Below are 57,671 nucleotides of genomic sequence, written 5' to 3'. Positions count from 1 at the left end.
AAATAACGTCTTTGAATCTACCTACACCGATGAGATTTACTGATTCTGCAAGTCCTACAGTGTACTGTGCCACCCGAAAAGAGTGACCCGAAGTCGTAGGGTCCCTGGATTCAATCGCGGAAACACTCGCAGTAACAAAGCCTTCGAATAACGTTTCTATTTCATGTACAAGATTGTTGTTTTGAATGGCGACTGCAGCTTGGCCCGCAACAGCCATCACCAATTCTTCCGAATATTTGTCATATTCCAAAACATGACCGGTTTTCATTTGTTCCAGACTGAGTTTGGAATGGAAATTTTTCTTCCGGTTGATCAGCTGAATGACTCCTACCACTTCATCATGATGATCCTTCATAGGAACAACTAACATGGATTTGGAGTAGTAATTGCTCATTTTATCGAAATCATTATTGAAATGATATTCTTCTTTGCCGGATAGCTCGTAAACATTCGGAATGTTGAGTTGTTTTCCGGTAAAAGCAACATAACCTGCGATACTTTTTTTATTGATGGGAAGAATGAATTCGTCGGAAGTCAGATCAAGTGCGGAAATTTTAAAACGTAGATTACGCGGGTTTCCTTTTTCATCTTTTTCCACGAGATACAATGATCCCGAATCGGAATTGGAAATCTCACGTGCCGAATTCAGAATATCACGAAGTAGTTTTGTAAAATCCTTCTCATTGGCGAGACTGATCCCAATCCTTGTGAGTTTGGAAATTTCATTCGTGGAAATATTGATTCTTTTTTGAAGTTCGAATTTATCCACAACCATTTGCAAGCTGGTGAATGCGTTTACGACCGCTTTGATTAAAAAGATAACCGGAGCATCGTCCGGAACGTTTGTAAAAAACAACTCTTCCTCAATCGACAAAGCCTGAAACCCGGTGTAATCAATGGGAGCTCTGACGATGAAAGAACACATCACGGAAGGATGAAGTTTCAAAAATTCATGAATGGATGCGTGATTTTTTTCCAGTTCGTAACGGGAAAGATAAAAAAGCACCTTAGCAATGTTTTGCTGTGATTCCTCTTCTATTTTTGCAAGCTCGGTGAGAGTGATTACTTTAGCTCGGATCTTTTTGAAGTGGTCGGAAACTCTTCCCTCAAAATAGGGATCGTCGGTGATGATATATTTATGTTCCCGTAAGTTTTCCCTATTCACATTTCAAATATCGTCGTAGCCTCGGAGGAATGTCTATTCTTTTAAAAAAAAATTCAGTTCTTTGATTGTTTCCTGAAAAAGAACAGAAGGGAAGCGGATAAGGAAGACAACAAAAACACTGTTAGCAAACCGATTGCCTGTACCCCTAACATGATCAAGGGGGGATGCGGAAAATCCGTTCTCTGCCAAGTAAGCAGAGGAGAAAAAACGCCCGCAGCACCCGCCATTAGAAGACCGGTAAACAAACAGGCTGCTTTTTGCGACCATAACTTTGTCACAAGCCACTGATGAAACACTTGTAACAAAACTCCAAGTGCAAAACCGAGCGGCAAAAGCAGTGCCAAGGAAAGACCGTTGGATGCCGAACCGAATGTTATGCCCGATAAAAATCCGATGATGGGAGAAAACGAAACATTCTCCGGTTTTCTAATTTTAGATAATAGAAAAAAACCGAAGGAGGAAGCTCCCCCTAATAGAAGGAGTTCCAACCCCAGGTTCAAGTACACTTCGTTTAGTATTGATTTAGACGAAACAAGACAAGCCCAAGGTACAAAAATTAAGTAAGGAAAACCGGAATCCGATTGATTTGTAGGAACTTTTTCATTTTGCCCGGATCCGGGAAAAAAGGTCTCATGGAACCAAACCAAACTGCCGGCAGCCAAACAGACAGAGAGAAATCCTCCTCTGTCTGCAAACTGTAAATTCGCCAAAACGCCGATATGAAATATCCAATAAAGAATAGGAAACAAAACAGTTCCCAAAACTAGAATATAGGGAACTTGAAATTTCATTTTCAACTCGGGTAAAACGGAGTTGGCTCCGAGAAATGAAAATCCCAAAAACAAAATCAAATTGGTTAAACTAACAATCGGCTGTTCCAAATAAAAGAAAGGCACCTGGCAAAGTCCGAGAACTGTTACCGCATAAAAAAGAAAATAAGAAGTCACTAAGTAAAACAAAGAGATAAAAATAAAATCGGACTGGAATTCTTTATCGTAAAAATAATTAAAGATACCTATCAAAAACAAAATCGCGGAAATAAATCCGATCATACTGAGTTCCGGTTGCAAAGGATGAAGATTCATGTCATTTATCACTTAATGTATATTTGGCGAGAGTATACGGAGGTTCCCCGTTTCGATCCAGGCTTTGGAAATTATGATGAAATCCTCTTACGGATTGGTATCCGATCAAAGTAAATTTACTTTGTCCCTTAGGTTTTAACAAAATGCTGCGATTGAAAAAATACAAAACCGGATTGTCTTTCAGCTCGGTCGCTATATCCTGAAAATGAGGCTGGATCTTGGCGTAGGTTTCGTAAATATCGATGGAATTTGCAGCCCGTATAATAACAGTTTTATTTTTGACGGTGGGGATATTACGATTACTTAAAATCCAATTTTTAGGTTCGTAATATTCCTTATTGAAATTCCCTACTCCGTCTGCGGCGAGAATCCGAATGTTTCGAAACGAATAAAGCTGCTGTTTTTTATCCATGGGAACTTTTTTCAAAAACAAATCCACTTCCTTCGGTAGTTCCCAAAGAACCACTTCCATCTTGGGAAAATGAAATGCTACGGACTGAGAAGTGATTCCCGGTGCATCGGGATTGTTTAAAGCGGGACCGATATCCAAGAACACTACATTCTCTCCTTTTTCATAGGAAAGATGTTTGGGAAAAATGTCTTCTTTCAGAGAAGCAAGTGCAGGTGTTCCGAAAAAATCCTTTTCCAACAAATCTCTCAAAAATTCATTCGTGTCTTCGAGTCTGTTGTCATAGGTTCTGGCACGAATCTCTTCTTCCTGACCTGAAAAAATATAACGCCCTGTATATGACCTGATTACTGACTCTTCCAAATTGGTAAAAAGATTCAAGTCGGGAGAATTCAAAACTCCGGGATAGATATAATCAGGAACCAAAGGATTGCCGCTTAATGTTTGGATCTGACTGTAGGGAGTAAGTCTGGTATAATTCCTGTACAAATTGTCCGATTCCGCGGTCGCACCTTTCTGCAAATAAATCAAAGCAAGCCCAAACAAGGATTCGCGATAAAAGATTTTATCTTCGCTGGGAAGCAACAACCGGGAAGCGACAATTTCTTCCCATAAAACCTTAGCATCGTTCACTTTACCCAGTTTGTATAGAACGGCAGCTTGCAACTGCAATACGATAAAATTCAATTCATGATTTGTAAGTTGTTTTTCAAATAAAATGCTACGGGATTTTTGCAGACAATCGAAGGCGGAAGGATATGCTTTCAGATCATATTCCAATTTGGCGAAGTCAAAATAAAATAGCGCAGATTCGAAATCTTTCTTTTGAGAAAAATAAGATTCCAACTGGAAAAACCCGCCGAGAGCAACTTCCTTTTGTACCAGGCTTGCAAGTAATAAAGAATGATACCAAAGATTGCGAAGAGCATCTTCGTCCGCAGAAAGGCCCAAACTTGCATATAATTCTTTTGCGGAAGTAAGATAATAAACCGCATCTTCTTTTTTGCCTTGGCGGATCAAAACTTGCCCCAAGAGGGAAAGAGTATTAGCATATTCGAAATGAAAAATTTGATCGGTTGCTTCCCGTTTTTTGCGCGCTAGTTGGAGATAGTCCCAGGATTTTTCCCAATCGGGAGAATGAAAGAGACCGATTGCTATCGAATAAGCGAACTGAGATGCATAAATGGAATGGATCGGATTTTTGTTGTCTTCCCATTCCTTCCAAAGCTCTTTGTGGCTCGCAATTCCTTTGACTGTAAAATCCCGTTTCATCCTTTCGTAAAAAACAAAGGAAGCTTTCGGAGAAGTAAGCGAAATATTGTTAACAACCGTTAGCTTTTCTTCATCCAATCCCTTTTCGGAAAAAAGAGAAACGTAGGCCAAAAATTCATCCGAAGAAAGTACCTCGGTATCAAAATCCTCTGCGACAAGTTTGGGAGGATTTAGTAAGATCCGATGAAGACGGATGGTTTCGGAAATCAAATGATGATAAGAACGGGTGATTTTAGCGGGAAAGGTTCCTAGTTCCGGCCAGGAAACCGTAAAAGAATCCCCGTTGTAAAACTTTTTGGTTTTGGGAAAATAAAGTTTGGGCCTGAATTCCAAAAAATCTTTGGTCAGAGAAAAATCACCCAATAGAATGATATGAAGATTGTCTTTTTGGGTTTGTCGCAATGTCTCCGTGTCCCCGTAAAAAACGGATCCGGACATCTCTGCAAACTGAAGGTGAACGATATTTCGAATCGCCTTAGCAATCGAATCTTCGTCTTTGTAATTCCCCAATTTCCAATCCCCAAGTGCAATATGAGGAAGTAAAGCGGGTGCATTATAATTTTTCGGCAACGATTCCTTCTGAATCGTGTCCAGAACTGAATAATATAACGGAGGATAGGCGATGGCCGCCAGAAGGATTAATGTGAGTAGGAAGTTTTTTTGAAAATGGGACAAGGACTTGCAGTTCTAAAAATAATGATTTGACCCAGTATTCTTAGAATTTTGCATAATTCAAGGAAAAAATGGGGCTTACGCCCCATAGTTCGGTTTATGATTATCGTTTGAGACCTAGAACTTCCTGGATCATCTGATCGGATGTCACGATGGTTCTTGAGTTGGCTTGGAATCCTCTTTGGGTCACGATCATATCCGTAAACTGATCGGAAAGATCAACGTTTGACATTTCCAAAAGTCCCGCGTTGATTTTTCCCCGACCTTGCGATCCTGCCTCTCCGATGTTCGCTTCGCCTGAGTTCATGGAATAGCTGTACATTGTGTCCCCTTCTTTGTTGAGACCGGCAGAGTTTGTGAAAACCGCCATCGCAATTCTGGCAAGAGGTTGTCTCACTCCGTTCGAAAATACTCCGGTTACGGTTCCTGTGTTATCAATGGAAAAAGATTCCATATAACCCATTGCATAACCGTCTTGTTTTACCGCTTTCGTAGTGAAATCGGAAGAAAATTGAGTGATTCCTCCCACAAGACCTGCTTCCCCTAAGTTCAGGCTGAAAGTCTGTTGAGTTGGATTACCCGGAATTCGGAAAGCGACTTTTGCTTGGAGTTTTCCGGTGGTTTGAGAATCCACTCCGTCGGAAACACTGATGATTTTTCCATCAGGTGTAAATGATACTTCCAATTCGTTGTTTTCGGAAACGGAAGTATTTTCTCCACCCGTTCCGGATACGTCCACGGAAAGTTGAGTGGCTTCGTTCAGATTCATTCTCATCTTCCAAACATTGTCACGAACTTTGTAAAATTCGACTCCCAACTGACGAGTGTTACCTTGCTCATCGTATACGTTGATGGAAGTCACATGACCTCTTCTTTGACGAGGGTCCGGATCGTTGATATAACGTTTGATGTCGTCTTCCGTTGCATCCGGCGGAACCGCAGGAACGTTCGCATTCAAGTTGGATTGAAAATCAACATTCTGAGTCGCACGTGCCGGTTCTTTGGAATAAAGAGGGATAATGATGTCTTCAACGGAACCTGCGGAGTTGATGTATTTATTTCCACTGTCGTCAAGTCGTGAATTCCAACCTTGCACTTTCAAACCGTTGGCAGGGTTCACATAATAACCGTTCTTATCTACGTTGAAAGCACCGGCTCTGGTATAAAACTGTTTGTCACCGTCTTTCACTACGAAAAATCCGTCGCCTGATACCGCGATGTCCGTGTTTTTGCCTGTAGTTTGCAAAGCACCTTGGGTCATGATCTTATCGATTGCTGCGATGAGAGATCCTAGTCCCACTTGTTTAGGGTTTGTTCCACCGATGTTTTCTTTCGGTTCCGACGCACCTTGCAACTCTTGGGAAATCATATCCTGAAAGGTAACTCTTTCCGTCTTGAATCCGTGAGTGTTAACGTTTGATATGTTGTTACCGATAACATCCATTCTTACTTGGTGGTTTTTGAGTCCGGATACTCCGGAGTAAAGTGATCTCATCATAGCTAGTTACCTTATTTTCCTTATCGTCTACTTTCGATTAATCCTGATATGCTTCTTGTTTTTTTAACGTATTATTGGGAAGCGCCTGAGGTGTTTGCGGTTGCATCATCGTCTCAGCCTTTAATACTTCCGGATCCGAAATCAAATTGAGTTTTGCAACATCAATCATTCTTCCGTTCACCCGAACATATGTTTTGCCTTCGTTATCAAATAGAATTGCACCGGCGATTCCGGTTACATCTTCTCCCGATACCAGATCCGGTCCGGAAACCATCTTTCCCACGACCGAATAACTTTGTTTAGATTCCATTCTTTGAATTCCGGAAGAAATGTTTTTCATCTGTTCCAAAGAAGAGAACTGTGCCATCTGCGCGATGAAGTCTTTGTCCTGAACCGGATTGGTCGGATCTTGATGGGACAATTGAGTGAGAAGTAATTTCAAAAAATCATCCTTACCCAGTTCTTTTTGTTTTTCACGGATCTCTATACCTTTCAGTCCGCTTTTTTCTTCCTTCTCCATCTGATCCAAATGTTTGCGGATATTGAAAGTTTTCTCGGTATCGAGGTATCTGCTTCGAATCGCATTCTGGCTGGATAGATCTTGTATTCCGTCTGGCATATACTATTCCTTTTTGTTTAAACGAAAATTTCGAGCCCGTCCGGGGCGGTTGTAAGTCGGGAGGAAACTTCCGACTCCTCATCTAACGCTTGTTTTTTTAGGTTGGAAGAATAGGATTGAACCGATTCCGGATCGAATTGTTTCCAACCGCCTTGACTGTTTTCGGATAAGGAAGAACCGCTGTTATCCCAAATGTCCACGAGGAGATTTTCCAATTCCAAACCGGATTCGCGTAAACTTTCTTTCAATTTTGTGATTTCATTTGTGATGAGAGACTTCATCTCTTCCGACTCTACAAGGATCCGGCCTTCCACTTTTTCACCGTCTACGGTAACTTTCAAAGTTAGTCTACCGAACTCTTTCGGGTTCATTATGATTTCTGCCGTGGACTTACCGTTCTGAACGATGTCGAACCGCGCTTGTTTCACCAATTCGTCCAGGTTCTTTTGAACGTTTTGTTTGTTCGGTGAAGTAGTTTTTTCCGCACGTGCGGATTCGTCCGCTTTTACGGAACTACGGAGTTCATTTTGAAATGAAAATCCTTCTTGTTTCAAAGATCCTTTTTTGTCTCCACCGGAAGAACCTTCTTCTTTCGAATGGAATTGAGTGGAAGGAATTTGAATTTCTGCCGTTTCTTTCGGTTTCACTTTGTCCGCTACCGATTGATTTCTGTTATCTGATTTGTTGAATTCACGGTCTTTCACACCCAGAGAACGGATCATTTTTTCGGGAGTCGCCATTGATTCGGAAACTAGATTCGATTTATCTTTGGAAGTGTCTTCTTTTGCGGAGAGCTTTTTGGAAGAAGGGGCTTCTTTCGGTTTTTCAGGATTACGATCGAACATGGAAACAATTTGTTTGGAATTGTCTTGTTTTGCGGATTCCATTTCCGGTTTAAATGCCTTTTCTCCGCTTACGGATGCGGAAGAAGAAGTAACAGAAGGTTTTGTTACCGGTTCTTTTTTGATTTCTTTCGGTTTCACATCTTCTTTTCGAAACGATCCTATGATTACTTTTTCATTTTTAGAAACTGTTTTTAAATCCCAGCCTTCGGATTTTCCGTTCAGATTTTCTAGTCCGGAATCCTTTTTCTGATTGGGCTCCCATTTTTCTTTGGGTTTGGTTTCTTTCGTCTCTTTGCGAAAAAAAGTTTCAGCCAATTTTTTAGCGTCTTCCAAAAAACTTCCCGCCTCTTTCGTATTACCAGCGTACGGCGGATTTTTATCATTTGATTTTAATAAAGCGAGCTTTTGGGGTGATTGTGCGGAATCTTTGAAACCGTCTTCTTTGTTTTTTACGGATTTTTCGGAAACGGTTGGGAAAAAAAACAAATGGGAAAGGAATTCTGCCGAGGAAGGCATATCTCTTTTTTCAAGTGAAAGATCCTCATCTTCTTCGATTTTTTCTTCTTTCGAAGAGTCTTTGATTTCTTTATCCGATTTGGAGATTTCCTGAGACGTCTCTTCTATCTGTCCTTTTTGATCCGAAACACCGGCTTCGGAAGGAATTTTGGTATCGTCATAAACAAGAGCGGAAGATTTGTTTGCGGCATCGTTGGCCGCAGGTGCAGTAGAATTGGCAGGACTCGCAAAAAGAAAGTCCGAGAATTTTTCATTTGCCTTATTCGTATTTGTTGCGACCTGAGCATCTAACACTGGTAATTTGAAATCCGGTGCGACCAGTGATAATTGTCTTTTAGGTTCTTGAGAAATATTCATAAGAAACTTCCTTACAAACTAAGAATCGAACTTCTGGAAAATTCCTTGAGACAATTATCTTCACACTTGTCCGGAATATGTCCCTTGGGGAAAAAAGGGCTGAGAAGTGGGAAAAAAGAGCTTAGGGAAAAGTTTGGAGGGGGTTGATTTGGTATAAGATGGGATTTTGGTATCCCCGCCCTGATTTGGGTGGGGTAATCCACCCGCCACCCAATGAGTTCCAACTAACACATTCGTGTTAATTTGGCAATTCCTACTTATATTTTCCCAAAAATTCTAAGAAAAAGTTCGGCTTTTTGCCTTCTAAAACAAAATAAATCCACAAACCGGATGAAATAAAATCAATCATCCGATCTGTGGTTCTTTGAATCGAGAAAAAGAAGAAGTCCGGTTATTTGCAATAAGGAGTCATAGGAAGCTCCGTCTCCGTTTTGACATCGAAAATATTCAAATTGCCCGATGATGTTATCAAGAAGGGCGTAGAATATTTAAAATAAGCCTTTTGTCCGGGTTTTAAATTCAAACACCCCACAACTCTGCCTCCGGAAAGATAAGTCATTTCAACCTTATAATTGATAGCTCCCTCTTTGAGTTCAAAAAATTGCGCCTCTGTTTTATAAGGAACTATTTTCGGATCTGCGTCATTGAACCAAACGTTCAATCCATTCGAAAAATAGAGAATCCATTGAAGGGGTGAATGTGTCGCCGCTACGTAAATTCCTGTCTTTTTTTCATTTTCTGTTTTTTCTTTCACATCGGGAAAGGAGGAGCAGGAAACGAAACCTAATATCAATGCAACTAATATATATTTTTTCATATTTTATCTTTACGTCACTATTGTTAGCTTACCCCACATAACAAGTATATTCGCATACCATCGGGATAATAAATCCCCCGCGCCCCGGATCGACCGAGCGCCCTCGCCGAGGGAGAGCCGGAAAAGGCGCCCCAATCTTTCAGAAAAATATTGATCGGAAGATTAGGAAACAAATTGACAACGGACAAGTATCCTGAAATCTAGCCGAAAGCTCCAATAAATTGGATAAAAAATCCGATTTAGCAGCATAGGTGATACGAAAATGGATAATAACACTAAAAAATCGGGAAAATCAAGAATCGGTAAAATCGGACAAGGGATTTCCTTCCTTACAGTTTTTGCGAGTCTGTCTTTCTCAGGGATCTTCGGGCAAACACTTCTGAACGTTTCTTTTGATCCTACAAGAGAACTTTATGAAGATGTGAATAAACAATTTATCGAAATTTGGAAAAAGAAAACCAAAGCCACTTTGGAAATCCAACAATCCCACGGCGGTTCCGGAAAACAAGCCCGCGCGGTAATCGACGGATTGGAAGCGGATGTGGTAACTCTTGCACTTGCCTATGATATAGATAGCATTGCCGAAAAATCAAAGTTAATCGATGAAAATTGGGAAAAACAATTTCCAAACCACTCCACACCTTACTACTCTACCATTGTATTTTTAGTTCGAAAAGGAAATCCGAAAGGGATCAAAGATTGGGATGATTTGGTAAAACCGGGAACCGGACTCATTACACCTAACCCGAAAACTTCGGGAGGAGCTCGCTGGAACTATCTTGCTGCTTGGGGATATGCTAAAAACAAGTATAAAACCGAAGAAAAAGCGACTGAATTCATCAAAGCTATCTTCAAAAACACATCCGTATTGGACACGGGAGCCCGCGGATCAACGACTACATTCGTACAAAGAGGAATCGGTGATGTTCTGATTACTTGGGAAAATGAAGCCGAACTTGCGTTATCCGAGTCCAGAAAAGAAAACGGCGGAGTTGCTAACTATCAAATCGTTTACCCTTCGGAAAGTATCAAAGCGGAAACTCCCGTTGCGATCGTATCCAAAGTGACTGCGAAAAAAGGAACGAACGAAATAGCAAAAGCTTATCTTGAATTTCTCTATACTAAAGAAGGACAAGAAACCGTGGCGAAACATTTTTTCCGCCCGATTGATGCAGGCATTTTAAAAGCGAATGCTTCCAAATTCCCTGCTGTAAAAGTTTTTGATATTCGTGAAATCGAAGGATCTTGGAAAAACGCTCATAAGAAACATTTTTCTGATGGGGGAATTTTTGATTCGATTTATGAGCCAGCGCCAGGAAAGTAACAATTAATTATACTTTTCGCAAATGAATTTAACAATTCGACCTTACTCCAAAACGAGTTTCGGTTTAACCCTCGGAACAACTGTCTTTTACATCAGTATCATGGTGGTTGTTCCGCTTTTGGGACTCTTCTTTCAAACCGCTTCCATCGGCTGGGCCGGGCTTTTGGATGTTTTCCGGGAAGACCGGATTCAAAAAGCACTGGTCTTAAGTTTTACCGTCGGAGGAATCTCCGCGATCATCAATATGTTCCTCGGATTCTTATTTGCCTGGGTGCTCGTTCGTTATGAATTTCCCGGCCGCAAACTGATCGATACCTTAGTCGATCTTCCTTTTACACTGCCAACCGCTGTCGCGGGAATCGCACTCGCTTCCATCTATTCTCAAAACGGATGGATTGGTAAATTATTCGCACCTTTCGATATTAAAATCGCATACACACCCGCCGGTATCATCATCGCTTTAGTATTTATCGGTTTTCCCTTCGTGGTTCGCACCGTACAACCGGTGTTAGAAGATTTACCTAAGGAATTGGAAGAAAGCGCTTATTGTCTGGGGGCCACTTCTTTCCAAACATTTAGAAAAATCATTTTTCCCGAACTCTGGCCGTCGCTTCTTGCGGGAACGGGAATGGCATTTGCCCGTAGCATCGGAGAATACGGGTCCGTAGTTTTTATCTCGGGAAACCTGCCCGGAAAAACGGAAATTTTACCCCTACTCATTGTCACCAAACTGGAACAATACGAATACGGAAAGGCCACCGGAATCGCCGTGGTAATGCTTGTGCTTTCCTTTGCCATTATGTTTCTGATCAACTACTTCCAAAGTAGATTCACAAGGAAGTTTTCATGAAAAGAAACAAACTTCCCGTTTCGAAATTTTTACTGATAGGGCTTGCCTATTTTTTCGCCGTCTTAGTTCTGATTCTGCCGATTGCCACGGTATTCATTGAGGCATTCGCACATGGTGTGGACGGTTATGTCAAAGCGCTCCAGGACAAAGACACCCTATCGGCCGTTTGGTTGACTATCAAAGTGGCGCTTATCGCGGTTCCTGTGAACACATTGTTCGGACTCGTTGCCGCTTTCACTCTCACTCGTTTCGAATTCCCGGGCAAAAACATTATCATCACAATTTTGGATTCTCCTTTCGCGGTCTCACCTGTCATCTCCGGTCTCATTTTCCTACTCATCTTCGGAAGACAGGGTTGGCTCGGAGAAACGTTGATGGAATACGATATCAAAGTTGTTTTCAATACACCGGGCCTTGTCATCGCTACCATCTTTATCACTCTTCCTTTTGTGGCACGGGAACTGATCCCTCTTATGCAAAGCCAGGGAAAAGAAGAAGAGGAAGCGGGGATTTTACTCGGAGCATCTCTTTTTCAAACCATCAGAAAAATCATCCTCCCCAATATCAAATGGGGACTCATGTACGGGATTATCTTATGCAATGCGAGAGCCATGGGAGAGTTCGGTGCGGTTTCCGTTCTTTCGGGGCATATCCGCGGAAAAACAAATACTCTTCCTTTGCAGATTGAAATGCTTTATAACGAGTATAATTCGGTCGGTGCTTTTTCCGCAGCCACATTACTTGTATTTTTATCTTTACTCACTCTTGTTTTAAAGATCTTTCTTGAAAAAAATATAAGGGCTAAGTGAAATCATATGTCTATTGAAATTCAAAACCTAAACAAATACTTCGGAAGCTTCCATGCCCTAAAAGATATCAATCTTTCCATCAAACACGGAGAGCTTGTTGCCCTACTCGGCCCGTCGGGGAGCGGAAAGACAACTTTACTTAGAATCATTGCAGGACTGGAAGCACCTGACACAGGAAAGGTGGTTTTCCATGATGAAAACCAATCCGCTTCCGAGGTAAAAAACGGAGAAGTGGGATTCGTATTTCAACATTACGCACTGTTCCGTCACATGAATATTTTTGAAAATGTTGCATTCGGTTTGAAAGTAAGACCCTCCAAACAAAGGCCTTCCAAGTCGGAGATTGAAGACCGGGTTTACAAACTTTTAAAGTTAGTCCAGTTGGAAAATTATCATAAGAGATATCCGAGTGAACTCTCCGGTGGACAAAGACAGAGAGTCGCTCTCGCCCGTGCTCTTGCTATTGAACCAAAGTTTTTATTATTGGATGAGCCTTTCGGCGCATTGGATGCAAAAGTCAGAAAAGAACTCCGAACCTGGCTCAGACGATTGCACGACGAAATTCATATAACAAGCGTTTTTGTTACACATGATCAGGAAGAGGCGCTGGAAGTAAGTGATTCGGTTGTCATTCTAAGAACCGGAAAAATAGAACAGATCGGCAGTCCGGACGAAGTTTACAACAAACCGAAAAGTCCTTTTGTATTCAACTTTCTCGGCGACGTGAATTTATTTCACGGCAGAGTCCAGGAAGGCAAAGCGAAGATCGGAGACATCCACATGGAAACTCCCGAACATTCCGAAGTCCGGGACTCGGAAGCTGTGGCATACGTCCGCCCTTATGATGTGGAAATCCTTCGTTCTGCGCAAGATGGAATTCCTGCGGACATCCAATACATTCATTCCACCGGTAGAAATGTTCGTATCGAACTGAAACGTCTGGACACTGGCACTCTCATCGAATCCGTTTTGGAACAGGAAAATTTTCGGGAGCTCAACCTTTTGCCGGGAGAAACGGTCTACCTTAGGATACGAAAGGCGAAAGTTTATGTGAATGATTTTACGATTTGATTCCTTCTTTGCCTTAAGCGAGAAACTTTACTCAATATACTTTACAATCCATCCAATAAACAATACATTGTTTAATATATTGATTCTTTGCCACAGAGATCCGTTCTATGACTATGATTGATCCCGCACCTCTTGAAACTAAAATGCAAAATCTAGGATTGGAAGAATCCCTTTCCTTTCTGGATAAGGAATATGGAAGCCAAGCTGTGTTTTCCACAAGTTTCGGTTTGGAAGACCAAGCGATCACGCACGCGATTCTTTCCGGGAATTTAAAAATCCGAATCGTAACTCTTGATACGGGAAGACTCTTTCGGGAAACTTACGAACTTCACCAAATCACAAACGACAAGTACAATGCCAGGATCGAAACTTATTTTCCCGATGCGGAAAAATTGGAAAAATTTGTAAATGCAAACGGGCCCGATTCATTTTATGCATCCGTAGACAATAGAAAAGAATGTTGTCATATCAGAAAAGTGATTCCCTTGGAACGAGCATTAAACGGTGCCAAGATTTGGATTACGGGAATCAGAAAAGAACAATCGGGATTTCGAACGGAAATGTCTAAATTCGAAATCGATTCCGCCAAACAAATAGTAAAGTATCACCCCATCCTTGATTGGACCTGGGAAGATACGAAAAAATACGTCAAAGATAAAAACATTCCTTACAACCCCCTCCATGACAAAGGTTATCCCAGTATCGGATGTGCTCCTTGCACGAGAGCCATTGAACCGGGAGAAGATTTCCGCGCAGGAAGATGGTGGTGGGAAAACGAATCCGCGAAAGAATGCGGTCTCCACTGGGTGGATGGAAAATTAACACCTAAAAAAGGATAGAACTCATGACTACAAAATCCAGACTTTCCCACTTACAACAGTTAGAAGCCGAATCTATTTATATCCTCAGAGAAGTAGCAGCCCAATTTGAAAGACCGGCATTACTTTTTTCCGGAGGAAAAGACTCCATCACACTGGTTCATTTGGCTTTGAAGGCATTCCGTCCTGGCAAATTTCCCTTTCCCCTTGTTCATATCGATACTGGCCACAACTTTCAGGAAGCATTGGACTTTAGAGACGAATTGGCCGCTAAAATCGGAGAGAAACTGATCGTACGTTATGTACAGGACTCGATCGACCAGGGGAAAGCCGTAGAAGAAAAAGGAAAATTTCCAAGTAGAAACGGAATTCAAACGGTAACATTACTGGATACCATCGCCGAATTCAAGTTTGACGCTTGTATCGGCGGAGCAAGACGCGATGAAGAAAAAGCGAGAGCAAAAGAAAGAGTATTTTCAGTCAGAGACGAATTCGGTAGCTGGGATCCGAAATTGCAAAGACCGGAACTTTGGAATATTTACAACGGTAAAATCCATGTGGGAGAAAACGTAAGAGTATTTCCTATCAGCAACTGGACAGAGCTGGATGTATGGGAATATATCCGTTCGGAAAACATCGCATTGCCTTCGTTATATTTCTCTCATAAAAGGGAAATCGTATGGAGAGACGATCTTGTTTTTCCAGTCTCGAAATTCATCACCTTGGACAACACGGACAAAGTGGAAGAAAGAACGGTTCGATTCAGAACAGTCGGCGACATGACTTGCACTGCCGCAGTGGAATCCGAGGCAAATCATATCGATGATATCATTCGCGAAATTCAAATCTCCCGCACAACGGAAAGGGGCTCCCGATTGGACGATAAAAGATCGGAAGCCGCAATGGAAGATAGAAAAAGAGGAGGTTATTTTTAATGGATTTATTAAGATTTATCACTGCAGGAAGCGTCGACGACGGCAAATCAACCCTAATCGGTAGACTACTATACGACAGCAAATCCGTTTTCCAAGACCAATTGGATGCGATCGAAAGAGCAGGCCAAGTCAACGGGGAAATCAATCTGGCTCTACTCACGGACGGCCTTAAAGCAGAAAGAGAGCAAGGCATCACAATCGACATCGCCTATAAGTATTTTTCGACTCCCAAAAGAAAATTTATCATCGCAGATGCACCGGGCCATGTGCAATATACGCGCAATATGGTAACGGGGGCTTCTAACTCTGATTTGGCGATCATCCTGATTGATGCGAGAAAAGGTGTGATCGAACAAACTTACAGACATTCCTATATCGTCTCCCTTCTTCGGATACCTTATGTTGTAGTTTGCATCAACAAAATGGATTTGGTTGATTTTTCGGAAACGAGATTTGAAGAGATTAAAAACCAATACACCGAATTTGCAAAAGACCTCGGACTTGAATCCATAGAATTCATTCCTATCTCAGCTCTCAGAGGAGACAATGTTGTCGATCCTTCAACAGATATGGGTTGGTGGAAAGGAAATACTTTACTCGGTTATCTGGAAGAAGTGGAAATTCTTTCCGATGAAAAAAAACACCAGCCGCGATTCCCTGTTCAATATGTAATTCGTCCGCAAACAAACGAACATCACGATTACAGAGGTTATGCGGGACAAATCCGCAGTGGAAGTTTCAAAAAAGGCGATCAAATCACGGTTCTCCCGAGCGGTTTAAAATCCAAAATCAAATCCATAGATACGTTTGCCGGTTCCATTGATGAAGCCCATGCACCTATGTCGGTTACCATTTTATTGGAAGATGATATTGATATCAGCCGGGGAGATATGATCGTTCCCGCAAACGAAGAACCTTCCGTCTCTCAGGAGCTCGAGGCGGATATCTGTTGGATGGATGCAAAATCACTTTTACCTGGGAACAAATATCTTCTCCGCCAAACAACTGGTTCGGTGAAATCGGCAGTAAAAGAAATCAGTTTCCGAATCGAAACACAAACTCATGAAAAAAAGTCAGCTGACCAACTCTCCTTGAATGAAATCGGTCGGATCAAAATCAAGACCGCCAAACCGATTGCATATGATCCATACGCACACAATCGGGGAACAGGAAGTTTCGTTTTGGTGGATGAAGGAACGAACAACACCGTCGGCGCTGGGATGTTGATTTAAAACGTAGAAAAGGACAGATCGGATACTCTCTTCGCAAATCCGAAAAGGCCGGCGATTTCCGGCAAAAAGGCGAACTTTTTGTGAAAAAAAATCCGGGAAACCGATATCCCGATTGCCGAAAAATATTTTCTGTGTTAGGTGTTTTCCGGCAGCCCACGAGCCACACCCCCCAACCCTACACAGGGCGGGGGCCACAGATCCACCCCCACATTATGTCGCATCCCAAAACCCATACTCCCCGTCTAAATAAAGGAACATCATGACAGAACCTCAAAATATACTTCTATTTGACGGAGTCTGCAATCTCTGCAACGGTGTTGTCCAATTCACAATCAAAAACGACCCAAAAGGCAAATTCAAATTTGCCGCCTTACAATCGGAAGCAGGTCAAAGTCTTTTGAGAAAATTCAATCTTCCGAAAGAGGACTTCGACTCATTTGTACTTGTTCAAGGAGACCGGTTTTATCTTCGCTCCACGGCAGGTCTCCACGTATTAAAAGAGTTAGGTGGTCTCTGGAAAATCTTTTACATACTTATCCTCTTCCCCCCTTTCCTTCGTGATTTTGTATACACTCTGGTGGCAAAATCCAGATACAGATTGTTCGGTAGAACAGAAGCATGTATGATGCCAACACCAGAACTTAGATCCCGCTTTCTGAATTGATTCCAGGACTCGTCCAATATCACCAAAAAAATATCCAATATAGCAGAAACGACTTGTAATAAAAAAACAGTCTTTTGAAACTGGAAAAATGGTAGTCCGCAGCACAGTCAAAAAACCTTCGATTTTCGAGAAAACTTTCCTATCGGAAGAAAAACTTCCCATTGTCTATCGTGCAACTGAGGGAGCGAATAAAGATTCGATTGTAAATTGGATCGGTAAAAACGAAAAAGAATGGCAGAGGGACCTGGGACTTTACGGCGCTATTTTGCTCCGGGGATTCGGGTTAAAAACCGCTCTGGATTTTGAAGCGGTAGCACTTGCCACAAAAGATAAGTTAGGTGATTTTTATCTGGGAACTTCTCCGAGAGACAAACTTACCGATTATGTTTTCACAGCTAGCGAACTCCCAGCCCACTACCCTATCATGCAACATGCCGAAATGAGTTTCTTGGACAACCCTCCCAAAAGACTTTTTTTCTTCGCAAAACAGGCCAGCTATTACGGTGGAGAAACTCCGCTGACAGATCTTAGAAAAGTTTATAGTCTGATAGACCCTGCAATCAAAAAGAAAATCGAAGCCAAAGGGATTCGTTACCAAAGAAAATACGACGGGCCAAGTTCAGGATCCAGATTTTCTTTATGGAAAACAAAACGTTGGGATGAAATGTTTAATACAACTAACATTTCCGAGGTGGAAAAAATTGCAAAAAAGAACCGTTTCGACTTGAAATGGGAAGGAACAGATTCTCTTACAATCTTCAATAAACAATCCGGCTTCAGAAAACACCCTAAGTTGGGAACCACTGCATGGCATAACCATACCCAAGTGTTCCATTTTGATACACCGGTCATAGAAGTCTGGAAAATCTTCAAAAGACAAAAAACTTTGCGCTCACTTGGCGTAGCCCTTCTTCTAACGGTCATTACTTGGTTTAAAAAACTCGGCGATTCCTCAAACTATGCGATGCATGTCACTTACGGAGACGGAGAAGAATTCACTTCCAAGGAAATCTCCGCCATTTGTAATACCTTCTGGGAAAATCTCTCTGCATTCCGTTGGGAAAACGGGGATGTTCTCATCATTGATAATTATTCCGTATCCCATGGACGTCTACCATTCAACGGAGATCGTGAGATCTTAGTAAGCTGGACCGCATAAAATGGATCTAAATGATGTTAGGTTAAATTTCAACAAAGACAGCTTATTTTTACTCAATCTGTTTGTGGCTTTTATTATGTTCGGGATCGCTCTCGACTTGAAAAAAGCCGATTTTATCAATTTACTAAAAAATCCGAAACCGGCTTTTGCAGGAATCTTCAGCCAATTCATACTATTACCACTTCTAACACTTGCTATACTGTATACGGTCAATCCGCATCCCGGCCTCGCTTTGGGGATGATACTTGTGGCGGTTTGTCCCGGCGGGAATATGTCCAATTTTTTCAGTTTGCTTGCCGGTGGAAACCTGGCACTTTCGATCGGGCTCACCGCTTTTTCCTCAACGGTGTCCGTTTTTACAACTCCGCTCGGATTCTTTTTTTGGGGAAGCTTATACCCTCCTTCCCAAACTTACCTTCGTTCCATCGCTTTGAATCCGGCCGAGATGTTCGTATCGATTTTATTTATACTGATTACACCTTTACTACTCGGGATTTTATTCAGTTACTTCTTCCCTAAAATCGCAAACAAATTGAAAAAACCGATCCGTTATTTCTCCTTAGCATTGTTAGTTGTATTTATCATAGGTGCACTCTCCGCCAACTGGAAGTATTTTTTGAATTATATCCATATACTTTTCGGACTAGTCTTTTTAATGAACGCAGCCGGTTTGTTCGGCGGTTATTTTTTTGCAAAAATCCTGAAATTGCCGATCGCGGACAGAAGAACCATCGCGATTGAAACAGGGATTCAAAACTCAGGGTTAGGGCTTGCACTTGTTTTCGGATTCTTTGACGGGTTGGGAAGTATGGCTTTAATCTGCGCGTGGTGGGGAATCTGGCATTTGATCAGCGGTTGGTTGCTCTCTACTTATTGGAACTACCGATCCAAAAAAGAAAGTCCAACAACCGCATAACAAACGATTGCTGCTTCTCTTGAAAAACTATCATCTATCGTAAATTTTCGGGCGCCATTTCCGGCTGTCAGTCGGCGAGGGCGCTCCTTCCATCCGGGGCGCAAAAAGAAACGAATTCAGAATAGAACCCGTTTCTCTTCAAAAATATTTCTTAAAATTCAAAATAGGGAATTAATTCAAAATTCCGATCCGATTGGTAAAATCACCGAAGGATTCTTTGCCGTTACGATCTTTGGAAAAACGTCCGAACAAATTGTCCAGCTCTCCCAAGATCGCAGTCTCATCCAAATTCTCTTTGTATTTTTTATTCAATCTCATCCCTTCCCAATCCGCTCCCAGATGAAGGTTGTATTTTCCGTAAGCGGTTCCCACAAGTCCTATCTCGGAAATATAAGGTCTCGCACATCCGTTAGGACAACCGGTCATTCGGATCGAAATCGGTTCCGATTGTAAATTATGTTTGGAAAGAAGTCCTTCGATTTTATCTACCAGAATCGGAAGGTATCTCTGTCCTTCCGCCAATGCCAACGAACAAGTGCTCAATGCCACACAAGCAATCGAATTTTTGCGAATGGGAGAGGCTTCCGTGGTTTTTTTGTGGACACCGTATTTGACAAGAATGGATTCGATCGTATCCTTATCTTTCGGAAAAATATCGGAAAGAATTACATTCTGGTTGCAGGTAAAACGAAATACCGCCCTTCTTGTTTTGGAAACTTCCAGCAGCGCGGTTTTTAAAAGATAACCGTTTTCATCCAATACTCTACCGTTTTCCACAAAAACAGTATAATGCCAGTTACCCGCCTTATCTTGCGACCAACCGAATTCATCCGTGCGGGTAGTGAATTTGAAATCGCGGGCTTTTTCAAAACCGATCCCGGTCCTTTTTTCCACTTCCGCTTTATAAAAATCCAAACCCAAACGATCAACAGTGTATTTCAGTCTAGATAGTTTTCGATCTTCCCTGTTTCCAAAATCCCTTTGCACCGTTACAATTTCATATACGACTTTTAAAATATCCTTTTTAGGAACAAAGCCGATGACTGATCCAATTCTAGGATACGTATCAGGATTTCCATGAGTGGTTCCGAGTCCTCCACCGATGGAAACATTAAATCCCTGCAATACATCATTTTCAATGATTGCTATAAGACCTATATCATTTGTCAGAATGTCTACATCATTATAAGGAGGAATCGCAATTGCGATCTTAAACTTTCGAGGTAAATAAAGATCTTTGTATAAAGGATCAAGAGGTTCTTCCTTCTCAGCTAACTTCTCTTCATCGAGCCAGATTTCATAATACGCTCTGGTTTTTGGCAACAAAGAACGGCTGATTTCTCCCGCATATGAAAACACTTCTTTGTAGATGGGAGATGTCGAAGGATTGGCGGTGCATGTTACGTTCCTATTTACATCCCCGCAAGCTGCGACTGAATCCAAAAAAACCTGATCAAATGCTTTGATCGTCGGTTTGATTTTTGATTTTAAAATTCCGTGCAATTGAACCGTTTGTCTGGTTGTAATTTTAATCGTCCCCGTTGCATTTTGACCCGCTACATTATGCAAAGCTTCCCAATGAACCGGTCCGATCATTCCGCCTGGAATACGAAGACGAATCATAAACGAATAAAGTCTTTCCAGTTTCTTTAACGCGCGTTCGTCTCTTCTGTCGCGATCATCCTGCTGGTACATTCCGTGAAACTTCAATAATAATTGATCATCGGAACGAAGGGAACCCGTATGTTCATCCTTCAAACTTTCGGCCAGGGTTCCTCGCAAACCACGACTCAATCTCTTGACTTTTTCGGCTAATGATTCTTTTTTTTCAGGTGTGGACATATTATATATTTATCCTTAATAAACGTCTTTTTTATATCTTCCGGACTCTTCCAATTCTTTTAAAAAATCGGAAGCATCTATCTCGGTACGAAATGTTCTTCTGGAAAGTATGTCTATGAGCTTTGCATCTACGTCTTTGCTCATCGGATCTTTCGATCCGCAAAGATAAATATAGGCTCCTGCCTCGATCCATTTCAGAAGTTCCGTTGCATTTTCTTCCATCCGGTCCTGAACATATACTTTCTGTTTGGTGTCACGGGAAAAAGCGGTATTGAGTCTATTCAAAAGACCGGTGTCCATAAAAGCCTGGAGCTCGGTTTGGTAGTAAAAATCGGAGACAAAATTTCTTTCTCCGAAAAACAACCAGTTTTTACCGCTTCCCCCTGCTGATTCCCTTTCGAAAAGATAAGAGCGGAAAGGTGCAATCCCAGTTCCCGGCCCTATCATAATCAAATCGGAGTCAGGCGGAGGTAGTCGGAAGGAAGGATTTTTCTGAATGAAAAATTGAATGGAGGAACCTTCCGCAAATGAAGAAAGATATCCGGAACAAAGCCCAGGCTTTGTTCCGGTTCTGGTTTCGATTTCCAATTCGGCAACCGTTAGGTGAACTTCCTTTTCTCCATGTGCGGCGGGAGAAGAAGCAATGGAATAATATCTGGGAACCATAGGTTCCAAAATCTCAAAGATTTTTTTGGAATCAAAACCGGAATCAAACTTAAAATCGGTAAGAAGCGCATCCAAGTCCTTTCTACCGGGTACTACGGTTTTACCAGTTAATTCTTCGTATTTTTTAATCACTCTTTCCGGTAAAAACCGAATGGAAAGTTTTTTTGTCAGAAGATCCCCTGCCATCCAAGTTTCGCCTTGCCATTGGATTCGATCTTCTTTTCCCAACCCGAGCAGTTTCAAAACATCCGCCACTTCCGACTCAGAATTATGTGCGAAAAAACCGGCACTGTCTCCGGGCTCATAAGCAACGGAAGAATCCGCTTTCAATTCGATATGCCTGGTCGACTTGGTAGCGCCAACATCATTTAATACTAGATTGGTGATAACTTTCGCGTCATACACAGCTCTTCCTGCCGGTTTGGCTGCTTTCTGATTCGCAGTCGTTTTTGCCGCTACCGTATTGGAAGAACTGATGGCTAGTTTCCTTACAACATCATCAATCCAAGGCAATGCCACCGCTTCATAATCAACGTCACATTTGCCCAGTTCATGAATTCTAGTTCCACCAAGAGCGTTCAGCATTGAGTCTACGTCTTCCCCCGTTTTACAAAACAAAGGATAGGAGGTGTCACCTAGCGCCAGTATAGCGAATTTGAGATTGGATAAAGGATTTTTTCTTTCCTGCAATCCTGTTACAAATGATTTTGCAGCTGCAGGAGGATCTCCGTCTCCATGAGTGGCGATAATTACAAAAAAATACGACTCATCGTCCAAGTCGGACAGTTTGTACTGTTCGGTACTTTTCACTTTTGCGGAATGGCCGGCCGCTTTTAATTTTTTTACAAATTCAGTGGATAATTTTTTGGAATTTCCTGTTTCCGTTCCATAAACCACCATACACGAGATAGGTGCCGGTTTGACTGACTCGACTTCTGCAGGTAAAAACGAGGTGTTCGTGTCTTCACCTGCGGAACCGACGACCCTTGTCGTAGTAGGAGGAAGTGCACCTAAGGTTTCCGTAAGTGCGGATAAATATCCATTCATCCACACCCACTCGTCTTTAGTGGTCTCTTTTAAAAGCTGAAGGAATTTGGCTCGTTTATCATCCGAAAGCATGGAGCAGCGGGGTCCTTAAAGATATATTTAGTCCGATGGAGCGAGAATTTTGCGCGAAAGACCCGAAGGTTCTTAGCGTAATTTGAAATTTGCAGAAAAAATTCAGTAAAACGTCCAAATGGTCTTATAAATTAAATGATCCATGCAATTCCACCCTAGGGTAAATAAAAAAATGGGAGAATTGTAAAAAATATTGGCAGAGTTTGCTATTTCATTCGAATTTTTCGAAAGATCTTCTGCTCAAACGAACGTTGCATTCAACTTCGCAGAGAAAATCTTGACGAAGAAAAGAAACCCTAAGTAAACTATATTTAGATGGATCCCCAAATCAAAACAGAGCCCTTTCCAAAGTCCGGCCGTGGCTTTGTCAGTTTTGTAGGAGGCGGACCCGGGTCGGTCGACCTGTTGACTGTGCGTGGGTTGGATCGGATTCAAAAGGCGGAAGTGATTTTATATGATGCACTTCTTGATTCTTCTTATTTGGAAATTTTTCCGGATCATGCCATCTGCCTCTATGTGGGAAAACGCAGCGGCCAACATTCCCGCACGCAGGAAGAAATTAATTCCTTACTTACCGAGTATGCTTTATCGGACAAACGAGTTGTCCGTCTGAAGGGAGGCGATCCTTCCATATTTGGTCGGTTAGCTGAAGAATTGGAAGCGTTGAAAAAGAGCAACATCCCCTTTGAAATCATTCCGGGAATCAGTTCCGTTACCGCAGGCGCGGCCGCTTTGGAAACATCTCTTACTCTCAGAGGAATTTCCAGACAAGTAATCATTCTGGACGGACACACCATTTTGGAAGATGAGAAAAGTTGGTCGGGTATGGAAAATTTCCAAGGGACTATAGCCATACTCATGGGAACCGGAAAGATCAAAGAGCTTGCTGAAAAATTGATCGACAAAGGGATCTCACCAAACACTCCTATGGCACTAGTGGAAAATATCTCCGGTAAAAACGAAATATTCTCCATAACAACTCTTGATGAAGCAAAAACCAAAGGGATTCAAAAAATATCCACTGGCCCCGGCATTCTTTATGTCGGCGAAGCCATTCGCATTCGACCAAATCAAAAAAGTTCAGAACAAATTACGACCGTAATACGATAATCCTTTGGCAAAAAAATATCCCATCTTCCTGAATCTTGAGAACAAAAACGTTCTGCTGATCGGGGGAGGACTTGCCTGTTTGGAAAAACTCCAAGGTTTGGACGGAACCTTTGCTCGCATAACAATCATTACAAAAGAAGTCAATCCTTTCGTTCAAAATTGGACGGAAGAACATACTGACATTATTCTACAAATCAGAGAAGCGAAAGAAGAAGACCTCGTCGGTCGCGATTTGATTTTTATTGCAACCAATGATTCCGAAACCAACAAACGATTTCGATTGCACGCAAATTCCCTCGGTATTTTGGCAAATGCAGTCGATGATCCTCCCAATTGCGATTTTTATTCCTCGTCTCTGGTAGATTTAGGTCCGGTTCAATTTTCCATTTCCACAGACGGGAAATTTGCCGGTTTGACAGCCACATTACGTAAGTTATTTGAAGATATAATTCCGAAAGAAGACGGGGAATTATTTGAAAGATTGTTTTTGGTCCGAAAAACATTGAAGGAAAGATTGCCTGATCAAAATGAAAGAAGGACGGTCTTAAAAAAAATCATCCTGGAGCTTGAGGAAAAGTATTTCGGGAAAAAAGGTTTGTGACATAATTATGGCGCGGGTGGAATCGGTAGCCCCCACCCTGCATAGGGATTGGGGGGAGTGGATCGTGGGCTCGCACCCAAACACCTAACACAAAAATACCTTCCCGCCAAGGCGAATCCGCATTTCTCCAATTTTTTTCAATATAAGTTCGCCTTTCTGCCAATTACTACCGGACTACTCCTTGAATTTGACAATAATACTGGTTTGCTGAAATTCGTTTTCCCAAAAAGAAGCAAGAGGCAAATTGACAACGACTTTTCCCCCTCCGTCGTGGCGGGCAGTCCAATCCCCCGGAGTACGTGATTCGGCGAAGACCACATCTTTTACGTTAAATGGTAAAAATATTTCGAACTGAATGTGTTCTGCCAAATTATTAAAACGGTAAATATCATCTCTGGTTTTTGCTTCTTTGACCAAGGCCAAAACTTCCTCTTTATTGATTTCAAGAGTCTTTAGCAAAGGAGACAGGGAAGATGTGTCTACGGTAATAAGAAACGTGGAGTAGTCTTCTCCCTGTTCCTTATAGATGACAAATCGAATCCCCGGAGGCAGAACGGATGTTATATTTTTAAACTGAAAAGTCCTTTCTCTTAAGATCAATTCTGTTTCGGAAACAGGAGAAAGATAAGACCCAAGCCCGATGGATGACGGAGTTTTGTTTTTAATCTTTTTTTGATAGATGGAAAAATTGCCGGAAAGATCCGGATTCAATTTGATTTTGATATTTCCACCTGCGCAAAAACTAAGTCCCAAAAGTAAAAAACTTAGAATCAGGTATTGTTTCATAAAACTATACTGGAGATCCATGGAAAAGAAATGAAGTGAAAAAGAAAAAAGTAGCCTTGGCCCGTAAGCCGGATTCTGTTCTATGTGATCATTTATCTAATGCTCTCTACCCACAACCTGGCGGGACAGGCTCATAACGGTTGTTTACTTGAGATTGCACATCGGAGGGTTTACCATGCCTTATTTTTTACAAAATAAGCGGTGGGCTCTTACTCCACCCTTTCACCCTTACCAACTAAAATAGTTTCGGCGGTTTGCTTTCTGTTGCACTTTCCGTATAAAAAGGGTCTCCCCGTTTCACCCCGAGGATTACTCGGTCCGATTGTCCCCTAGTGTCCGGACTTTCCTCCCCCTAGGAAACGTTACCGTTTTTCTAAAAGGCGATCACTCGACCAAGGCTATCTTACAGTTTCTTTTTTTATCAAAAGAAGTCTAGTCGATTTATTTTGGATTATTTGGCATGATTACTGCATTAGTTACATTGTGCAACATTCTCGCCTATTATTCCAAATAATCCTCTGTCTATTTGTCGCAATAATAGGCGGGTTGCCTAATCTCTACGCAAATCCTGTCTTAGACAAAACTGCGGAAGAAATCCTTCATGAGGTTCGTCTTTCCCGCATCCCCCAGATCATCGAAGATTTAGAGGAAAAAGCAAAACATTCCATTACAACGAACCGTTACTCGGAAGCCAGAGAATATCTGAAAAAAGCAATCGTTCTCAAATCCGCAATCGGAATGAAAGATTCGGAAGGGAATGCAGAATTATTAACTATGATCTCCCGCATAGAATCCAAATTGGGGAATCAATGCGAAGCGAATCAATTGTCCAAACTCGCCAGAAAAATTTATCACAGAATCGGTGTTAACTTTGGAGCGGTCAGCTTTGAAGAAAAACCCGGCCCTTCTCCCACTGCCGTTGTAGCAAAAAACTGCGGAGAAACAGTAACCTGGCTCTCCGAATCAAAATAAAATTTCTTATCCCTATCCTTCCTTTTTAAAAGTTAAGGATAATGAATTCACACAGTATCTAAGTCCTGTAGGTTTGGGACCGTCCGGAAACACATGACCGAGATGGGCGTTGCATTTGCTGCAATGGATCTCCACCCTTTGCATGGAATGACTTTTATCCACTTCCGTTTCAATTGCAGATTCGTTGATGGCTTGGTAATAACTAGGCCAACCGCTCCCCGATTCATACTTTGTTTCGGAATCAAATAATTCCTGTCCGCAACATACGCAGAGATAAGTTCCTTTCTCTTTATGTTGGTAGTATTCGCCCGTAAAAGGACGTTCTGTACCTTTATTTCTTGTTACATGGTATTGCTCGGGAGTGAGTTTTTGTTTTAATTCATCTTCAGAGATTTGGATTTTATCAACCATAGTGGTCATTAGACGCATAAGAGCCTCGCCTTACCAAAAGAAACTGATCGTACATATCAATTTTTTACATGCTTCTCTCGGCGAATAAAATGAGAATGAGAATCAATTAAGAAAATTATTTTTTCAAAGGCTGACAATCCCGTGACAAATAGAAGCTTAATTCTGATAAGATAGAATCATGTGGGGAAACCTAATCGTATTGCATGATGATGCGGAAGATAGAGCTACGAAGGAACTGGACGGTTTCGTTTCCTGGCATACTTGCATGCGCTCCGTTTATATCGGCGATGACAGATTGGTTTCCACAGAAAACATCCCTGAAAACATTTCTCTCCACAACGGCTTTGCAGCATACCAATTGATTTTGGAAATAGTCACAGGAGTTCATTCCCGACTTTTCGGAGAAAGTGAGATTCTCGCCCAATTTCGGGATCGTTTCCGAAAGGAAAATCTGAACGATTCTCCATTTTCGAAAAACTTACACAAATTACGTGATCAAATTTTGGAACAAACAAAAATCGTTCGTTCCAAACTACTAACCGGACAAGGAAGACAGACTTACGGTAGCATTGCAGATTCCTTTTTAGAAGAAAACGAGTCTATTAGTTTATTCGGAAGTGGTAAATTAGCCGAAGCCATTCTCCCCTACTTAATTCAGAAAGGCAGATCGGTTACAGTCATAGCAAGAAACCCGGAACGATTGTCCGAATTGAAATCACGTTACTCAATTCAAACCTCACTTTGGGAAGACTATACCGACAGATCGGAATCTTTAGTGATCGCATCTTCCTATTTTCCGGAAAAACTCACTCCAAATATAAAACCGAAACGATTGATTATAGATTTTCGTGCCGAAACCGAATTGGAACACATTCCTCAGAATACCAAATATATTTCCTTTAAGGAAATCTTAGCAAATATCACCGAAACGGAAAATCATCTGACAAACCTTCGCCCTCAAATTCTTTCTTTAATTGAAGAACTAACACGAGAACGCGAAGAAGAACAAATTCATCTTTTACACGGATGGGAAGACTTAGCTTGTCTAGAAAAATAACAATTGGCGCAAGATCTTCCACTCTGGCCAAACTCCAAGCTTATACCGTCGGTAAAAAACTAAAAGATACAAACCCCGACCTTACGATCGTTTACAAATTCAAAGAAGCTTCCGGGGATAAGGATCTGACAAGTCCTCTCTGGCAAATTGCAGGAAAAGGAATTTTTACCAAAGACCTGCAAGATGATTTATTAAAGAACGAAGTGGATGCCATTGTACATTCCTGGAAAGATTTGGATCTTGAAAAAAGACAAGGAACATCCGTTATCTCCGTATTACCTAGGGAAGATCAAAGAGATGTTTTATTATTTAAAAAATCCGCCTGGCAAAATCCCGATCAGAATTTGACATTTTGCACTTCCTCACCCAGAAGAGAGTTCAATCTGCAAAAATTCTTTTCCGAATACCTACCCGATCCTTTGGCAAAATCAAACCTGTCTTTTTCCCCCATCCGTGGAAATGTACAAACCAGGATCAAAAAATTTTTGGAAAGCGACGCACACGGTTTGATTATCGCAAAAGCTGCGTTAGATCGTTTATTGAATTCGGATTTTTTATCAGAAGATATATCGGAATTTGCCGAGATCCGGAACTTTTTACGTCATTCGTTAAATCAATGTTTGCTTATGATTCTTCCTCTTTCTTTGAACCCGAACGCACCGGCACAAGGCGCCCTTTGTGTGGAAGTTCGGGAAGACGAAAAGGAAACTCAAGATCTATTTTCAAAACTAACCGATCCGAAAGCGAAACAATCTTCGGAAACGGAAAGGGAAATATTATCCCGGTTTGGCGGAGGATGTCATCAGAAAATCGGTGTATCAGTAATCATCCGTCCTTACGGCCAGGTGAGGTTTTTGCAAGGTGAAACGGACGAAAAGGAAAACTTATCGAAAAAAGGAATCGAGCCGAAACCGGATCTTCATTTTTCCATCGATGAAGTTTGGCCTTCACAAGCTAAGATGGCGCAAAGGCAAAGAGAAAGAATAGCCTACAAAATACCACCTAATTCCGATTTATTTATCGCCCGTGGTTATGCATTCCCGCAGGATCTGATCATAGATCCGAAAACACAGATAGTTTGGACTTCAGGACTCACAACATGGAGAGAGCTTGCAAAAAGAGGAGTATGGGTACACGGTTCCGTTGACGGTCTTGGAGAATTGGAAGATCTGAAAATAGAAACCTTGTTCCATCGAAAACCGAATTTTGTCAAATTATCCCATCAAGATTCGGATCTTTCCAAGACAACTTACCAATTGATACCTACTTATCACCTTTCCGCTCCGGAGATTCCCGCAAACTTCGATCCGGAAAAGATCAAGGCTGCTTTCTGGAGAAGCGGATCCGAATTCAATATCATTACATCCAAATACCCTATCCTTAAAAAAGTAATACATTTCGTGGGCCCGGGCTCCACTTTTTCCAAAGTCAAATCTGAGTTAGGTGAAGAAGCAGCAAACAGGATTCACGTATGCCTTTCTTTTGAGGGATGGATCGAAAATCATATTACAAAATAATGCAACGAGACCAATGAACCATTTACGTAGAACCAAAAACTCACACCAGCTGAGAGAACTTTCAAGCAGTAGCTCCTTAAGTGCAAAAAAATTCATCCAACCTCTATTCATTGTAGAAGATCTGAAAGATAGGGAACCGATCGGCGGGATGTCCGGAGTCTATAGAGAATCCGAATCTTCCTTATACAAACAAATTGAATCCGATATCAATTCCGGTGTGGACCAATTCCTTTTATTTACCGTTCCGAAAAAAAAGTCGGATACGGAATTCAGTTCTTCTTTCTATCATAATGCCATATCCGGTATCAAAAAGGAATTCCCCCATATTTTTCTCTGGTTGGATACTTGTCTTTGTTCCGTTACAACCCACGGACATTGCGGTCATCTGGAACCGGATGGGAAAATTCACAATGCAAAATCCGTGAAACGATTGTCCAACTTAGCATTGTTATTTGCTGAAGCGGGAGCGGATGGAATTGCACCGAGCGATATGATGGACGGACGGGTCGCTTCGCATAGAAGCATCCTGGATTCCAACGGTTTTCATCATGTACCTATCATGAGTTATTCGACAAAATTCAAAAGTAATTTTTACGGTCCCTTCCGCGATGCTGCGGAATCGGCCCCTAGTTTCGGGGATCGTTCCACATACCAATTGGATGTAAGAGATCGGGAATCTGCAATTGCAGCATCCATCCGGGATGAAAAGGAAGGTGCGGATTTTTTAATGTTAAAACCGGGGATGACGTCCATAGACCTGGTTCTTCCCATAAAAGAAAAAACAAATCTTCCCTTAGGCGCCTACCAAGTCAGCGGAGAATATGCATCCATCGAATTACTTGCAAAAAACGGATTCTTAAAAAGAGAGGAAGGCCTTGTTGAAACCTGGAATGTATTCAGAAGAGCGGGAGTTTCGTTTTTGATCAGTTATGCGGCAAGAGAGGCCAAGAAATTATTTATATGAATTCCAAAGATTTATTCGAACGTTCCAAAAAAGTTTCTCCGGGAGGAGTTCATTCCCCCGTTCGTTCTTTCGCCTCTGTAGGAGGTACTCCCGTCTTTTTTCAAAAGGCGGAAGGCGCAAAATTATTCGATGTGGAAGGCAAAGAATATATCGACTATTGCCAAAGTTTCGGACCTTTATTATTCGGTCACAGACATCCGGATATAGCAGGTGTTGTGCGAGAGACCGTGGAAACCGCATGGTCTTTCGGAGCTTGCGAACCTTATTCCCTGGAACTGGCGGAGTTTATCACATCCAAGATTCCTTGGGTGGAAAAGATAAGATTTGTAAACTCAGGTACGGAAGCTGTCATGAGTGCTCTCCGTGTAGCACGAGCCTCAACGGGAAGAAACAAAATCCTGAAATTCGACGGATGTTATCACGGCCACTTGGACGCGCTTCTAGTAAAAGCCGGCTCAGGGCTTGCGGGACTGAGTTCCAGCGATAGTGCCGGAATAGGAATTGAAATGATTCAAAATACTTTGGTTTTGCCCCTTGACGATGAATCTTCTCTCGAAGCACTCTTTCAAAAAGAAGGAGAACAAATCGCAGTCGTAGTAATAGAACCATTACCGGCTAACTATGGATTGTTGATCCAAAGAAAGGAATTTTTACAAAAGATCTCCATGCTTGCAAAAAATTACGGAGCATTGGTTTTGTTCGACGAAGTGATCTCCGGATTTCGAGTTGGCTTCCAGGGAATGGCGGGAGAGCTGGGAATCGAACCAGATCTGGTCTGTTATGGAAAAATTTTGGGTGGTGGATTTCCGGTAGGAGCTTATGCCGGTAAAGCCAAATATATGGATCTGGTTGCTCCGAGTGGTCCTGTTTATCAAGCAGGTACATTATCCGCAAATCCTTTCGGAATGAGAGCGGGGCTCGCTTCTTTAAAGAAAGCTTGGAATGAAAATCCTTACAAAACATTGGAAGAAGACTGTCGTTATTTTACCGGAGAGCTTGCGAGTCTATTGGATCGTTATACCGGTTTAAAATGGCAAGCGATATGTCACGGGTCTCTTTTTTGGTTTAAAGAATTCAGCGAAACACCTGTTCGAAATTTAACTCAAATCCCGAAAGGGCATAAGGAAAATTTCGCGCGATTATTTCATACATTGCTTAAAGAAGGAATCTACCTGGCACCTAGCGGATATGAGGTTGGGTTTCTTTCTACCGTTCATACAAAAGAGATTTTGAATGAAACCTTGAACAAAGCCGAATCCGGTTTAAAAAAGGAGTATTCCAAATGAAACTGGAAACCGTCACCCAAATCAGAAATCCCCGTTTTGCAAATGCTCTCGCAGGAATCCCACAAGACATTCCTCCGATCTGGTTTATGAGACAAGCGGGAAGATATCATTCCCATTACCGAAACTTAAAAGAAAAATACAGTTTCACCGAACTTTGCAAAAATCCGGAACTAGCCGCAGAAGTAGCATTAGGTCCTGTAAAAGAATTCGGATTCGATGTATCCATACTTTTTTCGGACATTCTGTTCCCATTGGAGGCATTAGGGATGGGATTGGACTACAATCCAGGTCCCGTATTATCCTTTCGCTTGGATTCGGAAAAGGATCTTTCCAAATTGAGATCATGTTCCGAAGCCATCGCCGGATTGGAATTTCAAAAAAAAGCAATGCTTCTGACTCGTGAAATTTTACCGAAGGAAACCTCTTTGATCGGATTCCTCGGCGGACCTTGGACTCTTTACACGTATGCATCTTCCGGAAAACACGATGGCAACCTGACTCATTCCAAAGTGAACTCCGGTTTGATTGCCGGTTTCTTTGAAATGATCATTCCCTTACTTTTGGAAAATCTACGCCTTCAATTGGAAGGTGGTGCGGAATTGGTTATGATTTTTGACACTGCTGCGGGAGATTTGAGTCCTTATTATTTCAAAGAGTATGTTGCCAAACCTCTGCAAAGGTTGGTTTCCCGATTCCCGGGGAAAGTAGGTTATTACGCAAAAGGAACCACCGAACATCAATTAGATCTAATAAAAAATATGGAAGGCCTTGCAGGATTCGGAATCGACCATCGATTCTCCATGGACCAGCTGCTAAAAGACGGTTACTCCCGCGGATTTTTACAAGGAAATTTCGATCAGTCTCTCCTCTTCTTGCCCAGAGATGAATTCAAAAAAGCACTCTTGAATTATTTGGAGCCTATCAAACGTCTAAGTAAAGAAGAAAGAAAAGGATGGGTATCCGGACTTGGGCACGGAGTACTGCAAGGAACACCTGAATCCAATGTCAAGGAAATGATCGAAATCATCCGCGAGGAATTCCATGTTAGCGCGTAAAGATTTATTAAGAAAATACGACATTCCGGCACCGAGATACACCAGTTATCCGACGGTTCCTTATTGGACGGATATGCCGAGTTCGGAGGAATGGATCGATTCTCTGGAAAACAGCCTTGCAAAACAAGATTCTTCTCTTGCGATTTACGTACATATACCTTTTTGCGAAACTCTATGCACTTTCTGCGGATGTAATACTTCCATTACAAAAAACCATACCGTGGAAGAACCGTATGTGGAATCAGTGATCAAAGAGCTGGATCTTTATATTTCCAAGATTTCCAATCTAAAGAACAGATCACTCGATGAACTACACTTAGGTGGCGGAACTCCGACTTACCTCTCGGAAAAAAATCTGGAATACCTGATATCAAACATAACCGGGAAATTGTCTCCCAATAAAAATGCAGAGTTTTCCATCGAAGTCGACCCTCGCAGAACGAGAAGAACCCAATTGGAGATCTTATACAAATACGGATTCAGAAGAATCAGTCTGGGAGTTCAGGACTTCGATGCGGAAGTACAGCGACTTGTCAATCGAATCCAACCGTTTGAAAATACCGAAAACATTACAGAAACCGCGCGTGAATTGGGTTATACTTCCGTAAATTTCGATCTGATCTACGGTCTTCCCAAACAAACAATCGCTTCCATGGAAAAAACGATCGAGCTCACTCTTTCTCTCCGCCCGGATAGAATCGCTTTTTACTCTTATGCACATGTACCTTGGATCAAATCATCCCAAAGACTTTTTACGGAAGAAGATCTGCCGAAATCCGAAGAAAAACGAGAGTTATACGAAAGGGGCAGAAAATTGCTGGAAGCCGGCGGCTATCAGGAAATTGGAATGGATCATTTCGCATTAAAGACGGATTCTCTATGGAAAGCTTCCGAGGAAGGCAAACTACATAGAAACTTTATGGGTTACAGTTCACACAAAACAGATGTTTTGCTGGGACTCGGAACATCTTCCATTTCGGAAACATCGGATTCCTTTCATCAAAATGAAAAATTGGAAATCAAATACAGAAGAATTGTGAATCAAGGAATCATTCCCAGCTTTAGAGGCCATAAACTGAACGACTCCGATAAAACAAGAAGACAGTTAATTCTGAAACTAATGACCACTTGGGAAGTTAAAATTCCAAGCGATTGGAAAGAGAATCTTAAAAATTACCTTCAGGAAATGGAATCGGACCATTTGATCGAATGGGATGAGGATCGGATCAAAATCACCGAAGACGGTCGTCCTTTCCTCAGAATCGTCTGTACCGCGTTAGATGAAAAGCTGAGAAATTCACAACCGAATTTTCCTATCTTTTCAAAAGCGATATAAGTGTCGGATTCGGTATTAATCGTCGGAGGAGGAATCAGCGGACTGGTCGCCGCATACTCATCCGTAAAACAAGGCAAAAAAGTAACTCTGATAGAAAGTTCCGATCGTTTGGGGGGAATGTTGGATACCTACAAAACGGAATTCGGATTAGTCGAAACTGCAGCAAACGGTTTGTTGAATTCCTACGCAACGGAAGAGCTACTTCAAGAATTAGGTTTAAATCCCATCCTACCCAAATCTTCCTCTAAAAAAAGATACTTTTGGATTGGAAACCGCCTGAAACAAATCCCTATCTCTTTTTTTTCCATCATTCGCGCCATTTTCGGTTTTTTATTTTTGAATGCAAAGCCGGAAGAAAACGAATCCTTCGAAAGTTGGAGTTTTAGAATATTCGGGAAAAAAGTATCCGCAAATCTCATTGAACCGGCTTTAGGTGGTATATATGCGGCAAAACTGAAAGACATGGATCCTAAGATGGTATTTTCCAAATTTTTTTGGAAAGAAGGAGATTCGGTTTATCGTAATTTCAAAAACTCGAAAAACAAATCCAAAAAAAAGCCCAAAACCAGAGGTTCGATATCATTTCAAGGAGGAATGAAGGATTTGATTTCAAGTCTGGTGAAAGTGCTGGAAGGTAAAATAAAATTTCGTTTAAAGACAGAAATTGTCGATTTGGAAACTTTAAAAAAAGAATATCCCGGTCATGAAATCATATTTTGCACCAACATCCGATCCACTTATCAGATATTAAATGAAACGAATCCGTCAGGATTTTTGAAACATGATATAAAACCGATTCCTCTTCTTTCGATTGCGACCATCACTTGTTTTACAAAAACAAATCTCTTGAAAAAACCGGGATTCGGGATATTATTTCCGAAAGATTCGGACGTCACCGCCAATGGAGTGCTCCTCAATGATTATATTTTCGAAGGAAGAGTCTTTGGAGAATTCCATTCGGAAACGTGGATTTATGCAGGTGATTTTCTTGACCACCTAACAAATGAAGACGTAATAGACTTGGTTAAAAAGGATAGAAAGAGAATATCAGTATCTTCCGCGGAAGAAGATATCGTTTCCGTCCACGCCAAAATATGGAAACAATCGTTTCCGATATATGGAAACGAATTACTCAAGTTCAATCGCTATCTTGATGAAATGGAAAACGAATCCTCATCCACTTCCCAACCGGTTCGCTTTTTAGGAAATTACAGATACGGAATCGGATTAAGAGGACTTATCGAATCCGCACTGAATCTATAGTTTCTGTTCCCAGAAATATGCAAAAACCCGATCCATAATGAATGGAATCGGGTTTTATCAAACTGATTCCAATATGAGATCGGAAAGTAGATCGATAAACAAGGGATAGGTTCCAAAGGAAGGAATTCTATGATAGGAAGATGCACCCGACTCTAATGCCAAATCCCTGAGTTCCACTCCTATCTCTTCCAAAGTTTCCAAATGATCGCTTACAAAACTGATAGGATACACTGCGATTCGTTTGCCCGATCTACCCAACTCGTGTAAAGTAGTCTTCGTATTAGGCTCCGTCCATTTGGCAGGACCTACCCTACTTTGATAAGACAAATGAACTTCTCCTGAAAATCCTTTTTCCCTCAGTCGTTTGGTGATTTCGGATACGGATGTTTCTATTTCATTCACATACGTATCTCCTTTCCGAATGAGTCTCATAGGAATTCCGTGGGCGGAAAAAACCAAATCAATCGTCTTCCAATCCTCGATCCCTTTCGTATTATCCGGATGAAGAAAATGATTTTCCGAAAGTTTTCCTTGAAAGTAATCAAGTATCAAAGAAGCGGATACATCCAGAAATCTGGTGTCCAAGCCGAATGGTTGCAACCAACCATTCCCATCTAACGGGTATTTACCTATAATTGATTCGGCAATTTTTGCAACGGACAAAACAGTCGAACGGGAATATTGCGGAAAAAGAGGGACCCAAATATGATTTGGCCCCGGGCCGTCCTCTTTTTTCAAAATATCTTTTAAGTTCGGGTAACCGCAAGCCATAGCAACCTGACCGAACCATTCGTCCGAAGTTTTTTCATTCAGAACTTTTACAACGGCAGTCGTTTGTTTGATCGTCTCATCAACGAGTGGACTCCCTCCTCCGAACCCCATGGACTCGTAGGTGGAACGCACCTTTGGCGCCCTTTTTTTGGCAATGTACTTAGCAAGTATTTGGCGAAGCGGCTCCCAAAGAGGAAGATCGAACACATAAGGATCTAAAAAAAGATCTCTTAAAAAAGTTTCGATTTCGAGAGCGGTCCTCGGACCACCCAGATTCAATAAAGTAATTTTTCGTTTCAATGATTTTCCTTCGATTATTCTTCATAAGAAGCATAATCACAATGCGGATAACGGGAACAAAAATAGATCGTTTTTCCTGTTTTTGAAAACTTGGCTAAAACCTTTCCCTCATTACAAGTTGGACAGACCCTGGTTCCTTTTTGCGGAATCGATTTCCCTTTGTCCTTAGTTTTTTCTTTTTTAAGAGTCGGTTTTAATTTTTTTAATTCCAAAACTCTTTGATAAAACGATCTGATCAGTTTGACACGGGCACCTTGCCCTCCTGCAAGCAGGTCCAATTCTTCTTCCATCGACTTTGTAAAACTTTCTCCTACAATTTCATCGAATCGTTCGACAAGCAGATCGTTTACTTTTTCGCCTAACGCCGACGCTCCTATCTTTTTTTGGTTTTGGAAAACATACTTACGTTTCATCAGGGTTACAAGAGTCTGTGAATAAGTGGAAGGTCTGCCCACTCCCGTTTTTTCCATTTTTTGGATCAAACTTCCTTCCGTATAACGAGAAGGAGGTGAAGTTTTTTTATCTTCCCAAATCCATTCGGAAACGGAAACCTTTGCTCCGGGTTTTAGACCTTTTCGGGGATCCGCGGGAAGTTTTTCTTTTCCTAAAAATCCTTTAAAGCCGAGTGATTTCCCCTCTTTCTCTTTGGTGTTCCATCTCTCCCCTTCGGACTCGAAAATATAATTTCTTTCAATTCCAGTTTCCGGTAATAGAAAACTTTCCAGAAATCTTTGCCAAATCAGTTCGTACAATTTGAATTCGTCCGGCTTTAAGGAAGATCGCAAACTATCTGGAGTCAAATAAGGATCTATCGGGAGGATCGCTTCATGCGCTCCCTGGCTATGCAGCTTTTCCTTTCCTTTAGTGGGAACACCTCGGATCAGATCGGGAGATTTATCATTTAAGAATCGTAATGCGATCTTTTTTTTGCCGTCTGTGACATGGGTGGAATCGGTTCTCATATAAGTAATGAGTCCCTGGTATTCTCCATTCTTCATCCGCTTCCCTTCGAACAATACTTGAGCGATCTTCATTGTATGAGATCCGCTAAATCCGAAAACCCGCGAAGCTGTTTCCTGCAACACCGCAGTAGTGAAAGGAGGAGGAGGGTAATTTTTATATTCCTTTTCCTCAATCGATTCCAAAGTCAAAAAAGTATCGGGAAGAGCTTTTCCTTTGCCGGAGACTCCGTATTTGGAAAGCACTGATTTTGCTTCTTTTTCGTTTAACTTCTCTTTCGATTTGGGTAAAACATAATCCAATTCGAAATTTTCTTTTTTGTCAGAAACCTTTGCCTTTAAGGAAACATAAACTTCAGGAATGAAATTTCGAATCTCCGCTTCTCTTTCGCATATCCATCGTAATACGGTAGACTGAACTCTTCCTGCGGAAAGAGATGAGCCTCCCAAATATTTCCAAAGAAACGGAGAAATTTCAAAGCCGAAAATCCGATCGATCACTCTCCTTGCGACTTGCGAATCGACCAGTTGCCGATCGATAACGGATGGATTTTTCAAAGCGGATATTACTTCCTGTTTTGAAATCTCTTTCAAACGAATACGAAACATATTCCCTTTTTTATCACCAAGCTCGTCGGAGATATGTTCTGCAATCATCTCCCCTTCCCGATCAGGGTCAGAGGCGATGTAAACATGGGAACTGGACTTGGATAATTTTCGAATATTAGAAAATAATGTTTTTTTGCCTTTTAGCCATTCATAACTTGGCTCGAAGTCGTTGGTAAAATCAATTCCGTATTGTTTGGGAGGGAGGTCTTTGATATGACCCTTGGTTGCAACGACTTTCCAATCTCCGTCTAAGTAAGATTGTAAAGCCGCCGCTTTGGTAGGAGACTCAACTATAATTAATTTTGTGATAGTTGTCGTCCTGAAAACTAAACGAACAATCCTTCAATCGAAAGGTATCTTTCTCCCGTATCATAACAGAAAGTAAGAACCTTTGATCCTGCGGGAATATCCTTTAGTTTTTTAGCCACTGCCGCAAGACTTGCTCCGGAAGAAGTTCCGATAAAGATACCTTCTTTTTTTGCAATCTCAACTGCCATAGCAAATGATTCGTCTTTTCCTACAGTGATGATTTCATCCAAAAGTTCCGTTTTACAGTTTTTTGGAATAAAACCGGCACCTATCCCTTGTAAGGGGTGCGGTCCCGGTTTGCCGCCGCTAAGAACAGGAGAACCTTCGGGTTCCACTGCAATGATTTTCAATTTAGGAAATTTTTTCTTCAGGTTCTCGGCACATCCAGTGATATGACCGCCCGTTCCTACACCTGTGATGATATAATCCAAACCTTCCGGAAAATCTTTTGCAATTTCTTCCGCAGTAGTTTCTCTATGAACTCTGATATTTGCCTCATTCTCAAACTGTTGAGGCATCCATGCTTTCGGATTGGAAGCGAGTATTTCTTTCGCTTTTTCAATCGCTCCAGGCATTCCTTTTTCACGAGGGGTAAGTTCGAACTTGGCACCATAAGCAGCCATGATTCTTCTTCTTTCGATCGACATATGTTCCGGCATAACGAGAGTTATAGGATAACCTTTTACCGCAGCAACCATCGCAAGTCCTATCCCGGTATTTCCGGAAGTCGGCTCCACAATCATGGAATCCTTTGTCAGTTTACCCGTTTTTTCAGCATCCTCAATCATGGAAAGAGCGATACGATCTTTGATCGATCCGCCCGGATTTTGACGCTCCAACTTCAACCAAACTTGATGGTTTTCTCCGAAAAGACGAGACAGGCGAACATGGGGGGTGTTTCCGATTGCTTCTAAAATACTATTTAACTTCATAAGAACTCCGCAAAAGTTATTACTTCTGGGAAAACTGATTTTGTCCACGAAGAAAATGAGAAACAAGCTTCTCATCACTGTCTCCCCTCACCCTGGCGCGAGCCGTGAGTGAGGTACAGAGTCCACAGGATGTTTAAAATACTGGAGAAATCGAAGAGGAAAGTCTAGTTTAAGGAACGCGAAAGGATTGGATTTGTTTATAATCCTCTCTCATCTGCAAAAGAACTCTTTGGTCATTTTCAATCGTAATGGCATGCTCCAAATGAGGCGCAGCAAGAGTTAGGTCCATTCGAACCAGTGCTTCTGATGCTTTTTTTCTGATCTCTGGATCAGTATCTTTCAAAGTTTCCACCACTGCCTTGAAATTCTGGTTGGGAAGTCTTTCCAGACCGGCAAGTGCACTCAAGATGGAAATTTTCGCATAAGGATCTTTTTCATGACTAAGAAGTTCGGGAAGATTCGAAATCGTTTCTTTTTTTCCGGCCAGATAGATTGCATCTGCAGCGGAGGAACGAATGTAAAAATTTTTATGAATGAGCGCCTGTTTGATTTCTTTTTCGGAATTTTCAGTCAAAGGAAGAGTTCCGAGAGACCGAAGCATCTCTCCGCAGGCCAAAACCATGGAAATATCGTCTTCTCCGAAAAAATAGGGACTGGATAAACTCTCTGATCCGTAAACACCGTCTTTCAATTTGCGGGGTTTGTTTTCCCTTTCCACAAGAGCTTCCGATTGCTTTTTATATTCAATTAACAAAGGTTCAATGGCAACTGCTTCACCTTTTCGACCGAGGGCTTTCGCTGCATAAAATTTTACTACGGGTGAATTTTGAGTGGAACTGGGAAAATTCGGTGCTCCTCTTAAGGCGGCTATCAAATCTCTGGTTCCCAGATTGCTTTTAACATACGTTAATCGATCAATGGCATCTCTGATTTCGTTCGGATCCGCCGAAGCGATTCTTTTTTGCTGTTCTACGAAAAATGCCAACCTTTCTCTGGGAACCGGCGCCCCCTCGTCTGCATTTAGTACTAATCCTGGGGAAACAATCATCCCTAGAATGGAAATAAAAATAAGCTTCACCAAACGTTTCACCGAGAACCTCTTATGATAAAGTCTGACGGTTTTTTATCTTTTTTGATTACGTATCTTTTAATTTTTCTGCGACTTCTTTTAATTTTTCGGAAAGGTCTCCGAGAGTCGGAGTTTCTTTTTCCTGTAAGCTGATGGATAATTTTTCCAAGTCCTTTTGGATTTGTTCTTTTTTCTCGCTGGCACGAGAAGCCATTTTGCGAAGCAAGTCCTCTCTGTAATGACTGAAATCCGCTTCCTTCAACTCCCCCAGATCCACCATGGAAGTAACGATCTTTTCCAATCTTTCCGAAGTAAGATAATTGGCGCCGATCCCTCCGAGCACCAATCTTTCGAATAACCCGGAGATATCTCTTCCTGTCTCCCGAATGAGAGAGGTGAGCATAAAATTTGAAAAATACTCATTGCGTTGGCCCAAACTCACCTTCAGGAATGTTTGGCCTAAAATCTTAGGGGTGATGTCTTCACTGGACATATTGTCCAAAACTTTAATTTCTTCTCCACCGATGATCATCCTAGCCACATCTTCCAAAGTGATAGTGGAACTGGTCTCGGGATCGTAAAGTCTGCGATTGGCGTAACGTTTTAGAATCTTCATAGAAGAACGAATTTTAAAATGGCTTTTCGAGAACAGGGGGTCAACCAAAATACAATCTGAATGATTCCTCTATTTGGAGCAGTTTTGATTTCCCCAGGTTCCGAGAAGGAAGGAAAATTACTACATGCTTGGCTCAAATACCACTCCCTCCAAGTTACCGAGGTACATTCGAAAAATTGGAAGGATCATTCCTCAGGGATTCTTTTTTTTTCCAAATCAACACCGGAACTTGCAAAAGAATTATTGGAATGGAGCATTGAACCATTGCTATTTGGTTCCTTTACGGAAGCGGAAAAGGAAAATTTCAGAAAGGCAGGAGTGAGTTTATTGTGGCAAGAAGATGGCAGCCGGTTTTCCGACTTTCCGATCTTTTCAGCTAACGCAAGTTCAACGAACTGGGCCGTCTTTTCCACTCGCCCCCGGTTCGACAAACATATCTTCAGTCTGCTTCGTGCAATGGGAGAAGTCGCCTATACGGAAGGAGTGTTCGAACATTTGGTTGCTAGAATCAAAACAAGCCCCATCCATCTTGTTTTATTGGATTGGGATGCAGTGCCTTCCCCCATTTCCAAATCAGTTGAAGTTTTAAAATCGATTCAAAAGGAAAAACAAGTTCTGTTTTTAGGATTGAAAAATTTCGATAAGGAAAATCTATACAGGGACCTTTCCCAAGGAATTACGGAAATTTCTCCCTCTCTATTTCCTTATTCGGAAATCCTGGAAGTGGTATCTAATTCCCTTCCTATAACAAAAAAAGAAGAAATTCCCAGATCCAAGTCTGTGAATTTCAAAAGGCTTACATTCGAATTTCAGGAAAAAAAAATTCCGGTTCGATACCAGCTGGAAGAAAGGTTTGTTGAAAATAATTACGGAGACAAAGAACAAAAAAAAATAGAAAACATCCGAAAACTTTTTACCTGGTTGTACGGAAGTTCATTCGACTAAACGCAAGTCGTCCGTAGAAAGTTCACTTGCTCCTCGATTCGGGAAAGCCTGTTCGAAAAACAAAGCTGCAAGCAAATCGAAATCTTCATCTTCCGCACGATTCTCTTCTTCCCAAAGTTCATTTCTTCTTTTGATCAAAAGCGATACCGTGGCATCTTCCAGAGAAAATTCGATCTTAGCTTTGTTCAATTCACGAATGAAATAGTTCAAATTGAAAATTACATAGTCCCGAAAGAAACGAAGACTTGCCAAAGTCGGTTCATATTTAAGCAATGCTTCCGTCAAATAACACGCGGTTTTCAACTCCTCCGTGTTTTTCGTCTCATGGTAAGTGTTAAAGATATGACTGATCGTTTCATGCATGGAAATCGTACTATGATACGACCCTTTTATGAAATCTGCATGTTCCCTGTTTTCTCGAATATAATTCCATACATCGATGATTGTTTTTTTTTCGATCGCTTCCTTTAGCGCAATATCGGATTCTTCCTCGTTAGGTTTGGGATCGACCAGAAGTATAAATAAAAACTTTGTTTCGTAAGCAAATCTGGACTCTTTAGGAATATAATATTCGATCCAGATAGGTTCTTTGTAATAATGAATCGCTTCGGTTGGGCTGAGGTCGGGAGTAACTTTTAAGGATTTGAGTTTTCTTACGTCATCGGTAAGGACTTTTTTGCCTTCCACTCTCGTCCGACTACGTTTGATTTGGCGGAGTTCGGATTTATTGAGTAACGGCTTGGGCTTAAATGGTTGCTCCATAATAGACTCATCGGTTGTTTAAAAGAGAGTCGTGAGAAAAGAACGAAGCCAAAAACTCATCGGGCTGATAATTCCGGTATCTGCAAAAACGACTTCTCCTTTTGCATTTAAAAAAACCGTAGTGGGGAAAGCGGAAATCCCCCAATCACGCAAAAGTTGGTAGTTTCCTTTTAACACAGGGTATTTGATATCATGGTCTTTGATGTACTTTTGAAGTGTGTCCGGAGAACCTTCTTCATCCGGAGCAACCACGGATAAAAACGTCGTCTTATCCTGATTCAGAAGATTCAAATTCGAATTCAAAATATAAGAATAACCTTTGCAGACAGTGCACCAAGTGGCCCAAAAATAGATGACCTTGGGTTTCTTTTCCCAGGAAATCGCCTCGCCAGGTGTTTCTGCAAGAGTTTCGATAGGAATCCGAGGATCAAACCCTCTTCCTTTGAAAAATCCGAACACCAAAGTTGCTACAAAAAAGATAAAAAAAGCTGAAACAACTTTGAGCCGATAAGGCCAATTTTTCCAAAAGATCATTTTTAGTCCCCTATTGTATGACTGGCAGAAGGACCGATAAGTTTCCAAACACCAGAAATAACACAAGGCATAACCAAAGGAATCCGGAAGCCAATACGGATTTGTCGGTTAGAATCGCCTTAGTCGGGTCGTGTCCCATATTTTTGATATAAATGATATAAAGACTTCGAAAGATCGCATAAACCACGATGGGAACGGTATACACCAGATTTTCCGTACCCAGATTTTTTGCAGTCGACGGGCTGACGGAATACATAATATAACTAACCAGTGTTAATGTCGAAGTAATCGCCATCATCAGATCCAAAAATTCCAAAGAATATTCATCCAAAATTTTTCTGTGTTTGCCGGCGTTCTCCTGAAGGATATTGATCTCTCCCCTTCGTTTGGAAAATCCCCAGAAAAGTGCCAATGTAAATGTACAAAGCAATAACCAATGGGAAAATTGAACATTGATCACAACGGCTCCTGCGATCGCACGAATCACAAATCCGATGGAAATACTCATCACATCAAGGATGACTATATGTTTCAAAACCTTGCTATAAACAACATTGAAAACCAAATAAAATAAAGTGAGAAAAAAGAAGGTAGGAGAAAGCCAATAAGACCCGATCAAAGCGAACGGCAATATAACTCCGGTTATGGCAAGGGCAAGGCCCGCATCCAATGCACCGCTGGCAAGAGGACGATGTTTTTTCTCAGGATGTCTTGCATCTTCATCCTTATCCAAAAAATCATTAAATACATACTGGGAACTGGCTACGAAGGAAAATAATAAAAATGCAGCACATACTCTGGTAAAGGATGTTTGATCGAATATTTTTTTTGAAAAGATAAGCCCCGCAAACAGGATCACGTTTTTGATCCATTGCGGAAGCCTCATCAATTTTAAATAAAGTAGAATCACGATCTTATTTAGTTACTAAATTTTTTATGTGCTTCTAAATGGCGCATCTTCAATTCAACGGAAGAAGCTCCCTTTACATTGGGAAAATAAACGATAAAATAAGGATCGTTTCCGGTAGATTCCATTTCGATCGGTGAACCGGCTTTAGCTTTTCCTCCGGTTTTCATATCACTGATTGGACCGAATTTATCTCTATCTTTGGGAAGCAATGTTTCATCCAAAAGGAAATCCCTTTCGAATAAAACCGTGCCTTTCGCATTTAAGATCCTAAGACTTTCGATCGAATACCGCATTTTTTTCTGTTGGATGGGATCAATACGAATACCGTTTAACTCCTGATTTGCGGAAGTAGGGAATTTATAAACCACCCACTCTCCCTTCTTAGTCAGATCAATCGGAGCAGTTTCAAAAGCTTCGTCTACAGGATTGGGATTTTTTTCAGATAGAAAATAAACCTGAACATCGGTTTGTTTCATTTCCGGACGGGTAATTTTTCGATAAGCATACGTTACCAACCCTGTTCCCAGAACAAAAATCACAATTGCCGTTTGAACGAAAATCCTGCTTTTGTATTCCGTGAGAGCGGTATAGAGATCGGATTTTTTGATCTGTTTAAAATGGCTGTTGAGTTCGGAAATCAGATCGGAAAGTTCGGTTTCCGCTTTTTCCAAATCCTCTTCCTTTAAAGAAACGGAAACGGATAGATTCAAAACATTCGGATAACTTTCGTAAATTGATGTTAGTTTATCATTCCCCAATTTCGAAATTTCAGATTTCCAGTCGGCACCCATTTTTGTTTTGGGTTTTCCGAAAAAATCCAGAGAGAGATTGATCGTATCTAAAGCGAGTAAACCGGACAGGATCGAACTATCTTCAAACTTTTCATTTGAATTCAAAATCTCGATCGACTCAAGTCTGGAATGAACCTTTTCGAATGACTCTTCCAGTCTGCTTCTTTTGTTTTCTTTTTCTATCTCATCCGAAGATAGATTCGGTTTTTTAAATCCGATTTTGATATAATCTGTAAATGCCATAACCCTTTCCAATCCTTCAGATTTTTAAATTCATACAAGCTAAGTAAAGTGATTTTCTTAGCCGACCTGGATCTTCACTCCGTCGTCCACTCCACCCATTTTAGGAACACCGGAATGCCCTGTTGCGGAAATCAAAATAGTAAAAATCCCAACCCTACCTACATACATGATGAACGCGTAAAGTAGCTTTTCCATATCTCCCAACTGAGGAGTCAGATTGAGGCTGAATCCGACTGTTGAAAATGCAGAGATCATTTCGAAAAAAATCACATGCAGGGAATGTTGATTCCCGTCCAAAACTCCCAACACTATAAAAGCAAATGCCAAAGCGAGTGTTGCTAAAAAATAAACCCGAATCGCAACCGCCACCGAATTTTTAGAAACAACCTCTCCGAAAAGCATAACCGGTTTGTAAGGCTGGATTACGTTTTTCAAATAAGCAAGAAGTAAAACGAACGTAGTGATTTTAATCCCTCCCGCAGTACCTTGCGGACCACCTCCGATAAACATCAGTACGGTGATAATAATGACGGAAGCATCGTTTAGATTTCCCAAATCCATTGTTTGGAAGCCCGCGGTTCTTGCACAAGTAGAGATAAAGAAGGCGTTTGCGATCTTATCAATCTGTCCGAGCGGGCTGAAGGTATGCGGATTTCCCTTTTCCAAAAAATAAACTCCAACGGCACCAAACAATAACAAGATGGCCGACCCGAATACAAGCAATCTCGACTGAATCCTGGTGGATTCTCCTCTCAAATGCTGGTTGTAATTTTCAATCCTTCCTTCCAGAAATGCGGATACCTGTGCCGGCAAAAGAAATAGTTTGGGAATCTCTCCGGTTGTTAAGGTTTTTTTCAAGAGAATGGTTTCCGCCGCGATTTCAATTTTGCTTACGATTCTGAAAATAACCGTTAGCAAAAATTTTTCGAGTAGTATGATAACGGGAAAACCGATACCTCCCAAAATGACAAGACCGGAAACAATGTACAAACTGAACGGATCATGCCGCAAAGCGGACAAATCGTTCGTGATCGAAAAACCGGCGTTATTGAATGCGGAAATTGCGGTAAAAATGGAAAAAAACCATCTCTCATTTCCGCCTTCCGCGCCATCGGGCATATGAAGATACAAACCGATGGCTCCTAGTAGCTCCAAAGTGAATGAAATATTGATGATGGAAAGAAGCATCCGGTTCACTTCATTCGATTTTAATTTTTCAGTCTCTTCTCCCTTATCAATTGCGGCAGTCACGAATGCGTTGAATTTCGAATTTCTGGAAATCCCTTTGATGATTAAAAATCCGATGATCACCGTAAAACTGATGATCCCTAGTCCTCCCAGTTGGATGAGAGAAAGGATGATCCAATGGGTTCCATGATTCAAATGGGAGAGATTGACCGGAGAAAGTCCGGTAACGCAGAGTGCCGAGGCGGATAAATAGAAGGAATCGATATAGGAAATCTCTCCCCTTTCACTGCTATAGATGAAAAAAGATCCGATTATGATTGCCGATAAAAATCCCAGGCAAACTACCCTGGCAAAGGACATGGTTCTAAAAAATCGCCTAAGACGTGATAAGATCAAATGGATCAAATTTCTCCCCAAAGTCCTAGGATTTTGCCCTGGCTAAAAAGCCCAAGTACTTTACAAATGAGCCTAATTTCAGAATTTGGTAGAATCTAAAAATTTTTTTCATAGAATATTTTCGAGGAAAGTATGACCTCTGCTGCTGCAACAAAACGCGACCCAAAAATTGAGAAAATTCGTAATATTGGGATTTCTGCTCACATAGACTCGGGTAAAACTACCCTAACAGAACGGATTTTATTTTATACAAACAAAATCCACGCCATCCACGAAGTACGTGGAAAAGACGGTGTGGGTGCAAAGATGGATAGTATGGAACTCGAAAGAGAGCGCGGGATTACAATCCAGTCTGCGGCTACCTATACCACTTGGAAAGATATCCAAATCAACATCATCGATACTCCGGGCCACGTGGACTTTACCATAGAGGTAGAGAGATCCCTTCGTGTACTAGATTCGGCGATTATGGTTCTTTGCGGTGTGGCGGGAGTTCAATCCCAATCCATTACCGTAGACCGCCAAATGAAACGATACAGCGTTCCACGCGTTGCATTTATCAATAAACTGGATAGAACCGGTGCCAACCCGTTCCGAGTCATCGACCAACTCAGAGAAAAATTATTTCTAAACGCACATGCGGTTCAACTTCCGATCGGATTGGAAAACGATTTGGTAGGAATTGTGGATCTTGTGGAAATGAAGGCTTATTACTTCGAAGGTTCGGCAGGACAAGACATCCGAATCACCGATATTCCTGCGGAAATGCAAGAGCTTGCGAACGAAAAGAGAGAAGCACTTTTAGATGCAGTTTCTCTTTTTAGCGACGAACTCACGGAAGAATTATTGGAAGGCACTCCTACGGAAGCTCGTGTCAAAGAAGCGATCCGAAGAGGAGTTCTTGCACTTAAATTTGTTCCCGTATTTATGGGTTCCGCTTTCAAAAACAAAGGGGTTCAAAAACTTCTGGATGGAGTTCAGGATTACCTGGCTTCTCCTTACGACGTTGTCAACAAGGCAAAAGAAGTAGGAAACGAAGCAAACGAAATCATCATGGAGTCTGAAACGGACAAACCGTTGGTTTGCCTTGCTTTCAAACTGGAAGACGGAAGATACGGTCAGTTAACATATGTTCGGGTATACCAAGGTCGCCTGGAAAAAGGTATGACGATCTACAATTCTTCCAATAACAAACGTCATAATATCGGTCGTTTGGTGCGAATGCACTCGGACGAGATGGAAGATATCACAAAAGCGGAAGCGGGTGATATCGTGGCTCTTTTCGGGATCGATTGCGCTTCCGGGGATACATTCACTGACGGTAAGACAAAACTGACTATGGAGTCTATGTTTGTTCCTACTCCGGTGATTTCACTTACCATCGAATGCAAAGAGTCGAAACAACTTCCCAACCTTGCGAAAGCTCTTAACCGTTTCACAAAGGAAGACCCTACATTCCAAACGGAAATCGACAAAGAGTCCGGCCAAACCATCATCAAAGGGATGGGAGAGCTTCACTTGGAAGTTTATATCGAAAGGATGAAACGTGAGTACGGTGTGGATCTGGTAACAGGTGCGCCGCAAGTAGCTTACAGAGAAACCATCACAAAAGCGGCAGAATTTGATTACACTCATAAAAAACAAACCGGTGGTCAAGGTCAGTTCTCTCGTGTAGCTGGTATCATCGAACCGATCCCTTCTGAAGAAGGAAAAGATTACGAATTCGTAGATAAAATCGTAGGTGGTTCCATCCCTCGTGAATACATCGGATCTTGCGATAAAGGTTTTCGTTCTTGTTTGGAAAGAGGATCTCTCATCGGCTTCCCTATCATTGGAGTTCGTTGCATCATCAATGACGGTGCTTACCATGATGTGGATTCATCCGATATGGCGTTCCAAATTGGTGCTCGTTACGGTTTCCGCCAAGGATTCTCGAAAGCAGCTCCGATCATTTTAGAACCGATCATGAAAGTGGACGTGGAAGGACCGACTGAGTTCCAAGGAGCGATCCTTGCTTCCATCAACCAAAGACGTGGTATGATCTTGAACACTACGGAAGAAAACGGATACGCGAAAATCGAAGCGGAAGTTCCTCTTGCGGATATGTTCGGGTATTCTACGATTCTTCGTTCTTCTACCCAAGGAAAAGCCGAGTTTGCTATGGAATTCTCCAAGTATGCTCAAGTTCCTAGAAACGTAGCGGAAGAGTTGATGAAAAAATACAAGGTGAACAACAGAGAAGAAGAGTAAAACGTGAAATGCTCCTGCCTCCTGCCCGTGTAACCTCCTGTTACAACGGGCGAGCTTCGGCCGTCCTGGCCTCGCCACCACCGGCAGAAACATTTCACTTGTTTTAAGACTCGTTCGACTAAAAGCCAAACCCCGAAAGCGGTTTGGCTTTTTTATTTTAAGATAAGGGGAAAGGAAAAACTTTCGGGGATTCGCTATTTATGTTTACTGCCCGAAAATCAGCTTTGCTGATGATTCTTCGAATGTTTCTTCTCGCTTATTGGATTTTATTCTGGTATCCCCGCCCTAATTTGGGTGGGGAACTAGACCCGCCACCCAATGCATTCTCTCTATCATATCGCCTTTCTCTTGTAAAGCGATCCATCTATTTGTAAAAATTTAATTCAAATAAGTTCGCCTTTTTGCCAGTCCCTATCCCTTGTGGGTTTCATTTTTCCGGGATAAATTCCTTATCCTTTCGATGGGCCAGGGACCTGCGCGGGGACGCCACCGGCGGCCGTCCGCAAGGACCGAAGCCGAAAGGCGGAGCCTTGCGGAAGAGCCCGGTCGAAACGAAGTTTCGAGGCCCCCATCCTCTCCTAATTCGCCCCCAAAAACAAATGTATGAATTCGTAAAAATGTCGAAGTTAATACTAGATTCTTATGCGAAATCGATTGATACAAATCTGCATTTTGTCCTTTTTTTTGGGGATCGCTTCGGAGCGAACTTTCGCAAAACAAAAACCGACGGATAAGAACACCTATCGGGTGCAAGCTGGTGATTCCTGGTGGGGAATTGCCAAAAAGTTGGGAACCACGCCGAAGGAACTTGCTGCGATCAACGGAAGGACCGAAAAGGAAGGTCTCTATCAAAATGAACTTTTGCGAACCGGCGGAAACACTACAGCTTCCAAGTCGGAAGCCCAAAAAACAGCCCCCAAATCGAAACCGAATTCTCCCCTTCCCGGTTATGAAAAAATTGCAAAACCTTATTCGGAATTAACTTATGATCCTCATAAGGGAGTTCGTTATTCCAGAGAAAATTCCGGCTGGGTGCGTGCGGCACTTCCCGGAAAAGTAGTTCATATCGATTATATGGACGGGTATGAAAATTATATCATCCTGGAACATGAGAATGGCTGGTATTCCGTGTATGGAAATTTAGAAAGAGTGCAAGTGACTGAAGGGCAAACCCTAGTCGCGAAAGAACGTTTGGGTACTCTCATAAAAGACAAAGGACTGTATTTCCAAGTGAATCATAACAAATCTGCAATCAATCCCTCTCTTTTTCTACAACAAGGAAGCTAACATGAGTTCTTGGACCATTTCGAACGCCCAAGTATTTCAAAACGGAAAATTGGCCGACCTGGATTTAAAATTGGAAGGAAACCAAATCGATTCTCTTCAAAAAAGGGAATCTTTTCCCGGCTCAAAGCCCGATTCCAGAACCTTTGATTTCAAAAATAAAAAAGTTTACCCTGGGTTTTTCAATTCCCATGACCATCTCCTTGCAAGTTATCTTCCTAAAATCGGAGGCACCACAAAACACAATTCCTGGCTTGCTTACGATAATCTTTATAAATCTTCAGGAGTATTTGCGGAAAGACAACAGTTGGATAGCGAACTACTCTATTACCTGGGAGCTTATAAAAACTTGCTGGCGGGAGTTACGTCCGTTCATGATCATATCCCTCATTCCATTCAAAAACCTTTCGTGGATATATTGCCGATTCGTTTGCTTTCCGAGTTTACTCTCGCCCACTCCGTAGGAAATTACAGTTTGAGTTGGGGAGAAGGTCCCGCCTTGGAATACAAACTTGCAGAAGCGTCTAACTTACCTTTTGTGACTCATTTGGGAGAAGGATTGGATGAAGATTCCCTCAGCTCTCTGAAGAAACTGGAAAAAATGGACGCACTGGGCCCTCATTCCGTTCTGATTCATTGTTTGCCGTTCGGTCCCAGAGAGGTGGAAAGAATTGCAAAAGCAAATGCTTCCGTAGTATGGTGCCCGGGATCCAATTTGCACATCTTCGGCAAAACAACTAACATTAAATTGTTTATGGACGCAGGAGTCAATGTTTGTCTGGGCACGGATTTTTCCCCTTCGGGGTCTTTGCATATATTAGAAGAATTGAAACTAGCAAAATCCTTATTTCAGGATTTATATGAAGAAGAATTGCCCGAATCTACCTTACTCAAATGGGTGACGGAAAACCCCGCCCAAGCGTTTAGAAAACCGACTTTGGGAAGCATCAAGGAAGGGCAAATTGCCGATTTAGTTGTCATAAATGACGGGACAAATGCCTCTGAAATTTCAATTTCCCAACTCGGATGGGACAATGTGGATCTGGTGATCATCGATGGAATGCCTGTTTACGGGTCTTCCGCCTATAAAAAACTTTTTTCTGAGCTGGGAATAGAATCGGAACTGATTTCTGTGAAAGGTTCTGAAAAGATAGTCGCAGGGTCTCCAAAAGCATTACTAGACCAAGTTTCTTCGAGTGTTGGGTACAAAAAGGATTTGGCTTTTTTACCTATTTTATGAATTTTATACGCTAAGAGGATAATCTTGTCTGGCCCCATTGTTCGAAATTATAAAGGCGGTTCCATTGTCTACTTTGAGAAAGACAAAGCGGAAGATATTTTTGTTCTCCAAAAAGGACGCGTAGTACTCACCTACTCCAACGTAAACGGCGTCGAACTGAAAGAAGACGTTAAACTGGGAGAATTTTTCGGCGTGAAAAGCGCGCTGGGAAGATACCCCAGAGAAGAAACAGCCCAAGTGATCGGTGCTGCCACTGTACTTGTATTCAAAGTCCCCGAATTTGAAAGATTCGTAAGTGATAAAACTCATCTTATCATCAAGATGTTAAAAGTTTTTTCAAGCCAACTCCGCCAAGTGCACAGACAAGTAAGAGAAATTTTAGGCCAAGGGGAAGCAAAAAACCCTGCCTTCGAACTTATGAATGTTGCGGAAGTGTTTTTCAAAAACGGAAATCATGAACATGCAGCTTATGCATTCAGTCAATACCTACAACATTATCCGGACGGACAGTACATCGATCGCGCAAAACAATTGCAAGACTTGGCCGCAAGAAAAGGATCTTATCCTCTCACCTTACCGGAATTAGTTTATAAACCGGAACCGGGTGCTGGGAACGGAAAACTACAGGAAATGCTAAAAACAATGGCGGTTCAAAAAGACCCGTCGACTTCTACGGTAGATCCGAACTCCATTCAGGCCCAACATGACAAAGCTTCCACAATGATGAGCGCGGGCAAATTTGCGGAAGCGAGTTCCTTTTACAAAGAGATTTCGGAAAGAACCGACTCGGTCACCCAAGAAGAAGAACAATTGGTGGAAAATTCCTTATTTTATCTGGGAAAGGCTTACTATAAAGCAAAGGACAATGCTTCTGCGATCAATACCTTTTCCAATTTTATCAAAAAGTATCCGAAAGGCCAGCTATTGAAAGAAACCGTTTACCACCTAGCGCTTGCTACAGAAGCAAACGGAGAGAAAGACAAAGCATTGCAATTGTATCAAAAAGTAACTCTTCTTCCACCGACCGATGATAGCATTTCCGAAGATGCAAAAGCAAAAGTCAAAGCGGGTAAATCCTAATGAATGATCAAATGCTGGAAGCGATGTTCGGAAAATTCGGAAAAGTTTTTGAGCCGAATGATGTCTTGTTTTGCGAATACGAACCTGGAAATGATTTTTATTTGATCAAAGAAGGCAAGGTAAAGATCACAAAAACAATCGGAAACTCGATCAAGACCCTGGATGTGCTGGAAGCAGGCGATATCCTGGGCGAGATGGCGATTCTGGAAGAACAACCTCGGTCCGCCACCGCTACGGCAGTCACTGAAGTGAAAGCACTCAATTTCAATCGTGCCAATTTCGAAATGCTCATGACCAAGAACCCGGCGCTTGCGATGAAATTACTCCATATTTTTTCCTTTCGAATCTACGACCAAAAACGCAGACTCATGATCCTTCTTATGGATGATATACTGGGAAAAGTATGCGATGTATTCGTCATGCTCTACGAAAAACAATATTCGAACGATGTTTATAGTGAGATCGTTCTTACTTCCACTGTAGAAGACATCGCCAGTTGGTGCGCGCAACCCGTCGGAGAAGTACAAAAAGTCATTATGCAATTTGTAAAAACAGGCAAATTGGATCTATATCCCGACAAAATAGTTATTCACAATATCAATGATTTCCAAAGGATTGTGAATCAGAAACGAAAACCAGGTTAAGCTCCCGTAGTTCAGGTGGATAGAACAATAGTTTCCTAAACTGTTGACACAGGTTCGAATCCTGTCGGGGGCAAGGTAAAATGACCGAACCAAACACTCTACTTTATTACTTAAAAAGATCCACGGAATTTTTAGAAAAAAAAGGAATCACAAACCCAAGGGTAGACGCCGAATGGCTGTTATCCGATCTCTTAAATCTTCCCCGCATAAAACTCTATTCCCAGTTCGAAATGCCTTTGAGTCCTAAAGAAATAGAAACTTACCGGGAACGCATCGTAGAAAGAAGCAAAAAGAAACCGGTCGCGTACATTACAGGTAAAAAAGGTTTTCATAAATACGACTTCTACGTCAACGAACACACGTTAATTCCCCGGCCGGAAACCGAAGAATTGGTGGATTGGTTCTACAAAGATTCAAAGAATATTTTTGCCGAAATAGGAAATCCGAAAATACTCGACCTATGCACCGGAAGCGGGTGTATCGCCGTTTCTCTGTCCCGTTTGATTTCCCAGGCGGAAATCTGGGCTACGGATATTTCCGGTGATGCCTTGCAAGTTGCCGAAAAAAATGACAATGAAGTCACTCCGCCCGGCACTCGCCCGATTCATTTCCTGGAATCGGATCTTTTCAAAAACATCGCTTCCGATTTGAAATTTCACGCCATACTTTCCAATCCTCCTTACATACCCTCGGAGGAAAAAAAAGATATCATGGAAGACGTGTTAAACTTCGAGCCCCATCTCGCACTCTTTGTGGATGATTTCAAAATATTCCATTCTTCTCTTCTGGAAGGTGCTCTTTCGCATTTGGAAAACGGAGGAACTCTGGCGCTGGAAACACATCCCGATTTTGCGGAATGGATTTTGGACGAAGGTAAAAAAATCGGTTACCGCGAAGGGGAAATCAAAAACGACTCCTCCCAAAAACAAAGGTTTGTTGTTCTGAAGAAGTAGGCGTTTCGCACACCACGCTCTTTTTCGCGGAACATCCTGTTCCGACGAAAAAACTCCGGCATCCCTGCCTCCGTCACCGCGAGATGTGCTGCACTTGCTTATAAGAGTAGAATACTTGAGCTTTATTCTTTTAATTAAAGGTCGGAGGGAGGGCGCCTCGGATTTGTTAGATGACAAATAAATCATCGATCCCCCCGACCGGGCTCTTCCGCGACTCCGCCTTTCGGCTTCGGTCCTTCGGACGACGACCATCCGGTCGTCCCGCTGCGATCCCTGGCGGGGAGAGTTTTTAGTATAGCATCCCCGCCCTATCGACATTGGGTGGGGTTAACCACCCGCCACCCAATGTCTTCTCTCTATCACATCGCCTTTCCCTTGTAAAGTGATCTCTTTATTTATGAAAATTTTATTCCAATAAGTTCGCCTTTTTGCCCGACCACACTTACGAACCGCTTACGGATTTTGCGGAAGCGATAAATTTTACATACCGTCTTTCGTGTTGAAAACGCGAGTAAAAGGACTAGATCCTGTGTATTTCTATCTTGTATCAATTATTTCCGAATTTTCTTTTTGATCTCTGAAAACAAACTACGATGCGAATTTGTGGCGGACTCACCGAAAATCGACCCGCCCAGGCGGACTGTTTTTTGAATGCGGGGAATAAGTGCATTGCGATCCTTGCGTACTGCTTGCAACCATTCATGCGGCAGATCTTTCTGAGCTACTCGTTTCGCACCCCATTCAGCCAAGTCAAGAAGTATGGGGACAAGATCCAATCCGTCTTCGGTAAGCTCATATATTTCTTTGCGCTTGTCTATGGGATGCGGTTTTTTCACCAACAGCCCTTTATCCTGCAGCTGAACTAAGCGGTCGGCCAGGATATTACGTGCGATAGCCTCTTCGGAAGCCAGGAATTCATTGTACGTCTTTTTACCAAAGTAAATGATATCTCTGAGAATCAATAGCGACCAGCCATCTCCTAACATTTCTAAGGAGAAATTGATGGGGCAATTGGATCGTAATTTATGCTTCATGATTATTCGTTGCTTTTTATTCAATAGGTACATAGCATATGTTTTAGGTTGCAAAATGCAACCTAAAAATAACAATGCAGGGGTTTTATATGGGAAACGTGGTAGCATTTGAATGGCTGAGTGGAGACGGAGTTTTTGATGCAGATTTTATGGAGGAATGGTTTTTCCCCTACGATAGTCCCGAACGACGGAAATTCATCAAAGAAACATACCGGGAGGCTAACGCATTTCTAATGGGCCGAAATACCTATGAAATGTTAGCCCCTTATTGGTCGCAGTTACCTGATGAAGATATGGATGGTCTTGCAGGTGTACTTACCCATACTCCAAAATTCATCGCCTCACATGGACCTCAGGTAGCTCATTGGGGAGATACAACTATACTGAAGGGAGATATTAAAGCCCAGGTCAAAAAACTAAAGAGCGAAGTGAGCAACATAATGATTATCGGAAGTGCTACTTTAGCGGAGTCACTCGCACAGGTCGGACTTATCGACGAATACAAACTGCTCGTCCAACCATTCATAATGGGAACAGGCAAACGTTTCTTTACGGAAAGTATGAAAACACCGTTAGAGCTGGTAGAAGTTAAAAAGCTTCATCAAGATATGGTGTTACTCCATTATCGTGTCAAAAAGTAACGTCTTGACTTTCCTGCAAGTTATCGAGAATCTCAATCCCATGAAGACAGGGGCAATGATTGTTGGTTTGGTGTTTTGCGTGTTTATGGGAATCATGGTGATCTCAGTTGGCCTGGGAGCTGCTTTCCCATCAATCAACCGGATTGCCAAACCGGTAGTATGCCCGAATGGAAACATGATACAGGAATCTCGCATCTACAACCCTTTTCCGGGAAAAACCGTCAGCAGCCAAACGTGGTATTGTGTTGAGGAAGGTAGCGGTTCCAAAAGACGGTTAAGTATGTTTCCGATTTCTATGTTTGCCGGCACGATTTACGGTTTGCTACTTTATGCTGCCCTATTTGTAATGAGATTGATCAGAAGTCGTCCGTCTGCTTGAAAACTAAAAACATGGACATTCTATGTCCCGCTTACGGCCCACTCACGCATCTTGCCGAGGCGGAAGCGGCGCCCTTTCCATATTGATCGTAAAAACCGGTAGTAGTTACAATCGCATGAGCACTGGTCGTAGTGTCCTGTCTTGTAGTACTGGACCAATAGTAGGTAAATGGATTGGGAAAATAAGTCTCATGCAAACGACTGCTACCTGATTTGGTATGATCTACGATACTAAGAAGTTCATTTCTGTTGGGAAGCCTCCAGGTTTTGCCGGCAAGATTTAAATCTCTGCAATAGACCAATGCGGACGTCCAAGTAGGAGTCGCTGTCGCCGCAGGAGTACAATCCGTAACACCTTGTCCATAGCTGCATTTTTGCCATATCAGCTTTGTATTTTTATCCAGGATGGTTCCATTCCCGTTGTCCGTATAATTTCCGCTAGGTTCCCTAAGTGTTCCTGATACGCAACGTACGTAATTGTTCCCGGCAGGAGCTTGCTCATTCAGCGCACCGATGAGGAAGCTCACCATATAATAAGAGCCGGCGGTTGCCTGTGAAGGAGTGGAAGACCAATAGTATCCGCTCGTTCCCGTTCCCGGGAAATAGGTGCCCGATATGGAAGGAGAACTGACGGAAACATCCACGAGACTAGCCAATTCGGAAATAGAGGGAACCCGGAATCCTTTCGAAGCACATAGAGAGGATGCTGTAGCATAAACATAACTGGTGGCACCGGCACAACTACCCCCACTTCCCCCTTCCGTACATTTCTGCCACAAAAGTCCCGTTATATTATCGAAAACGGTTCCATCTCCCCTATCCGTATAACTTCTTGCCAAATGCAGTTGGAGATCCCCGTCTTGTCTAGGAAAAGAAGAGTTTCCACAAGTTATAGATGTGCTCGCATTAAAACAAGATGTCTGGCCGGTTTTCAAAAGTCCGATCGCATTTGCACCCAAGGTGGTGACTTCTATGTTAATCTTAGTGGAGAGACTTCCCGAAGAATGCGATGCTGCCACTTCATACTCCGTTGCAGAACGGGAAATGGAAGGCGTTCCTTGCAAAATACAAGTTGTCGGATCCAAAGTCAAACCTGTGGGAAGGCCGGGAGAAGCAGTGCAATTGGAAAAGCCGGAGGATAGACTCGGCTTTACATCATCGATTTTAATATGTTGGGAAAAAACAAAAGGACTCCCCGTATAACCAAAAGAAGGTTTTGGACTGGCAAGACAACCCGGAGTCGCAAGGCATTTGAACAATTGATTGGGAAGATAGGAGCTTGATCCGGGGTCTTCCGGATTGTTATGAATCTGGTTTGAACAATTGGAGATAGATAAGACGGAAATGAGATTTAGAAACAGTAAAATTTTTCCCAGTTTCAAGTCCGATAGAATATTTTTTCCCAAATCAAATCCGAAAAAGAGCATTTTTCCAGAATTTCGGGTTTAGTTACGAGGCAAATGATTTTTTATAAACTGGAAATAACTTTCCAATTTGCAAAACGAAACAAAACAGATGATAGTTGATTTTATTACAAAATTTGTTCTTGGTAAAGTCTGTCCGCCGGAAAACCGGCGAACAGGATAGAAACTTAGTTTTAGATCATATCTTTTACTTCGGCTTTTTCTTCCTGAAGTTCTTTATGAGTGAGATCAAACTTCTCTTTTCCAAAAGCATTCAATTCAAGACCGCTTACGATCTCTACTTTTTTGCCATCGGAACGCAGAGGATATCCGAAGATAAGTCCTTTTTCCACACCATACTCACCATTGGAATGGCATGCTGCACTGAACCAGTCGCCTGCTTTCGTTGGAG

General features: G+C 41.9%; 52 protein-coding genes, 1 tRNA gene, 1 other RNA gene and 1 pseudogene (2 of these 55 running past the window's edge). 30 read left to right on the top strand and 25 right to left on the bottom strand.

The genetic code is table 11. The annotated features are described in order from the left end of the window. From DI077_RS05800 to DI077_RS05770, 7 genes and pseudogenes are all read right to left on the bottom strand, one after another. Nucleotides 1-1,165 carry the 5' portion of an HD domain-containing phosphohydrolase gene (locus tag DI077_RS05800; RefSeq protein ID WP_109018463.1) on the bottom strand. 827 nt of this gene lie to the left of the window's left edge, so only the first 1,165 of its 1,992 coding nucleotides appear in the window; the start codon lies at nt 1,163-1,165; its stop codon lies beyond the left edge, outside the window. A gap of 53 nt (nt 1,166-1,218) precedes the next feature. Next, nucleotides 1,219-2,250: a hypothetical protein gene (locus DI077_RS05795; protein WP_109018462.1), complete on the bottom strand. Its 1,032-nt coding sequence runs from the start codon at nt 2,248-2,250 to the stop codon at nt 1,219-1,221. Between the two features lies 1 nt (nt 2,251). Further along, the gene (locus DI077_RS05790) at nt 2,252-4,606 is read right to left on the bottom strand and encodes a tetratricopeptide repeat protein (protein WP_109018461.1); all 2,355 of its coding nucleotides are present in this window, start codon (nt 4,604-4,606) and stop codon (nt 2,252-2,254) included. A gap of 100 nt (nt 4,607-4,706) precedes the next feature. Then, a complete protein-coding gene (gene flgE / locus DI077_RS05785) occupies nt 4,707-6,101 on the bottom strand; it encodes a flagellar hook protein FlgE (RefSeq protein ID WP_109018460.1) in 1,395 nt (464 codons plus the stop codon). Between the two features lie 67 nt (nt 6,102-6,168). Then, nucleotides 6,169-6,720: pseudogene (locus DI077_RS05780) on the bottom strand (flagellar hook capping FlgD N-terminal domain-containing protein); the annotation flags it as partial. 17 nt (nt 6,721-6,737) lie between these two features. Further along, nucleotides 6,738-8,438, bottom strand: a complete 1,701-nt coding sequence (locus DI077_RS05775; RefSeq protein WP_109018458.1) for a flagellar hook-length control protein FliK — start codon at nt 8,436-8,438, stop codon at nt 6,738-6,740. 391 nt (nt 8,439-8,829) lie between these two features. Next, nucleotides 8,830-9,255: a hypothetical protein gene (locus tag DI077_RS05770; protein ID WP_109018457.1), complete on the bottom strand. Its 426-nt coding sequence runs from the start codon at nt 9,253-9,255 to the stop codon at nt 8,830-8,832. Between the two features lie 262 nt (nt 9,256-9,517). Between DI077_RS05770 and DI077_RS05765 the strand changes: the two genes are divergently transcribed. From DI077_RS05765 to DI077_RS05720, 10 genes are all read left to right on the top strand, one after another. Next, nucleotides 9,518-10,579 carry a sulfate ABC transporter substrate-binding protein gene (locus tag DI077_RS05765; protein ID WP_109018456.1) on the top strand — a complete coding sequence of 354 codons (1,062 nt, stop codon included), beginning with the start codon at nt 9,518-9,520 and terminating at the stop codon, nt 10,577-10,579. A 22-nt stretch (nt 10,580-10,601) separates the two neighbouring features. Next, nucleotides 10,602-11,429 carry a sulfate ABC transporter permease subunit CysT gene (gene cysT / locus DI077_RS05760; protein ID WP_109018455.1) on the top strand — a complete coding sequence of 276 codons (828 nt, stop codon included), beginning with the start codon at nt 10,602-10,604 and terminating at the stop codon, nt 11,427-11,429. Beyond that, entirely contained in the window at nt 11,426-12,238 is an 813-nt protein-coding gene (gene cysW / locus DI077_RS05755; RefSeq protein WP_109018454.1) for a sulfate ABC transporter permease subunit CysW, read from the top strand. Before cysT ends, cysW begins: the two co-directional genes overlap by 4 nt. 6 nt (nt 12,239-12,244) lie before the next feature. Continuing rightward, a complete protein-coding gene (locus DI077_RS05750) occupies nt 12,245-13,309 on the top strand; it encodes a sulfate/molybdate ABC transporter ATP-binding protein (RefSeq protein ID WP_109018453.1) in 1,065 nt (354 codons plus the stop codon). A gap of 116 nt (nt 13,310-13,425) precedes the next feature. Beyond that, entirely contained in the window at nt 13,426-14,148 is a 723-nt protein-coding gene (locus tag DI077_RS05745; RefSeq protein WP_109018487.1) for a phosphoadenylyl-sulfate reductase, read from the top strand. Between the two features lie 5 nt (nt 14,149-14,153). Beyond that, entirely contained in the window at nt 14,154-15,062 is a 909-nt protein-coding gene (cysD, locus tag DI077_RS05740) for a sulfate adenylyltransferase subunit CysD (protein WP_109018452.1), read from the top strand. Beyond that, nucleotides 15,062-16,294, top strand: a complete 1,233-nt coding sequence (locus DI077_RS05735; RefSeq protein ID WP_109018451.1) for a sulfate adenylyltransferase subunit 1 — start codon at nt 15,062-15,064, stop codon at nt 16,292-16,294. Before cysD ends, DI077_RS05735 begins: the two co-directional genes overlap by 1 nt. A 259-nt stretch (nt 16,295-16,553) precedes the next feature. After that, entirely contained in the window at nt 16,554-16,958 is a 405-nt protein-coding gene (locus DI077_RS05730; RefSeq protein WP_109018450.1) for a thiol-disulfide oxidoreductase DCC family protein, read from the top strand. Nucleotides 16,959-17,046: 88 nt separating this feature from the next. After that, a complete protein-coding gene (locus DI077_RS05725; protein ID WP_109018449.1) occupies nt 17,047-18,117 on the top strand; it encodes a TauD/TfdA family dioxygenase in 1,071 nt (356 codons plus the stop codon). A 1-nt stretch (nt 18,118) separates the two neighbouring features. Then, nucleotides 18,119-19,033, top strand: a complete 915-nt coding sequence (locus DI077_RS05720) for a bile acid:sodium symporter family protein (RefSeq protein WP_109018448.1) — start codon at nt 18,119-18,121, stop codon at nt 19,031-19,033. A gap of 171 nt (nt 19,034-19,204) precedes the next feature. On the opposite strand, the gene DI077_RS05715 is transcribed toward DI077_RS05720, so the two are convergent. Then, on the bottom strand, nt 19,205-20,875 hold the full coding sequence (locus DI077_RS05715) for an NADPH-dependent assimilatory sulfite reductase hemoprotein subunit (RefSeq protein ID WP_109018447.1): 1,671 nt from the start codon (nt 20,873-20,875) through the stop codon (nt 19,205-19,207). A 15-nt stretch (nt 20,876-20,890) separates the two neighbouring features. Further along, nucleotides 20,891-22,588, bottom strand: a complete 1,698-nt coding sequence (locus DI077_RS05710) for a diflavin oxidoreductase (protein ID WP_242935375.1) — start codon at nt 22,586-22,588, stop codon at nt 20,891-20,893. Between the two features lie 387 nt (nt 22,589-22,975). Between DI077_RS05710 and cobA the strand changes: the two genes are divergently transcribed. Both cobA and DI077_RS05700 read left to right on the top strand, forming a co-directional pair. After that, complete coding sequence (gene cobA, locus DI077_RS05705) at nt 22,976-23,770, top strand: uroporphyrinogen-III C-methyltransferase (RefSeq protein WP_109018445.1); 795 nt, start codon at nt 22,976-22,978, stop codon at nt 23,768-23,770. Between the two features lie 4 nt (nt 23,771-23,774). Further along, nucleotides 23,775-24,371 (top strand): precorrin-2 dehydrogenase/sirohydrochlorin ferrochelatase family protein, encoded by a 597-nt coding sequence (locus DI077_RS05700; RefSeq protein WP_109018444.1) that lies wholly within the window; start codon nt 23,775-23,777, stop codon nt 24,369-24,371. Nucleotides 24,372-24,545: 174 nt separating this feature from the next. Here the strand turns inward: DI077_RS05700 and DI077_RS05695 are convergent, their stop codons facing one another. Together DI077_RS05695 and rnpB are read right to left on the bottom strand one after the other, a co-directional pair. After that, nucleotides 24,546-25,157 carry an LBF_1134 family protein gene (locus tag DI077_RS05695; protein WP_109018486.1) on the bottom strand — a complete coding sequence of 204 codons (612 nt, stop codon included), beginning with the start codon at nt 25,155-25,157 and terminating at the stop codon, nt 24,546-24,548. Nucleotides 25,158-25,205: 48 nt separating this feature from the next. Continuing rightward, nucleotides 25,206-25,557, bottom strand: an RNA gene (rnpB, locus tag DI077_RS05690) — RNase P RNA component class A. 146 nt (nt 25,558-25,703) lie between these two features. Here rnpB and DI077_RS05685 point away from each other — a divergent pair. Continuing rightward, nucleotides 25,704-26,129, top strand: coding sequence for a hypothetical protein (locus DI077_RS05685; protein WP_174705604.1), 426 nt, complete (start codon nt 25,704-25,706; stop codon nt 26,127-26,129). A gap of 12 nt (nt 26,130-26,141) precedes the next feature. Here the strand turns inward: DI077_RS05685 and msrB are convergent, their stop codons facing one another. Further along, a complete protein-coding gene (msrB, locus tag DI077_RS05680) occupies nt 26,142-26,540 on the bottom strand; it encodes a peptide-methionine (R)-S-oxide reductase MsrB (RefSeq protein ID WP_109018443.1) in 399 nt (132 codons plus the stop codon). A gap of 178 nt (nt 26,541-26,718) precedes the next feature. Between msrB and DI077_RS05675 the strand changes: the two genes are divergently transcribed. From DI077_RS05675 to hemG, 7 genes are read left to right on the top strand one after another with little or no spacing between them, the layout of a single operon-like run. Beyond that, the gene (locus DI077_RS05675; protein WP_109018442.1) at nt 26,719-27,597 is read left to right on the top strand and encodes an NAD(P)-binding domain-containing protein; all 879 of its coding nucleotides are present in this window, start codon (nt 26,719-26,721) and stop codon (nt 27,595-27,597) included. After that, the gene (locus DI077_RS05670; RefSeq protein ID WP_109018441.1) at nt 27,582-29,114 is read left to right on the top strand and encodes a type 2 periplasmic-binding domain-containing protein; all 1,533 of its coding nucleotides are present in this window, start codon (nt 27,582-27,584) and stop codon (nt 29,112-29,114) included. Before DI077_RS05675 ends, DI077_RS05670 begins: the two co-directional genes overlap by 16 nt. Before the next feature lie 13 nt (nt 29,115-29,127). After that, nucleotides 29,128-30,078, top strand: coding sequence for a porphobilinogen synthase (gene hemB / locus DI077_RS05665; protein WP_109018440.1), 951 nt, complete (start codon nt 29,128-29,130; stop codon nt 30,076-30,078). Further along, nucleotides 30,075-31,364, top strand: a complete 1,290-nt coding sequence (gene hemL, locus DI077_RS05660; protein WP_109018439.1) for a glutamate-1-semialdehyde 2,1-aminomutase — start codon at nt 30,075-30,077, stop codon at nt 31,362-31,364. Before hemB ends, hemL begins: the two co-directional genes overlap by 4 nt. Nucleotides 31,365-31,384: 20 nt before the next feature. Continuing rightward, nucleotides 31,385-32,419, top strand: a complete 1,035-nt coding sequence (locus DI077_RS05655) for a uroporphyrinogen decarboxylase family protein (protein ID WP_109018485.1) — start codon at nt 31,385-31,387, stop codon at nt 32,417-32,419. Continuing rightward, nucleotides 32,406-33,755, top strand: a complete 1,350-nt coding sequence (hemN, locus tag DI077_RS05650) for an oxygen-independent coproporphyrinogen III oxidase (RefSeq protein ID WP_109018438.1) — start codon at nt 32,406-32,408, stop codon at nt 33,753-33,755. The genes DI077_RS05655 and hemN overlap by 14 nt, the downstream gene beginning before the upstream one ends. Then, nucleotides 33,756-35,018 (top strand): protoporphyrinogen oxidase, encoded by a 1,263-nt coding sequence (gene hemG / locus DI077_RS05645; RefSeq protein ID WP_109018437.1) that lies wholly within the window; start codon nt 33,756-33,758, stop codon nt 35,016-35,018. A gap of 57 nt (nt 35,019-35,075) precedes the next feature. Here the strand turns inward: hemG and hemH are convergent, their stop codons facing one another. From hemH to DI077_RS05620, 5 genes are all read right to left on the bottom strand, one after another. Beyond that, on the bottom strand, nt 35,076-36,089 hold the full coding sequence (gene hemH / locus DI077_RS05640; protein ID WP_167837061.1) for a ferrochelatase: 1,014 nt from the start codon (nt 36,087-36,089) through the stop codon (nt 35,076-35,078). 14 nt (nt 36,090-36,103) lie between these two features. After that, nucleotides 36,104-37,951 (bottom strand): type I DNA topoisomerase, encoded by a 1,848-nt coding sequence (gene topA, locus DI077_RS05635; protein WP_109018435.1) that lies wholly within the window; start codon nt 37,949-37,951, stop codon nt 36,104-36,106. 32 nt (nt 37,952-37,983) lie between these two features. Then, nucleotides 37,984-38,898, bottom strand: a complete 915-nt coding sequence (gene cysK / locus DI077_RS05630) for a cysteine synthase A (protein WP_109018484.1) — start codon at nt 38,896-38,898, stop codon at nt 37,984-37,986. A 169-nt stretch (nt 38,899-39,067) separates the two neighbouring features. Beyond that, entirely contained in the window at nt 39,068-39,988 is a 921-nt protein-coding gene (locus DI077_RS05625; RefSeq protein ID WP_242935374.1) for a HEAT repeat domain-containing protein, read from the bottom strand. Nucleotides 39,989-40,034: 46 nt separating this feature from the next. Further along, nucleotides 40,035-40,583 (bottom strand): polyhydroxyalkanoate synthesis regulator DNA-binding domain-containing protein, encoded by a 549-nt coding sequence (locus DI077_RS05620; protein ID WP_109018434.1) that lies wholly within the window; start codon nt 40,581-40,583, stop codon nt 40,035-40,037. A gap of 60 nt (nt 40,584-40,643) precedes the next feature. Between DI077_RS05620 and DI077_RS05615 the strand changes: the two genes are divergently transcribed. Continuing rightward, a complete protein-coding gene (locus DI077_RS05615; RefSeq protein ID WP_109018433.1) occupies nt 40,644-41,528 on the top strand; it encodes a hypothetical protein in 885 nt (294 codons plus the stop codon). On the opposite strand, the gene DI077_RS05610 is transcribed toward DI077_RS05615, so the two are convergent. From DI077_RS05610 to DI077_RS05590, 5 genes are read right to left on the bottom strand one after another with little or no spacing between them, the layout of a single operon-like run. Beyond that, a complete protein-coding gene (locus DI077_RS05610; protein ID WP_109018432.1) occupies nt 41,517-42,290 on the bottom strand; it encodes a hypothetical protein in 774 nt (257 codons plus the stop codon). The genes DI077_RS05615 and DI077_RS05610 overlap by 12 nt on opposite strands. Nucleotides 42,291-42,308: 18 nt before the next feature. Continuing rightward, nucleotides 42,309-42,824 (bottom strand): redoxin domain-containing protein, encoded by a 516-nt coding sequence (locus tag DI077_RS05605; RefSeq protein ID WP_109018431.1) that lies wholly within the window; start codon nt 42,822-42,824, stop codon nt 42,309-42,311. A 10-nt stretch (nt 42,825-42,834) separates the two neighbouring features. After that, a complete protein-coding gene (locus tag DI077_RS05600) occupies nt 42,835-43,734 on the bottom strand; it encodes a decaprenyl-phosphate phosphoribosyltransferase (RefSeq protein ID WP_109018430.1) in 900 nt (299 codons plus the stop codon). Between the two features lie 8 nt (nt 43,735-43,742). After that, nucleotides 43,743-44,768, bottom strand: coding sequence for a hypothetical protein (locus tag DI077_RS05595; RefSeq protein WP_109018429.1), 1,026 nt, complete (start codon nt 44,766-44,768; stop codon nt 43,743-43,745). 57 nt (nt 44,769-44,825) lie between these two features. Then, nucleotides 44,826-46,316, bottom strand: coding sequence for a TrkH family potassium uptake protein (locus DI077_RS05590; protein WP_242935373.1), 1,491 nt, complete (start codon nt 46,314-46,316; stop codon nt 44,826-44,828). Between the two features lie 168 nt (nt 46,317-46,484). Here DI077_RS05590 and fusA point away from each other — a divergent pair, with 168 nt between their 5' ends. The 7 genes from fusA to prmC all read left to right on the top strand — a co-directional run bounded on the left by fusA (nt 46,485) and on the right by prmC (nt 53,803). Beyond that, complete coding sequence (gene fusA / locus DI077_RS05585; RefSeq protein ID WP_109018428.1) at nt 46,485-48,602, top strand: elongation factor G; 2,118 nt, start codon at nt 46,485-46,487, stop codon at nt 48,600-48,602. Between the two features lie 642 nt (nt 48,603-49,244). After that, entirely contained in the window at nt 49,245-49,889 is a 645-nt protein-coding gene (locus DI077_RS05580; protein ID WP_109018427.1) for an LIC_10271 family cell wall hydrolase, read from the top strand. A gap of 1 nt (nt 49,890) precedes the next feature. Further along, entirely contained in the window at nt 49,891-51,126 is a 1,236-nt protein-coding gene (locus tag DI077_RS05575; RefSeq protein ID WP_109018426.1) for an amidohydrolase family protein, read from the top strand. A gap of 24 nt (nt 51,127-51,150) precedes the next feature. Further along, nucleotides 51,151-52,206, top strand: a complete 1,056-nt coding sequence (locus DI077_RS05570) for a tetratricopeptide repeat protein (RefSeq protein ID WP_109018425.1) — start codon at nt 51,151-51,153, stop codon at nt 52,204-52,206. Beyond that, the gene (locus DI077_RS05565; protein ID WP_109018424.1) at nt 52,206-52,850 is read left to right on the top strand and encodes a Crp/Fnr family transcriptional regulator; all 645 of its coding nucleotides are present in this window, start codon (nt 52,206-52,208) and stop codon (nt 52,848-52,850) included. The genes DI077_RS05570 and DI077_RS05565 overlap by 1 nt, the downstream gene beginning before the upstream one ends. Then, nucleotides 52,851-52,923, top strand: a tRNA-Arg gene (locus DI077_RS05560). Nucleotides 52,924-52,930: 7 nt separating this feature from the next. Continuing rightward, nucleotides 52,931-53,803 carry a peptide chain release factor N(5)-glutamine methyltransferase gene (gene prmC, locus DI077_RS05555; protein WP_109018423.1) on the top strand — a complete coding sequence of 291 codons (873 nt, stop codon included), beginning with the start codon at nt 52,931-52,933 and terminating at the stop codon, nt 53,801-53,803. Between the two features lie 551 nt (nt 53,804-54,354). On the opposite strand, the gene DI077_RS05550 is transcribed toward prmC, so the two are convergent. After that, on the bottom strand, nt 54,355-54,837 hold the full coding sequence (locus tag DI077_RS05550; protein ID WP_109018481.1) for a winged helix-turn-helix transcriptional regulator: 483 nt from the start codon (nt 54,835-54,837) through the stop codon (nt 54,355-54,357). Between the two features lie 89 nt (nt 54,838-54,926). Here DI077_RS05550 and DI077_RS05545 point away from each other — a divergent pair, with 89 nt between their 5' ends. Then, nucleotides 54,927-55,478: a dihydrofolate reductase family protein gene (locus DI077_RS05545; RefSeq protein WP_167837060.1), complete on the top strand. Its 552-nt coding sequence runs from the start codon at nt 54,927-54,929 to the stop codon at nt 55,476-55,478. Between the two features lie 40 nt (nt 55,479-55,518). Further along, complete coding sequence (locus tag DI077_RS05540) at nt 55,519-55,857, top strand: hypothetical protein (RefSeq protein ID WP_109018421.1); 339 nt, start codon at nt 55,519-55,521, stop codon at nt 55,855-55,857. A 31-nt stretch (nt 55,858-55,888) separates the two neighbouring features. Here DI077_RS05540 and DI077_RS05535 read toward each other — a convergent pair whose 3' ends face one another. Next, entirely contained in the window at nt 55,889-57,283 is a 1,395-nt protein-coding gene (locus DI077_RS05535; RefSeq protein ID WP_109018420.1) for an Lcl C-terminal domain-containing protein, read from the bottom strand. A 170-nt stretch (nt 57,284-57,453) separates the two neighbouring features. Further along, nucleotides 57,454-57,671: the 3' portion of a malate dehydrogenase gene (locus DI077_RS05530; protein ID WP_109018419.1), read on the bottom strand. 763 nt of this gene lie beyond the right edge of the window; 218 of the gene's 981 nt are visible here — the last part of the coding sequence; its start codon lies beyond the right edge, outside the window; its stop codon occupies nt 57,454-57,456.

This window comes from Leptospira kobayashii (genome assembly GCF_003114835.2).
In the GTDB taxonomy this organism is placed as follows: Bacteria; Spirochaetota; Leptospiria; order Leptospirales; family Leptospiraceae; genus Leptospira_A; species Leptospira_A kobayashii.
Note: the sequence above shows the minus strand (reverse complement) of the source record. Positions and strands in the feature narration are given on the sequence as shown.

Coding starts and splice junctions, on each gene's coding strand:
- DI077_RS05795 (WP_109018462.1), bottom strand. CDS start 2,250: ATGAATCTTCATCCTTTGCAACCGGAACTCAGTATGATCGGATTTATT.
- flgE (WP_109018460.1), bottom strand. CDS start 6,101: ATGATGAGATCACTTTACTCCGGAGTATCCGGACTCAAAAACCACCAA.
- DI077_RS05775 (WP_109018458.1), bottom strand. CDS start 8,438: ATGAATATTTCTCAAGAACCTAAAAGACAATTATCACTGGTCGCACCG.
- DI077_RS05770 (WP_109018457.1), bottom strand. CDS start 9,255: ATGAAAAAATATATATTAGTTGCATTGATATTAGGTTTCGTTTCCTGC.
- DI077_RS05765 (WP_109018456.1), top strand. CDS start 9,518: ATGGATAATAACACTAAAAAATCGGGAAAATCAAGAATCGGTAAAATC.
- cysT (WP_109018455.1), top strand. CDS start 10,602: ATGAATTTAACAATTCGACCTTACTCCAAAACGAGTTTCGGTTTAACC.
- cysW (WP_109018454.1), top strand. CDS start 11,426: ATGAAAAGAAACAAACTTCCCGTTTCGAAATTTTTACTGATAGGGCTT.
- DI077_RS05750 (WP_109018453.1), top strand. CDS start 12,245: ATGTCTATTGAAATTCAAAACCTAAACAAATACTTCGGAAGCTTCCAT.
- cysD (WP_109018452.1), top strand. CDS start 14,154: ATGACTACAAAATCCAGACTTTCCCACTTACAACAGTTAGAAGCCGAA.
- DI077_RS05735 (WP_109018451.1), top strand. CDS start 15,062: ATGGATTTATTAAGATTTATCACTGCAGGAAGCGTCGACGACGGCAAA.
- DI077_RS05730 (WP_109018450.1), top strand. CDS start 16,554: ATGACAGAACCTCAAAATATACTTCTATTTGACGGAGTCTGCAATCTC.
- DI077_RS05725 (WP_109018449.1), top strand. CDS start 17,047: ATGGTAGTCCGCAGCACAGTCAAAAAACCTTCGATTTTCGAGAAAACT.
- DI077_RS05720 (WP_109018448.1), top strand. CDS start 18,119: ATGGATCTAAATGATGTTAGGTTAAATTTCAACAAAGACAGCTTATTT.
- DI077_RS05715 (WP_109018447.1), bottom strand. CDS start 20,875: ATGTCCACACCTGAAAAAAAAGAATCATTAGCCGAAAAAGTCAAGAGA.
- DI077_RS05710 (WP_242935375.1), bottom strand. CDS start 22,588: ATGAATGGATATTTATCCGCACTTACGGAAACCTTAGGTGCACTTCCT.
- cobA (WP_109018445.1), top strand. CDS start 22,976: ATGGATCCCCAAATCAAAACAGAGCCCTTTCCAAAGTCCGGCCGTGGC.
- DI077_RS05695 (WP_109018486.1), bottom strand. CDS start 25,157: ATGAAACAATACCTGATTCTAAGTTTTTTACTTTTGGGACTTAGTTTT.
- msrB (WP_109018443.1), bottom strand. CDS start 26,540: ATGGTTGATAAAATCCAAATCTCTGAAGATGAATTAAAACAAAAACTC.
- DI077_RS05675 (WP_109018442.1), top strand. CDS start 26,719: ATGTGGGGAAACCTAATCGTATTGCATGATGATGCGGAAGATAGAGCT.
- hemB (WP_109018440.1), top strand. CDS start 29,128: ATGAACCATTTACGTAGAACCAAAAACTCACACCAGCTGAGAGAACTT.
- hemL (WP_109018439.1), top strand. CDS start 30,075: ATGAATTCCAAAGATTTATTCGAACGTTCCAAAAAAGTTTCTCCGGGA.
- hemN (WP_109018438.1), top strand. CDS start 32,406: ATGTTAGCGCGTAAAGATTTATTAAGAAAATACGACATTCCGGCACCG.
- cysK (WP_109018484.1), bottom strand. CDS start 38,898: ATGAAGTTAAATAGTATTTTAGAAGCAATCGGAAACACCCCCCATGTT.
- DI077_RS05620 (WP_109018434.1), bottom strand. CDS start 40,583: ATGAAGATTCTAAAACGTTACGCCAATCGCAGACTTTACGATCCCGAG.
- DI077_RS05615 (WP_109018433.1), top strand. CDS start 40,644: ATGATTCCTCTATTTGGAGCAGTTTTGATTTCCCCAGGTTCCGAGAAG.
- DI077_RS05610 (WP_109018432.1), bottom strand. CDS start 42,290: ATGGAGCAACCATTTAAGCCCAAGCCGTTACTCAATAAATCCGAACTC.
- DI077_RS05605 (WP_109018431.1), bottom strand. CDS start 42,824: ATGATCTTTTGGAAAAATTGGCCTTATCGGCTCAAAGTTGTTTCAGCT.
- DI077_RS05595 (WP_109018429.1), bottom strand. CDS start 44,768: ATGGCATTTACAGATTATATCAAAATCGGATTTAAAAAACCGAATCTA.
- DI077_RS05590 (WP_242935373.1), bottom strand. CDS start 46,316: ATGTCCTTTGCCAGGGTAGTTTGCCTGGGATTTTTATCGGCAATCATA.
- fusA (WP_109018428.1), top strand. CDS start 46,485: ATGACCTCTGCTGCTGCAACAAAACGCGACCCAAAAATTGAGAAAATT.
- DI077_RS05580 (WP_109018427.1), top strand. CDS start 49,245: ATGCGAAATCGATTGATACAAATCTGCATTTTGTCCTTTTTTTTGGGG.
- DI077_RS05575 (WP_109018426.1), top strand. CDS start 49,891: ATGAGTTCTTGGACCATTTCGAACGCCCAAGTATTTCAAAACGGAAAA.
- DI077_RS05565 (WP_109018424.1), top strand. CDS start 52,206: ATGAATGATCAAATGCTGGAAGCGATGTTCGGAAAATTCGGAAAAGTT.
- prmC (WP_109018423.1), top strand. CDS start 52,931: ATGACCGAACCAAACACTCTACTTTATTACTTAAAAAGATCCACGGAA.
- DI077_RS05550 (WP_109018481.1), bottom strand. CDS start 54,837: ATGAAGCATAAATTACGATCCAATTGCCCCATCAATTTCTCCTTAGAA.
- DI077_RS05545 (WP_167837060.1), top strand. CDS start 54,927: ATGGGAAACGTGGTAGCATTTGAATGGCTGAGTGGAGACGGAGTTTTT.
- DI077_RS05540 (WP_109018421.1), top strand. CDS start 55,519: ATGAAGACAGGGGCAATGATTGTTGGTTTGGTGTTTTGCGTGTTTATG.
- DI077_RS05535 (WP_109018420.1), bottom strand. CDS start 57,283: ATGCTCTTTTTCGGATTTGATTTGGGAAAAAATATTCTATCGGACTTG.